The sequence below is a fragment of the Brevibacillus jepli genome (genome assembly GCF_047229145.1).
Taxonomy (GTDB): Bacteria; Bacillota; Bacilli; order Brevibacillales; family Brevibacillaceae; genus Brevibacillus.
In genome coordinates this window covers 115,344-170,812 of the sequence record NZ_JBFEFW010000004.1, presented here as the reverse complement: position 1 = coordinate 170,812, position 55,469 = coordinate 115,344, and the positions used below count along the sequence as shown (strand labels likewise).

At 46.5% G+C, this 55,469-nt stretch carries 63 protein-coding genes and 1 pseudogene (2 of these 64 cut by a window edge); 35 read left to right on the top strand and 29 right to left on the bottom strand.

The annotated features are described in order from the left end of the window. The 4 genes from recD2 to AB1L17_RS06355 form a co-directional block, all read left to right on the top strand. A protein-coding gene (gene recD2 / locus AB1L17_RS06370) for an SF1B family DNA helicase RecD2 (protein WP_412843739.1) crosses the window boundary here: on the top strand, window positions 1-1,554 show its 3' portion. Its footprint begins 708 nt before the window's first position; 1,554 of the gene's 2,262 nt are visible here — the last part of the coding sequence; the start codon falls outside the window, past its left edge; its stop codon occupies window positions 1,552-1,554. A gap of 74 nt (window positions 1,555-1,628) precedes the next feature. Then, window positions 1,629-2,108 (top strand): PRC-barrel domain-containing protein, encoded by a 480-nt coding sequence (locus AB1L17_RS06365; protein ID WP_412843740.1) that lies wholly within the window; start codon window positions 1,629-1,631, stop codon window positions 2,106-2,108. Window positions 2,109-2,142: 34 nt separating this feature from the next. Beyond that, a complete protein-coding gene (locus AB1L17_RS06360) occupies window positions 2,143-2,349 on the top strand; it encodes a YrzR-like zinc ribbon domain (protein ID WP_007717618.1) in 207 nt (68 codons plus the stop codon). Window positions 2,350-2,377: 28 nt separating this feature from the next. Beyond that, the gene (locus AB1L17_RS06355; RefSeq protein ID WP_412843898.1) at window positions 2,378-2,572 is read left to right on the top strand and encodes a hypothetical protein; all 195 of its coding nucleotides are present in this window, start codon (window positions 2,378-2,380) and stop codon (window positions 2,570-2,572) included. 118 nt (window positions 2,573-2,690) lie between these two features. Here the strand turns inward: AB1L17_RS06355 and AB1L17_RS06350 are convergent, their stop codons facing one another. Further along, window positions 2,691-3,377, bottom strand: coding sequence for a TerC family protein (locus tag AB1L17_RS06350; RefSeq protein WP_412843741.1), 687 nt, complete (start codon window positions 3,375-3,377; stop codon window positions 2,691-2,693). 379 nt (window positions 3,378-3,756) lie between these two features. On the opposite strand from AB1L17_RS06350, the gene AB1L17_RS06345 reads away from it, so the two are divergent. The 6 genes from AB1L17_RS06345 to mltG all read left to right on the top strand — a co-directional run bounded on the left by AB1L17_RS06345 (window position 3,757) and on the right by mltG (window position 10,132). Continuing rightward, on the top strand, window positions 3,757-4,821 hold the full coding sequence (locus AB1L17_RS06345; RefSeq protein WP_412843742.1) for an AI-2E family transporter: 1,065 nt from the start codon (window positions 3,757-3,759) through the stop codon (window positions 4,819-4,821). A gap of 313 nt (window positions 4,822-5,134) precedes the next feature. Further along, window positions 5,135-7,783, top strand: coding sequence for an alanine--tRNA ligase (alaS, locus tag AB1L17_RS06340; protein ID WP_412843743.1), 2,649 nt, complete (start codon window positions 5,135-5,137; stop codon window positions 7,781-7,783). 119 nt (window positions 7,784-7,902) lie between these two features. Then, window positions 7,903-8,163: an IreB family regulatory phosphoprotein gene (locus AB1L17_RS06335; protein WP_007727936.1), complete on the top strand. Its 261-nt coding sequence runs from the start codon at window positions 7,903-7,905 to the stop codon at window positions 8,161-8,163. Between the two features lie 9 nt (window positions 8,164-8,172). Beyond that, window positions 8,173-8,589 carry a Holliday junction resolvase RuvX gene (gene ruvX / locus AB1L17_RS06330; protein WP_412843744.1) on the top strand — a complete coding sequence of 139 codons (417 nt, stop codon included), beginning with the start codon at window positions 8,173-8,175 and terminating at the stop codon, window positions 8,587-8,589. 5 nt (window positions 8,590-8,594) lie between these two features. Beyond that, window positions 8,595-8,885: a DUF1292 domain-containing protein gene (locus AB1L17_RS06325; protein ID WP_005832492.1), complete on the top strand. Its 291-nt coding sequence runs from the start codon at window positions 8,595-8,597 to the stop codon at window positions 8,883-8,885. A gap of 146 nt (window positions 8,886-9,031) precedes the next feature. Continuing rightward, window positions 9,032-10,132 (top strand): endolytic transglycosylase MltG, encoded by a 1,101-nt coding sequence (mltG, locus tag AB1L17_RS06320; protein ID WP_412843745.1) that lies wholly within the window; start codon window positions 9,032-9,034, stop codon window positions 10,130-10,132. Between the two features lie 116 nt (window positions 10,133-10,248). Here mltG and AB1L17_RS06315 read toward each other — a convergent pair whose 3' ends face one another. Continuing rightward, window positions 10,249-11,013 carry a hypothetical protein gene (locus AB1L17_RS06315; RefSeq protein WP_412843746.1) on the bottom strand — a complete coding sequence of 255 codons (765 nt, stop codon included), beginning with the start codon at window positions 11,011-11,013 and terminating at the stop codon, window positions 10,249-10,251. A 182-nt stretch (window positions 11,014-11,195) separates the two neighbouring features. Here AB1L17_RS06315 and AB1L17_RS06310 point away from each other — a divergent pair, with 182 nt between their 5' ends. From AB1L17_RS06310 to AB1L17_RS06300, 3 genes are all read left to right on the top strand, one after another. After that, window positions 11,196-11,831 carry an O-methyltransferase gene (locus tag AB1L17_RS06310; RefSeq protein WP_412843747.1) on the top strand — a complete coding sequence of 212 codons (636 nt, stop codon included), beginning with the start codon at window positions 11,196-11,198 and terminating at the stop codon, window positions 11,829-11,831. A 51-nt stretch (window positions 11,832-11,882) separates the two neighbouring features. Continuing rightward, entirely contained in the window at window positions 11,883-12,524 is a 642-nt protein-coding gene (gene udk / locus AB1L17_RS06305) for a uridine kinase (protein ID WP_412843748.1), read from the top strand. Window positions 12,525-12,639: 115 nt separating this feature from the next. Continuing rightward, window positions 12,640-14,466: a peptidoglycan D,D-transpeptidase FtsI family protein gene (locus AB1L17_RS06300; RefSeq protein ID WP_412843749.1), complete on the top strand. Its 1,827-nt coding sequence runs from the start codon at window positions 12,640-12,642 to the stop codon at window positions 14,464-14,466. Here the strand turns inward: AB1L17_RS06300 and AB1L17_RS06295 are convergent. Then, window positions 14,378-14,869: a Mov34/MPN/PAD-1 family protein gene (locus AB1L17_RS06295; protein ID WP_412843750.1), complete on the bottom strand. Its 492-nt coding sequence runs from the start codon at window positions 14,867-14,869 to the stop codon at window positions 14,378-14,380. The genes AB1L17_RS06300 and AB1L17_RS06295 overlap by 89 nt on opposite strands. Window positions 14,870-15,045: 176 nt before the next feature. Between AB1L17_RS06295 and AB1L17_RS06290 the strand changes: the two genes are divergently transcribed. Both AB1L17_RS06290 and AB1L17_RS06285 read left to right on the top strand, forming a co-directional pair. Next, the gene (locus AB1L17_RS06290; RefSeq protein ID WP_412843751.1) at window positions 15,046-16,110 is read left to right on the top strand and encodes an HD-GYP domain-containing protein; all 1,065 of its coding nucleotides are present in this window, start codon (window positions 15,046-15,048) and stop codon (window positions 16,108-16,110) included. Window positions 16,111-16,313: 203 nt separating this feature from the next. After that, entirely contained in the window at window positions 16,314-16,880 is a 567-nt protein-coding gene (locus AB1L17_RS06285; protein WP_412843752.1) for a GNAT family N-acetyltransferase, read from the top strand. Between the two features lie 76 nt (window positions 16,881-16,956). Here AB1L17_RS06285 and AB1L17_RS06280 read toward each other — a convergent pair whose 3' ends face one another. The 3 genes from AB1L17_RS06280 to AB1L17_RS06270 are packed head-to-tail and all read right to left on the bottom strand — an operon-like array spanning window position 16,957 to window position 21,514. Continuing rightward, the gene (locus tag AB1L17_RS06280) at window positions 16,957-17,673 is read right to left on the bottom strand and encodes a DUF1266 domain-containing protein (RefSeq protein ID WP_412843753.1); all 717 of its coding nucleotides are present in this window, start codon (window positions 17,671-17,673) and stop codon (window positions 16,957-16,959) included. 20 nt (window positions 17,674-17,693) lie between these two features. Next, entirely contained in the window at window positions 17,694-19,814 is a 2,121-nt protein-coding gene (locus AB1L17_RS06275) for a J domain-containing protein (RefSeq protein WP_412843754.1), read from the bottom strand. Next, window positions 19,814-21,514, bottom strand: a complete 1,701-nt coding sequence (locus tag AB1L17_RS06270) for a molecular chaperone HscC (RefSeq protein ID WP_412843755.1) — start codon at window positions 21,512-21,514, stop codon at window positions 19,814-19,816. Before AB1L17_RS06270 ends, AB1L17_RS06275 begins: the two co-directional genes overlap by 1 nt. Window positions 21,515-21,698: 184 nt before the next feature. Here AB1L17_RS06270 and AB1L17_RS06265 point away from each other — a divergent pair, with 184 nt between their 5' ends. The 4 genes from AB1L17_RS06265 to AB1L17_RS06250 are packed head-to-tail and all read left to right on the top strand — an operon-like array spanning window position 21,699 to window position 24,813. Continuing rightward, on the top strand, window positions 21,699-23,021 hold the full coding sequence (locus tag AB1L17_RS06265; protein ID WP_412843756.1) for an SMI1/KNR4 family protein: 1,323 nt from the start codon (window positions 21,699-21,701) through the stop codon (window positions 23,019-23,021). An 18-nt stretch (window positions 23,022-23,039) separates the two neighbouring features. Beyond that, on the top strand, window positions 23,040-23,846 hold the full coding sequence (locus AB1L17_RS06260; RefSeq protein WP_412843757.1) for a YwqG family protein: 807 nt from the start codon (window positions 23,040-23,042) through the stop codon (window positions 23,844-23,846). Window positions 23,847-23,873: 27 nt separating this feature from the next. Further along, window positions 23,874-24,302, top strand: a complete 429-nt coding sequence (locus AB1L17_RS06255; RefSeq protein ID WP_412843758.1) for an immunity 22 family protein — start codon at window positions 23,874-23,876, stop codon at window positions 24,300-24,302. Window positions 24,303-24,339: 37 nt separating this feature from the next. Then, window positions 24,340-24,813 (top strand): ankyrin repeat domain-containing protein, encoded by a 474-nt coding sequence (locus AB1L17_RS06250; RefSeq protein ID WP_412843759.1) that lies wholly within the window; start codon window positions 24,340-24,342, stop codon window positions 24,811-24,813. 20 nt (window positions 24,814-24,833) lie between these two features. Here the strand turns inward: AB1L17_RS06250 and AB1L17_RS06245 are convergent, their stop codons facing one another. Continuing rightward, on the bottom strand, window positions 24,834-25,031 hold the full coding sequence (locus AB1L17_RS06245; protein ID WP_412843760.1) for a hypothetical protein: 198 nt from the start codon (window positions 25,029-25,031) through the stop codon (window positions 24,834-24,836). Between the two features lie 204 nt (window positions 25,032-25,235). Here AB1L17_RS06245 and sigK point away from each other — a divergent pair, with 204 nt between their 5' ends. Beyond that, on the top strand, window positions 25,236-25,946 hold the full coding sequence (sigK, locus tag AB1L17_RS06240; RefSeq protein ID WP_007727902.1) for an RNA polymerase sporulation sigma factor SigK: 711 nt from the start codon (window positions 25,236-25,238) through the stop codon (window positions 25,944-25,946). Window positions 25,947-26,904: 958 nt separating this feature from the next. On the opposite strand, the gene AB1L17_RS06235 is transcribed toward sigK, so the two are convergent. The 7 genes from AB1L17_RS06235 to AB1L17_RS06205 form a co-directional block, all read right to left on the bottom strand. After that, window positions 26,905-27,129, bottom strand: coding sequence for a DUF7660 family protein (locus AB1L17_RS06235; RefSeq protein ID WP_412843761.1), 225 nt, complete (start codon window positions 27,127-27,129; stop codon window positions 26,905-26,907). A gap of 513 nt (window positions 27,130-27,642) precedes the next feature. After that, window positions 27,643-27,918, bottom strand: coding sequence for a CPCC family cysteine-rich protein (locus AB1L17_RS06230; protein ID WP_412843762.1), 276 nt, complete (start codon window positions 27,916-27,918; stop codon window positions 27,643-27,645). Window positions 27,919-28,338: 420 nt separating this feature from the next. After that, on the bottom strand, window positions 28,339-28,632 hold the full coding sequence (locus tag AB1L17_RS06225) for a hypothetical protein (RefSeq protein WP_412843763.1): 294 nt from the start codon (window positions 28,630-28,632) through the stop codon (window positions 28,339-28,341). A 122-nt stretch (window positions 28,633-28,754) separates the two neighbouring features. Next, window positions 28,755-29,033: a hypothetical protein gene (locus AB1L17_RS06220; protein ID WP_412843764.1), complete on the bottom strand. Its 279-nt coding sequence runs from the start codon at window positions 29,031-29,033 to the stop codon at window positions 28,755-28,757. Window positions 29,034-29,162: 129 nt separating this feature from the next. Next, window positions 29,163-29,570, bottom strand: coding sequence for a hypothetical protein (locus AB1L17_RS06215; protein WP_412843765.1), 408 nt, complete (start codon window positions 29,568-29,570; stop codon window positions 29,163-29,165). 385 nt (window positions 29,571-29,955) lie between these two features. Continuing rightward, window positions 29,956-30,312, bottom strand: a complete 357-nt coding sequence (locus tag AB1L17_RS06210; RefSeq protein WP_412843766.1) for a hypothetical protein — start codon at window positions 30,310-30,312, stop codon at window positions 29,956-29,958. 212 nt (window positions 30,313-30,524) lie between these two features. Further along, on the bottom strand, window positions 30,525-31,061 hold the full coding sequence (locus tag AB1L17_RS06205; RefSeq protein ID WP_412843767.1) for a hypothetical protein: 537 nt from the start codon (window positions 31,059-31,061) through the stop codon (window positions 30,525-30,527). A gap of 517 nt (window positions 31,062-31,578) precedes the next feature. Between AB1L17_RS06205 and AB1L17_RS06200 the strand changes: the two genes are divergently transcribed. After that, entirely contained in the window at window positions 31,579-31,971 is a 393-nt protein-coding gene (locus AB1L17_RS06200; protein ID WP_412843768.1) for an ArpU family phage packaging/lysis transcriptional regulator, read from the top strand. Window positions 31,972-32,137: 166 nt separating this feature from the next. Here the strand turns inward: AB1L17_RS06200 and AB1L17_RS06195 are convergent, their stop codons facing one another. Both AB1L17_RS06195 and AB1L17_RS06190 read right to left on the bottom strand, forming a co-directional pair. After that, window positions 32,138-33,046 (bottom strand): BMQ_0737 family morphogenetic spore coat protein, encoded by a 909-nt coding sequence (locus AB1L17_RS06195; protein ID WP_412843769.1) that lies wholly within the window; start codon window positions 33,044-33,046, stop codon window positions 32,138-32,140. Continuing rightward, on the bottom strand, window positions 33,033-33,797 hold the full coding sequence (locus tag AB1L17_RS06190) for a YncE family protein (protein WP_412843770.1): 765 nt from the start codon (window positions 33,795-33,797) through the stop codon (window positions 33,033-33,035). Before AB1L17_RS06190 ends, AB1L17_RS06195 begins: the two co-directional genes overlap by 14 nt. Window positions 33,798-34,158: 361 nt before the next feature. Here AB1L17_RS06190 and AB1L17_RS06185 point away from each other — a divergent pair. Then, window positions 34,159-34,422: pseudogene (locus AB1L17_RS06185) on the top strand (sigma factor-like helix-turn-helix DNA-binding protein); the annotation flags it as partial. Window positions 34,423-34,502: 80 nt separating this feature from the next. On the opposite strand, the gene AB1L17_RS06180 reads toward AB1L17_RS06185, so the two are convergent. Next, window positions 34,503-35,294: a DUF2935 domain-containing protein gene (locus AB1L17_RS06180; protein WP_412843771.1), complete on the bottom strand. Its 792-nt coding sequence runs from the start codon at window positions 35,292-35,294 to the stop codon at window positions 34,503-34,505. A gap of 231 nt (window positions 35,295-35,525) precedes the next feature. Then, on the bottom strand, window positions 35,526-36,332 hold the full coding sequence (locus tag AB1L17_RS06175; RefSeq protein WP_412843772.1) for a DUF2935 domain-containing protein: 807 nt from the start codon (window positions 36,330-36,332) through the stop codon (window positions 35,526-35,528). A gap of 130 nt (window positions 36,333-36,462) precedes the next feature. Here AB1L17_RS06175 and AB1L17_RS06170 point away from each other — a divergent pair, with 130 nt between their 5' ends. From AB1L17_RS06170 to AB1L17_RS06150, 5 genes are all read left to right on the top strand, one after another. Then, on the top strand, window positions 36,463-36,957 hold the full coding sequence (locus AB1L17_RS06170; protein ID WP_412843773.1) for a DUF1648 domain-containing protein: 495 nt from the start codon (window positions 36,463-36,465) through the stop codon (window positions 36,955-36,957). Window positions 36,958-37,099: 142 nt separating this feature from the next. After that, window positions 37,100-37,525, top strand: a complete 426-nt coding sequence (locus AB1L17_RS06165; RefSeq protein WP_412843774.1) for a DMT family transporter — start codon at window positions 37,100-37,102, stop codon at window positions 37,523-37,525. Window positions 37,526-37,548: 23 nt separating this feature from the next. Then, window positions 37,549-38,247 (top strand): Crp/Fnr family transcriptional regulator, encoded by a 699-nt coding sequence (locus AB1L17_RS06160; RefSeq protein ID WP_412843775.1) that lies wholly within the window; start codon window positions 37,549-37,551, stop codon window positions 38,245-38,247. Window positions 38,248-38,304: 57 nt separating this feature from the next. Continuing rightward, the gene (locus tag AB1L17_RS06155; RefSeq protein WP_412843776.1) at window positions 38,305-38,766 is read left to right on the top strand and encodes a DMT family transporter; all 462 of its coding nucleotides are present in this window, start codon (window positions 38,305-38,307) and stop codon (window positions 38,764-38,766) included. A 106-nt stretch (window positions 38,767-38,872) separates the two neighbouring features. Beyond that, window positions 38,873-39,376, top strand: coding sequence for a CarD family transcriptional regulator (locus AB1L17_RS06150; protein WP_412843777.1), 504 nt, complete (start codon window positions 38,873-38,875; stop codon window positions 39,374-39,376). A gap of 67 nt (window positions 39,377-39,443) precedes the next feature. Here AB1L17_RS06150 and AB1L17_RS06145 read toward each other — a convergent pair whose 3' ends face one another. Further along, window positions 39,444-40,418, bottom strand: coding sequence for a GNAT family N-acetyltransferase (locus AB1L17_RS06145; RefSeq protein ID WP_412843778.1), 975 nt, complete (start codon window positions 40,416-40,418; stop codon window positions 39,444-39,446). A gap of 201 nt (window positions 40,419-40,619) precedes the next feature. Further along, window positions 40,620-41,687, bottom strand: coding sequence for a CapA family protein (locus AB1L17_RS06140; RefSeq protein ID WP_412843779.1), 1,068 nt, complete (start codon window positions 41,685-41,687; stop codon window positions 40,620-40,622). Window positions 41,688-41,838: 151 nt separating this feature from the next. Between AB1L17_RS06140 and AB1L17_RS06135 the strand changes: the two genes are divergently transcribed. Continuing rightward, window positions 41,839-43,005: a UDP-N-acetylmuramoyl-tripeptide--D-alanyl-D-alanine ligase gene (locus AB1L17_RS06135; RefSeq protein WP_412843899.1), complete on the top strand. Its 1,167-nt coding sequence runs from the start codon at window positions 41,839-41,841 to the stop codon at window positions 43,003-43,005. A gap of 151 nt (window positions 43,006-43,156) precedes the next feature. Continuing rightward, entirely contained in the window at window positions 43,157-43,489 is a 333-nt protein-coding gene (locus AB1L17_RS06130) for a transporter (RefSeq protein WP_412843780.1), read from the top strand. 58 nt (window positions 43,490-43,547) lie between these two features. Here the strand turns inward: AB1L17_RS06130 and AB1L17_RS06125 are convergent, their stop codons facing one another. From AB1L17_RS06125 to AB1L17_RS06100, 6 genes are all read right to left on the bottom strand, one after another. Further along, complete coding sequence (locus tag AB1L17_RS06125; RefSeq protein WP_412843781.1) at window positions 43,548-44,321, bottom strand: FixH family protein; 774 nt, start codon at window positions 44,319-44,321, stop codon at window positions 43,548-43,550. Window positions 44,322-44,327: 6 nt separating this feature from the next. After that, the gene (locus AB1L17_RS06120; RefSeq protein ID WP_412843782.1) at window positions 44,328-44,939 is read right to left on the bottom strand and encodes an SCO family protein; all 612 of its coding nucleotides are present in this window, start codon (window positions 44,937-44,939) and stop codon (window positions 44,328-44,330) included. A gap of 29 nt (window positions 44,940-44,968) precedes the next feature. Next, window positions 44,969-45,838, bottom strand: coding sequence for a cytochrome c oxidase assembly factor CtaG (gene ctaG / locus AB1L17_RS06115; protein WP_412843783.1), 870 nt, complete (start codon window positions 45,836-45,838; stop codon window positions 44,969-44,971). Between the two features lie 178 nt (window positions 45,839-46,016). Beyond that, entirely contained in the window at window positions 46,017-46,487 is a 471-nt protein-coding gene (locus AB1L17_RS06110) for a thioredoxin family protein (RefSeq protein ID WP_412843784.1), read from the bottom strand. A 3-nt stretch (window positions 46,488-46,490) separates the two neighbouring features. Then, entirely contained in the window at window positions 46,491-46,919 is a 429-nt protein-coding gene (locus AB1L17_RS06105) for a disulfide oxidoreductase (protein WP_412843785.1), read from the bottom strand. Between the two features lie 168 nt (window positions 46,920-47,087). Beyond that, complete coding sequence (locus AB1L17_RS06100) at window positions 47,088-47,876, bottom strand: metallophosphoesterase family protein (protein ID WP_412843786.1); 789 nt, start codon at window positions 47,874-47,876, stop codon at window positions 47,088-47,090. Window positions 47,877-48,027: 151 nt separating this feature from the next. Between AB1L17_RS06100 and AB1L17_RS06095 the strand changes: the two genes are divergently transcribed. Next, a complete protein-coding gene (locus AB1L17_RS06095) occupies window positions 48,028-48,780 on the top strand; it encodes a cupin domain-containing protein (protein WP_412843787.1) in 753 nt (250 codons plus the stop codon). A gap of 103 nt (window positions 48,781-48,883) precedes the next feature. Further along, window positions 48,884-49,606 (top strand): NAD-dependent deacylase, encoded by a 723-nt coding sequence (locus tag AB1L17_RS06090; protein ID WP_412843900.1) that lies wholly within the window; start codon window positions 48,884-48,886, stop codon window positions 49,604-49,606. 45 nt (window positions 49,607-49,651) lie between these two features. Here the strand turns inward: AB1L17_RS06090 and AB1L17_RS06085 are convergent, their stop codons facing one another. Beyond that, the gene (locus AB1L17_RS06085; RefSeq protein ID WP_412843788.1) at window positions 49,652-51,112 is read right to left on the bottom strand and encodes a YcdB/YcdC domain-containing protein; all 1,461 of its coding nucleotides are present in this window, start codon (window positions 51,110-51,112) and stop codon (window positions 49,652-49,654) included. A gap of 188 nt (window positions 51,113-51,300) precedes the next feature. Here AB1L17_RS06085 and AB1L17_RS06080 point away from each other — a divergent pair, with 188 nt between their 5' ends. Continuing rightward, window positions 51,301-53,217: an ABC-F family ATP-binding cassette domain-containing protein gene (locus AB1L17_RS06080; RefSeq protein ID WP_412843789.1), complete on the top strand. Its 1,917-nt coding sequence runs from the start codon at window positions 51,301-51,303 to the stop codon at window positions 53,215-53,217. Between the two features lie 109 nt (window positions 53,218-53,326). Further along, a complete protein-coding gene (locus AB1L17_RS06075) occupies window positions 53,327-53,548 on the top strand; it encodes a hypothetical protein (RefSeq protein WP_412843790.1) in 222 nt (73 codons plus the stop codon). A gap of 48 nt (window positions 53,549-53,596) precedes the next feature. Here the strand turns inward: AB1L17_RS06075 and AB1L17_RS06070 are convergent, their stop codons facing one another. Both AB1L17_RS06070 and AB1L17_RS06065 read right to left on the bottom strand, forming a co-directional pair. Then, window positions 53,597-53,959, bottom strand: coding sequence for a L,D-transpeptidase (locus AB1L17_RS06070; RefSeq protein ID WP_412843901.1), 363 nt, complete (start codon window positions 53,957-53,959; stop codon window positions 53,597-53,599). A gap of 86 nt (window positions 53,960-54,045) precedes the next feature. Further along, window positions 54,046-54,291 carry a hypothetical protein gene (locus AB1L17_RS06065; RefSeq protein WP_412843791.1) on the bottom strand — a complete coding sequence of 82 codons (246 nt, stop codon included), beginning with the start codon at window positions 54,289-54,291 and terminating at the stop codon, window positions 54,046-54,048. A gap of 202 nt (window positions 54,292-54,493) precedes the next feature. Between AB1L17_RS06065 and AB1L17_RS06060 the strand changes: the two genes are divergently transcribed. Together AB1L17_RS06060 and AB1L17_RS06055 are read left to right on the top strand one after the other, a co-directional pair. Next, the gene (locus AB1L17_RS06060) at window positions 54,494-55,252 is read left to right on the top strand and encodes a DUF4931 domain-containing protein (RefSeq protein WP_412843792.1); all 759 of its coding nucleotides are present in this window, start codon (window positions 54,494-54,496) and stop codon (window positions 55,250-55,252) included. Between the two features lie 22 nt (window positions 55,253-55,274). After that, a protein-coding gene (locus tag AB1L17_RS06055) for a GNAT family N-acetyltransferase (RefSeq protein ID WP_412843793.1) crosses the window boundary here: on the top strand, window positions 55,275-55,469 show its beginning. 666 nt of this gene lie beyond the right edge of the window; only the first 195 of its 861 coding nucleotides appear in the window; the start codon lies at window positions 55,275-55,277; the stop codon falls past the right edge of the window.

Below are 55,469 nucleotides of genomic sequence, written 5' to 3'. Positions count from 1 at the left end.
CAGGAGGCTTCGTATTCAGAAGGACATGTTTATTTGCCTATAGAGGAGATATGTGAAAAAACACTGCGCCTTCTCGAAGAGTGCGGAGGTCACGTCTTTTCTGGAGACGATATTCAACTGGCCGTAGAAGCACTGTTTGTGTCGAGCAAAATTGCCTGGGAAGATGAACGGGTATATTTGCCCTCGCTGTTTTTTGCTGAGCTTGGTCTTGCCAAAAGACTGCGTCACTTCGCTGCAAGAGATGAGTTCAGTACGTTCCCGACATCGGAATTTTACCGTGCGTTAGGGGCGGTTGAAGATGAATTGGGGATTACGTATGCCCAGACGCAGCGTGATGCCATTGAACAGGCGATTAAAGCAGGTCTGATGCTTTTGACAGGGGGGCCTGGAACAGGGAAGACGACGGTTATTCGTGGGATATGTCGTGTTTTTTCTCAGCTTCATGGTTTGTCTCTGGACTTGAAAAAATACAACGAAGAAAATCCATTCCCGATTGTCCTTGTCGCTCCGACTGGACGTGCAGCAAAACGAATGACAGAGACGACTGGTTTGCCTGCAATGACGATTCATCGCTTGCTCGGTTACAAAGGGGAGAGCTTCGAGCATGATGCGGAGCACCCGATTCGGGGCCGACTCTTAATCGTAGATGAGATGTCCATGGTGGATATTTGGCTCGCGAATCAATTGTTCCGGGCAGTGCCAGATGACATGCAGATCATCATGGTGGGGGACCCTGACCAGTTGCCTTCTGTTGGTCCTGGCAACGTCTTGTTGGATATGATTCGATCCGGATTGCTGCCACTGGTACAGCTGACAGAGATTTATCGGCAAGCAGAAGAGTCTACCATTATTCGGCTGGCCCATGATGTGCGCAAGGGGAATGTACCTGCAGATTTGCTTCACACCACCCCGGATCGGCGATTCTTCACAAGTTTGCCACAAGAAGTTCCGGAAGCAGTGAAACAAATTTGCTTCGGAGCCGTAAAGAAAGGATATACGGCAAAAGATGTTCAGGTATTAGCCCCTATCTATAAAGGTAATGCCGGTGTGAACCGGTTGAATGAAGAATTGCAGGAGCTGTTTAATCCGAAAACGCCGCAGAAGCGTGAGGTCACTTTCGGGGAGACAACTTTCCGTACAGGAGACAAGGTTCTGCAATTAGTGAACAATGCTGAAGAACAGGTATTTAACGGTGACATGGGTGAGATCGTCGCCATCTTTTTCCCGAATGAAAATGCGGAGAACCAGGAGATGCTGGTCGCTGCCTTTGATAACAGGGAAGTAGTGTACAAGCGTTCGGACTACCATCAGCTGACGCTTGCCTACTGCTGCTCGGTCCATAAGTCTCAAGGCAGCGAATTTCCGATTGTGATCATGCCGTTTGTCAAAAGCTACTACCGTATGCTCAGACGCAAGCTGGTCTATACCGGGATAACCCGGAGCAAATCGTTCCTCATCATGTGCGGAGAGCCGGATGCGTTCCGTGCAGCCGTAGAATCTGATGAGGAGGGTGTACGGTACAGCTACTTGGAGGAACGGCTTGCGCAAGAGTGAAGTTGGAACCATTTGCGCCGAATGGACGTGTCCATTTCGCCTGATACTAACAAGGCGGAAGGGGGATGTCCCACATGCGCAAGGCAATGGATGCAGTCGGATTACCAGTTGTTTGCCTCCAGACAGGAGAGACGATTGGAACCGTGCGTGACATTCTTTGCGACTCCACTTGGCATGTACGAGGAGTCTTGCTGAGCGAACAGGGCTGGTTCCAATCAGGCACCTATATTCCTGCCGAACATATTCATGCGGTCGGGGAGTCCTGCCTTACCGTATCGGGAAAAGACGCGATCACGCCCTTACCTCATCTCGCCGGACTAGAACCTGTCGGCATTGTGACGGGAAAGACAAGGTTAAAAGGAAAAGCGGTTATTACCGCATCCGGAGAGTGCTTGGGGAGGCTGGAAGATGTTTACTTTTCAGCTAACTGGGAGAAACTTGTAGGGTACGAACTATCGAATGGCTGGATTGCAGATATAACGGAAGGACGAAAGCGCCTCCCTGCACCAGCATCCGTTATCGTCGGGGAAGAAAACCTGATCGTGCCGGACTAGTTCGTGGCCAGGCGTGAAAGGGAGGAAAAGCGTGATGCGTGTCATTTGCCCGAACTGCAGTTCCAAAGATGTAGGAAAGATTGGAACCAATCAGTACTATTGCTGGAACTGCTTTATAGAAATGAGCGTTTCCAATGAGCAGATCGCATCTGTCTACCAAGTAGAGGAAGATGGATCACTGCATTCGCTCAACGATCTGTTTATTGAGGACCAGACAGTAACCGCTCACTTGAATATGTAGTGGATCTGAGCGGCAAAAACAAATGGAGGTGGCACGCTTGTTCACTCGAAGCCTGTTGCGGGTTCTTGCCACAAGTGGACTTGTGGCGATCATCGGATATTGGATGGCTCCGCGACGACGCAGTCGGTTTTCATTGAGTTGGAATCAGTTGCCCTTCTCCATGCGCGATGTAACGCGCATGATGAAATCAGGTCGTAAGCTGATGCGTGCCGTTACTCGTTAACACAAACTGCAAATTGGAACGTAAATAAACACCCGAACATAAACTGTGTTCGGGTGCTTTTTTTGCTTCGATAAAACGAAAAAGCTCCGTCGTATGAACGACGGAGCCTTGCTATGCGTTAAGGCTGTTCTGCCAGGCGCTTTTGTTGTTGGCTCTTCATGCGTCCAATCAAGAGGACACCAACCACAACTGCTACAGAGAACACCCATTTTACCCAAGGGTAAGCGGCAAAGAAAGGAGCTAAGAACTTCTCGCCAGTCACCATACCTGCTGCGGTATACGCCAATACGGCGGAACCGATATAGATCACGATTGGATATTTCTCGATCAACTTCAGAATCAGTGTGCTACCCCATACCATGATCGGAACACTGATGATCAAGCCAATAACTACGAGAAGGAATTCACCGTGTGCTGCACCTGCTACAGCGATAACGTTATCCAAGCCCATTACGGTGTCGGCTACGATAATTGTCCAGATCGCGGCTCCAAGAGTACCGCTCGCCTTCATATTATCATGACCAGTATCTTGTATCAGCAACTTGAGGGCGATCCAGATGAGAATTAACCCACCTACAAGTAGCAAACCAGGAATTTTCAGCAACCAAACAACTGCCAATGTCGCCAACGCACGAATGACAATCGCACCAACAGTTCCCCAAATGATGGCTTGTTTTTGCTGATGAGCAGGCAGGTTACGTGCCGCCATCCCAATGACGAGCGCGTTGTCCCCGGCCAGCACCAGGTCAATTACGATGATTGATAGTAATGCTGTCCAGAACTCAGGGGTAAACACTAAATCCATTTCTCTTCCTCCTCCTAATCCATTTTGGAAGCGAATAATCCGCTGGCCGTTTTCTTGGTACCTCCTATAGTGTGTGTAAAGGGGCGAAAAAGAAAACGACCTTTCCCGAGACGGGCAAAGGTCATTTGAACAACAAAAATAGACCTTTTACCTGTTCGGCAAAGGTCTTGCTTACAACATTTTCGGAAATGTTGCCAACATAGCCGGGGAAAAATCCCGTAATGACGACTATGTTGCGAAAAAGCTACTCCCCTTTGGAGATATCCTCTTGTAACTACATACTACTGAACACGAAATGGTGTGTCAATAGGTTACATGAAATTTATGTGAATGAGACAAGCTAAAAAAGATGTACTCAAGTAAGGAGGAGTTGGGGAACGTGGATGAACTTCGGCGAAGTCGTCTATTTGCTGCTGCTGTTTGGCTCATCGCACTTTTGGTCATCGGCAATCTGCTGTGGCTGCTCCGCCCAGTCCTGTCACAGTTTTTTTCGCTCATGAAGGAAGTGCTCGTTCCCGTCATTCTTGGACTGGTCATTGCTTACTTACTTCATCCGATCGTGCAATTACTGGAGAGACGAAGGGTCCCGCGATTAATGGCAGTGTTGCTCATTTATGGATCGTTCGTATTGGTGATTACCATTGCGATTATTAACGCGATACCCGTTTTCACGAAACAATTGGTAGAGCTGGCAGACGATATTCCTCGTTTGATGGATTGGTATTATACATGGATGAGCGAATGGGAAGCACGGAAATATTTCTTGCCAGATAGCATCTCGAAGGGCGTGGATCGGGTGATCATCCAGTCGAATGAAGGGATGTCCCATTCGGTAGCCAAAATTGTCGATAACGCTCGTCATTCAATGGGAAAGCTGTTTGCCTTTGCCATCGTTCCGTTTATCGCATTCTATTTTTTGAAGGATATGAAGCAATTACATGAGACGGGTATGTCGATTGTGCCAAAGGCTTATCGCAAGCAAGTGCTGATCGTCCTGCGGGATATTAATGAATCCTTGGGAAAATACATACATGGACAAATGATTGTAGCGCTAATCGTAGGTGCTTTCGCATACATGGGCTACAAGTTGATCGGCATGCCGTATCCTTTTGTACTGGCTGCATTCGTCTGTCTGACCAACATCATTCCGTACATCGGGCCATTAATTGGGGCGGCACCGGCAGTAGTGATCGCCATTACGATTTCCACCAAGACATTACTACTCGTCGTCGTAGTCAATCTCATCATCCAAATCGTCGAAGGGAACATTTTGTCACCCAACATCGTTGGTCGTTCCTTGCATTTGCATCCACTACTCATTATTTTGGCTCTGCTTGTAGGGGAGACGCTAGGAGGCATCATCGGACTGATTGTTGCTGTCCCTATTCTTGCCGTGTGCAAGGTGATCATCAGCCGAATCGCTGTCATGATGCATGAAAGTTGACAGTGATCAGGAAAAATATTTATAATATGGACAAAGCGATTTATGTGAGATCAATGAGGGAACGAGTATGTTGCAGACCTTTTACAGAGAGGACGCTCCATGGTTGAGAGAGCGACCAAAAGAAGGGCAGCAGAAGGCTACTCCTAAGACCGGGCAAAAACCGGCGGCTTGGCACCGTTAGACGTCACTTAAGCGACAGGCGTTGGCTCAGATACGTGTAGCGAGCCTGTAAGCAGGGTGGTACCGCGAGAAAATCAGTTCTCGTCCCTGAGGGGATGGGGGCTTTTTTTATTTTTTTAAGAGGAGAATGTAGATGAAGAAACTGACAGGCAATCAAATCCGCCAGATGTTCCTCGACTTTTTTGTAGAAAAAGGACATCGCATTGAGCCTAGTGCTCCATTGGTTCCAATCGACGATCCTTCCCTTCTGTGGATCAACAGCGGTGTGGCGACCCTCAAGAAATATTTTGACGGCCGCATCATCCCGGACAACCCGCGCATCACGAACTCGCAAAAGTCTATTCGTACCAACGATATTGAAAATGTAGGACGCACTGCTCGCCACCATACCTTTTTTGAAATGCTGGGTAACTTCTCGATTGGTGAGTATTTCAAGGAAGAAGCGATTGAATGGGCATGGGAGTTTTTGACGAGCCCAAAATGGATCGGCTTTGATCCGGAGCTCTTGTCCGTTACGATTCACCCGGAGGACGAAGAAGCATTCGAGTTGTGGAGCAAGAAAATCGGTGTTCCTGAAGAGCGAATCATTCGACTGGAAGGTAACTTCTGGGATATCGGAGAAGGCCCGAGCGGACCGAATACGGAGATTTTCTATGACCGCGGAGAAGCATTCGGAAACGACCCGAACGATCCTGAGCTGTACCCAGGCGGGGAGAACGAGCGTTATCTGGAAGTGTGGAACCTGGTATTCTCCCAGTTCAACCACAACCCAGACGGTACTTACACGCCGCTGCCTAAGAAGAACATCGATACGGGGATGGGTCTTGAGCGCATGGCATCTGTCATCCAAGGTGTGGACAACAACTTCGAGACAGACTTGCTGTTCCCGTTGATTGAAAAGACAACAGAAATCTCCGGTGTGAAGTACAAAACTAGCCCAGAGCTGGATGTAGCACTGAAGGTTATCGCTGACCATGCACGTACCGTTGTGTTTGCTATCGGTGATGGCGCGCTTCCATCCAATGAAGGCCGTGGCTACGTCATTCGCCGTTTGCTCCGTCGTGCCGTACGAATGGGGAAAAAGCTTGGCGTAGAGAAGCCATTCCTGTACAGCTTGACTGAGACAGTAGGCACGATGATGGGCGAATTCTACCCAGAGGTTGTTGAGAAGCGTGCATTTATCGAAAAAGTCATTCGTGCCGAGGAAGAGCGTTTCCACGAAACACTGAATGATGGCCTGGCGATCCTGTCTGACATGGTGAAGGCAGCCAAGGAAAGCGGCAAGACTCAACTGTCTGGTCAAGATGTGTTCAAAATGTACGATACGTATGGATTCCCTGTTGATTTGACCGAAGACTTCGCTGATGAACAAGGACTTGCGATTGATCGCGATGGATTCGATCAAGCGATGGAAGAACAGCGTGAGCGTGCACGTGCAGCACGTCAAGATGTAGACAGCATGCAAATCCAAGGTGGTCCATTGTCTGATTTGACGGTTACGAGCCAATTTGTTGGTTATACTGAATTGGTAGCAACAGGTAAAGTGGAAGCGATTATTTTGGACAACCAATTGGTAGAAGAAGCAGAAGAAGGACAAACCGTTCAAGTCGTTCTGAGCCAAACGCCTTTCTATGCAGAAAGCGGCGGTCAGATCAACGACGAAGGCTTCCTGATTTCTGATGTGGTGAAAGCACGCGTGACTGATGTTCAAAAAGGACCAATGGGTCAAAATGTACATTCCGTCATCGTCGAAGCAGGTACTCTGCGCAAAGGTGATGAGATTCGCGCGGAAGTGAATCGCGAAGCACGTTTGGCTATCACGCAAAACCACACAGCGACTCACTTGCTGCACCAAGCACTGAAGGATGTTCTGGGAACGCATGTAAACCAGGCGGGTTCCTTGGTAGCACCAGAGCGCCTCCGTTTTGACTTCACGCACATTAGCTCGATTACGCCAGAAGAACTGGAGCGTATCGAAGCAATCGTGAATGAAAAAGTGTGGGCAAACCTGAGTGTTGAGATTGCCAACAAAGCGTTGGCTGAGGCAAAAGCTATGGGCGCGATGGCGTTGTTCGGTGAAAAATACGGCGACGTTGTACGTGTTGTAAAAGTTGGGGAGTACAGCTTGGAGCTGTGCGGTGGATGCCATGTGAACAATACAGCTGAAATTGGTCTGTTCAAGCTGGTTAGCGAGAGCGGAATCGGTGCAGGTACACGCAGGATCGAAGCAGTCACAGGACGTGGCGCTTATCAGTTCCTGAACCAGCAGTTCACCACACTCAAAGAAGTGGCACAAGCACTCAAAGCACCAGTTCTGGCTGAAGCACCTGCACGTGTGGAAGGTCTGCAACAGCAATTGAAAGAAGTACAGCGCGAAAACGAATCCTTGCGTGCGAAGCTGGGTAATATTGAAGCAGCATCGTTGACAGATAAGCTGCAGCAAGTAGAAGGCATGAATGTACTGGCTGCACGTGTTTCCGCTGTTGATATGGACAACCTGCGCGGCATGGTGGATGAGCTGAAAAACAAACTCGGCTCCGCTGTGATTGTGTTGGGTGCGGTCGACGGTGACAAGGTGAACCTCGTTGCAGGTGTAACCAAAGACCTCATGGATCAGGGCGTTCACGCTGGCAAAATCATCAAGGAAGTGGCAACTCGCTGCGGTGGCGGCGGTGGCGGACGTCCTGATATGGCACAAGCAGGCGGTAAGGACCCATCCAAACTGCAGGAAGCACTCGATGCGGTAGCTGACTTCGTGAAGAGTCAAGCAGTAGCGAAATAGTACGATTGCACGAGAAATTTGTATAATCGACAAGGAGTAAACTGATTCCGAGTCGAATACAGAAAGAGTATCTAGTAATATTTACAAAATGAGTCTCAAAGGAAATCGAGGTGTTGGTTGTGAGTTCGTTGGATAATACCATGAAATTCACGGTGCCCAAGGAAGCGAATGCGGCGGATGTGCAAGAAACATTGACAGAGGTGTACAAAGCCCTGCAGGAAAAAGGATACAACCCGATCACCCAGATCGTCGGTTACTTGCTTTCTGGAGACCCGGCGTTTATCCCACGCCACAACAACGCGCGCAGCCTGATCGGCAAATTGGAACGGGACAAAATCATAGAAGAGTTGGTGACCGTTTACTTGTCAGAGCGCAAGTAGACCTGTACAATGACACGATTAATGGGATTGGATGTAGGTGACAAGACGATTGGAGTAGCTGTCAGCGATGAGCTGGGATGGACTGCCCAAGGGGTAGAGACCATCAAGCGACAATCCAAGGAAAAGGATCTTGCGCGCCTGATCGAGTTAGTTTCACAGTATCAAGTAGGGGCTTTTGTCGTTGGGTTGCCGAAAAACATGAATGGAACCATAGGCCCGCGTGCTGAAATGTGCCAAGCATTTGGCAAGCTTTTGGAGGAACGCACGTCTCTTCCTGTCCACATGTGGGACGAACGCTTGACGACGATGGCGGCAGAACGTATGCTGATCTCTGCTGATGTCAGCCGTCAAAAGCGGAAGACAGTAATAGATAAAATGGCGGCCACTTTAATCCTGCAGGGATATTTGGACGCGAAATCGAGGTGACCACAATGAGTGAAGAGATGATGGAAGAGTTCGAAGTGGGCGATGTGATCGCGCTGACCGAGGAAGGTACCGAGGAACCGCGAGATTTCCGCATCATGTACATTTTTGATATTGAGGACCGCAGCTATCTGGTGCTCGTACCAGTAGACCAGGAAGAGGAAGAAGAGTATGAGGTTCACTTCCTGCGTTATGATGGTACTGACATGCTCCAACCAATCGAGGATGATGAAGAGTGGGAGCAAGTAGAAGCTACCTTCGAAACCTTGATTGCTGATTTGGAGAAAGACGGAATTTAATAGATTCGTGGGAAGAGGGTCCGCAACCGGCGGGCTCTCTTTTTCGTCTCTTTTCGCCAAAATCACCCATACAGTGACAGCTGGATAAGCCTCTTGTATAATAGACGGGATGGAGACAAAGAGACCCTAAAGGGAGGATTTCTAGCTTGAAACCAATGTCAGCGAAGCCTGATTTTAACCCCGACCGTCCCATGATGCATCGACGCAGACGCGGCGGGCGAATCGTGATGTGGCTGGTTGCCTTGTTTATGGTATTCATTTTGGCTGCGGGGGGAGCAGCTTGGTACGTGTACCAGCAATTACAGCCGGTTGCAGGTGAACAAACGGTGAAGAATGTAACGATTCCGTCGGGTTCGTCCGTACAAAAAATCGGTACACTCCTGGAAGAACAAGGATTAATCCGAAATGCCGATGTATTTAACTACTACGTGAAGTATAAAGGCGTGGCGCCAAAATTAAAGGCTGGCGAATATCAATTTACAACGGGTCAAGCCATCGATGAGATGCTTACTGCCATGGTGGAAGGAAATACGGTGGTGAATGCGAACCGATTTACGATTCCAGAAGGCTGGAATGTGGAGCAAATCGCAGATCATCTCGATAAGGAAGGCATCGTCGAGAAGGCTGCCTTTTTAAAAGAAGTAAATGAAGGTAAATTCCCCGAGTATCCGTTTGTTGCTGCCATTCCAGAACACGCAGATCGAAAACACCGTCTGGAAGGGTATTTGTTCCCGGAGACGTATGAGGTAGACAAAGACGCTACGGCACATGATGTCGTTTCTCGTATGCTGGCACAGTTTCAAAAGGAATGGAAGCCAGAGTGGACGGAACAGCTGAAGCAAAACAAACTAACAGTAGATGAAGCGGTCAACCTCGCGTCTATCGTTGAGCGAGAAGTGACAGTAGACAAAGAACGCCCGCTCGTAGCTGGTGTATACTACAATCGGATTCGCGATAAATGGCCATTACAGGCAGATGCGACCGTGCAGTTTATTCTCGGCAAACAACGAGATCGTCTGACCTATGAGGATCTGAAAGTGAAAAGCCCGTACAACACGTACACGAATCCTGGGCTGCCACCGGGGCCTATTGCCAATCCGGGCAGAGCTTCACTTGAGGCAGTCGTGAATCCGGCTCAACACGATTACTTCTTCTACGTAACCAAAAAAGACGGTACATCCGAGCATTACTTCTCCAAAACACTGCAAGAGCATGAAGCCAATGATAAGAAAAGCAGGGGTAACTAATCTGGAATAATGGTAGTACTTTATTTAAGGATGAGAACTGCAACGGGGCATTCCCCATGTTGTTTCTCATCCTCTTTTTATTGGTGCGATTCACCTGGAATCTCGTGAACTGTGGTTCATTTCCCATCCATAGATTCTATCATTTGAATTAATTCTTCTTTCGTAAAGGATTTCTTTAAAAATTTCCTATTTCCAATTCCTACATAATATTGTAACCCGTCTTTTTGAAACATCATTCCATAAGCGATTGGAGAATTTGTTTTGAATAAAATTTTTGTACCATCTTTTAATGTATTAATTTCATCATTCACTTCTTTGTATTGCTCCAGATTTCGTTTTATTGGCGAAACGTAGATCTTAAGGAACCCGTTTATCGCTTCGCTTCGATAATATAACGTCAATCTATCATTATCAATAAAGCCATCAAAACCAGTTACTTCAAATGGAATCTTTGAGGGAACGAACACATTTTTCTGGAACTTCATTTGATATTCTTTTATTATTTTTGCCTCTTCCAATAGCGGGTTTGTACCATCATGAATGACTTTTATTCGTGAGATTTTACCGTTTTTTACAACTAGCTCCCAAATAAACGCAATTAACTCTCCACCAACCTCTCCTTTGAAGTAGGTAACAACAATTTTTGTATCTTCATATTGGGGTGTGGGGAGTACAACAAACTTATCTATCTGTGTTCTTTTCTTAATTTCGGGAATCTTTATCATTTCACTAATCAAGAAAGATTCTGCTGTAATCTGATCATTTTTGATTACATGTTCCACAAAATCATGAACGACTTGTTGGGTGCTAGCCAAAACAGGTTGTGAAATGAATAATACATGGAAGAAAATAACCAAAGCCAGTATAGACTCTCTTCTCATATTTATCACCTTTGGTTATTATCACCTACGTTAAATAGCTTTTATGCCAAATCATTTCAAAACAGGTTTCATTTATTGGAGTCAGTCTATAATTTTTGCTTGGGCTTCATTGTGCCCGGCATAGCCAAGGTTTCTCAAGGTATGCTATAATAATTCGGTTGTAACGAAAGAGGAGTGAAATCATGATTACCAATCCGGCAATTGACGACTATGTGTCAAGCCTGGTTCCCGAGCGTTCCCCGCTGCTCATGCGTCTGGAGCAGGAGGCGGCAGAGGAAAATATTCCGATTGTGCAGCTTCCGTCCGCTCAAGTTATGCGGATGTTATTGTTGCTGCATCGCCCCAAAGCGATTCTTGAAGTGGGAACAGCCATTGGCTATTCCACTATTTGGCTAGCAGAAGCTGCACCAGAAGCGCAAATTGTCACGATGGATATAGATGAAGATCGATTGGTGAGAGCACGGGCAAATATAAAAGAAGCAGGTTGTGCAGATCGTATTGAAGTACTCCTGCGTGACGCAACCTTAGGGCTACCGGAGTCGTATCAATTTGACTGCTTGTTTATCGATGCGGCAAAAGGACAGTATCGAGCATTCCTCGATTTGTATTTACCTCTTCTACGCGAAGGCGGTTTGGTAATCAGCGACAATATCCTGTTCCGAGGTCTGGTGGCTACCCCTGAAGAAGCGAGCAAGCGCCAGCGTCCAATGGTGGACAAGCTGCTTTCTTATAATTCACATCTGATGGAGTGTCCTGATTTGGAGACGACATTTATTCCAGTAGGAGACGGGCTGGCCATTAGTATGAAAAAGAAGTAAAAACATAGGGTCGAAAACGTGTAAAGCATCATGAGGAAGGGGACATGAAGCATGGGTAACCCCGTATTGATTGGGGTAGCGGGAGGCAGTGGTTCTGGTAAAACGACTGTAGCAAAGGAGCTGTACCGCCAGTTCCAAAATGATAGTGTAACGATGATCGAGCAAGATTCCTACTACAAGGATCAAAGCCATTTGAGCCCGGAAGAACGGGCATTGACGAACTACGACCATCCCTTCGCATTTGACAACGATTTGTTGCTTGTGCATTTGCAGGAGCTGTTGCAAGGAAAAGCAATCCAAAAACCGATCTACGACTTCAAGGAGCATAATCGCAAGCCGGAGCAAATCCAGGTCGACCCGAAGGATGTCATCATTCTGGAAGGAATGCTGATTTTAGAGGATGAGCGGATTCGCGACTTGATGGATATCAAGGTATTTGTAGACACGGATGCTGACGTGCGTATCGTACGCCGTATCGTACGTGACATAGAAGAGCGCGGTCGTTCCCTTGATTCCGTAGTTTCGCAGTACTTGAACGTCGTTCGACCTATGCATCTGCAGTTTATTGAGCCGACCAAGCGATATGCAGACGTAATTATTCCAGAAGGTGGATACAATCGGGTAGCGCTGGATCTGTTATCCACAAAGATCAGCAACATTCTGTTGGAGAAGCAACAATTCGCGAATAAATAATCATAGCGTAAAAGCAGAAGTGCACCGTGACATACGGTGTGCTTTTTTCTTTTCTCCTTGTTTCTCGCGCGGACATTCCGGCAATACTGGTGAAAAAAGCCAGGGAGGGAATTCGATGCAGCTGGATCGACGAATCAAAAGACGTCACTTTGTTGTACTGTTGTCCATGTCTTTGTTATGGCTGGGTCTGATCACGCGACTGTGGTGGATTCAGCTCGGATCACCTCATCGTTTTTCTCGTTATGGCGTAGATCTGGTAAAAGCAGCAGTCAAGCAAAGACAGCAGAGCATCGTGCTGCATAGCGGACGGGGTGATATCGTTGATCGAAACGGGTACGCCTTTACCGGAGAAGAGCATCTCGCCTTGATTTTGTTCCCATTGGCACGTGGGAGCTTGCAAGGAACCGATGGCTTGGAGCGATTAGCCAAAATAACCGGCGAGACCAAGGAGCTGCTGTCGGAGACGATGGAAAAAGCAAAAGCACCGCTTCTTATGCGTAAGGAGTCGGGCAAGCTGGTGATGCTCACTGAGCGGCAATCTGAGGAAATCAATGCACTTGCCATTCCTGGCGTTGTGGCTTTAGCGGTTACAGAGCGATATCGCGCTGATGAAGTGGCGAAGCATCTGATCGGCTTTATTCATAAAAATCCCAATATGGTGCAGAAGCTATATCCAGATGAATGGGCCAGCGGCAAAATGAATTCCGAGAGCACTGTGGGGGCATCCGGGCTGGAGCGGAGCTTTGATCGGTTTTTGCAGGGAGTAGAGCCGTCCGTTTTGTCCTACTATGTAGATGGGCACGGACAACCGCTCCGAGGGCTGGATATTCGTTATACGAAGCAATCGAATCAATATTATCCATTGTCGCTCACGACTACCTTAGATGTAGCCATCCAACGACGCATGGAGGCTGCCGCTGATCAGGTGGGGCTAAAGGAAGGCAGTATCGTCGTTTTGGACGTACAGACAGCGGATATTCTTTCAGCGGTTAGCCGTCCTGCCTATGATCAAACCAACGTGTCGGGAACTAAGAGCGACTGGAAAAATCGCACGTTTAAACAGCTCCCGCCTGGTTCTGTCTATAAAACAGTGGTAGTAGCAGCAGCCCTGGCGGAAGGAGTCGTTTCACCCATCGACCGTTTTACGTGTACAGGGGAGTATGGGAAGTATCAATTTTCGTGTTGGAAAAAAGAAGGGCACGGCAGTGTAACACTAGAAGAAGCGTATGCCCAATCCTGCAACATCGCGATTGCGCATATCGCCAATATGGTGGGGGGAGAAAAGCTGGAGGAATATGCAAAAAAGCTGGGCTTGACCACTCAGGTAGGGCATGTCACCCCTCAGCTGTTTAAACTCCATAACTTCAAGCAGCTGGATGGAGAAGAACCGGGCAGAGTTTTTGCAGAGGGTGTATCCCGCGACGATGAGGGCGTTCTGATTCAGAGTGCCATCGGTCAGCGGGATGTACGAATTACCCCCTTGCAAGCAGCGAACATGATGGTAACGATTTTGCGCGGCGGTCAAAGCTCGCAGGTGCGACTGGTAAAAGAGATCGCCTACCAAAATGGCCAGTCGTTCCACTCGTTTCCTGAGCAGGAGCTGTCATCAGATGGAATTGATTATGTGACTGCCAACAAACTGCGAAAAATGATGCGTAAAGTCGTCACCGAGGGAACGGGACAGATGCTGATGGATTCCGCTTGGCAGGTAGCTGGCAAGAGCGGGACTGCCCAAATCGGAGATGTGAATGGAAGCAACCATCTGTGGTTTCTCGGGTACGCTCCGTTAGAAGAGCCTCGTTATGCGATTTGTGTCGTGGCCGAAAATCAACCGAGCTGGGGAAAGAACCAGGCTATGGAGCTTTTTCATCGAGCTGTCGCTGAGCTTGCCGATCATACAGTTCAATCTTCCCAACCTCGCGAAGAGTATTTCCGAGGATGAAGCCTCTCGCGTTTATTTGATTATTTTTTCCTAGTCCGACGATCAGCATGAGGGGAGAAGAGGACATGTACATCGATTGGGACGCCTTTGACCAAATCGTTCTCTTATCACCTTTGCTGGGAGAAAGGCGTTTCACGGTATGGCTGTGCCAATCACCAATGTATTTCCATTGTCGATTTCTGCTTAATTTGCGGACGAGCTTATTAAGATGCGTGTCATCGAAAAAGATAGAATGTGGCTGGTGAATCGCATTTGGGCCAGGTTCACTCGCATAAGTAACAACCCATCTATCCTCCCCAAGTGGGTATCCCATCATGACCCCTCCTGTTTCCAGAGAGGGTTTTTTTCGTACGGCTTGCTCAATCTGTTTCCACGCTTTTGGTGTGATGTACAGCGTCGTCATGAGACGTGCGTCCCTCCTTGATAAAACCACTAGCATTTGCCTGATATCATATGTATGCGCATAGGGAAACGTCCCGGCGTGCAGTAAAGTTATGAACTGTCGAAAAAAAGATTGTAACTCATCCTCTTCCTTTCTATAATTTGAGTAAAAAGACGGAGACTGGAAAGGTTGATCGTATGCCTTTGGCACCTGTTGATCTCTCACTAATTGGGCAAGTATTGGCGGCTGATTTGTACACCGAGCAAGGAATTCTGCTGCTAGGACAAAACACGACGATCACGGCTGCCCATGTGATTTTATTGCAAAAGCAGCGAGTTCGTGAGGTTCACATTATACAGAGCCTTACGGAGGGAACGGGTGAGCAAGTAACTTCTCAACTATTCCAGCTAGATGCGGATTCTGAGTCAGTTGCTGCTTATGTACAAGCTCTCGATAAAACGAGACTCCTCTTTGATGAATTGACAGTTGGCGGGTCACCGAGTCTTGAGCATTTTTCCGACATCTTTTTTGATGTAGCAGAAAAATCGACGAAGCATTTGGGCTTGTTCCGGTCGCTGTACGTACTGGAAGGGGCAGACAGTTATACATACCGACATTCGTTAAATGTAGGCATTCTCTGTTCGCTGATTGCTCGGTTAATGAAATGGGATGAAGACCGAGTGGCATTTATGGGGACTGCCGGATTTTTACATGACATTGGTAAAATGCGTGTACCCAAGGAAATATTGCTCAAGCCAGGCAAGCTGAGCGAAGATGAATTTGCGATCATGAAGAAGCATACCGTATTCGGCTATGAAATGATCCGGGAGATGAAGGGTGGCTCCGAGCTGTTGGCCTTGTGTGCCTTGCTGCATCACGAGCGACTCGATGGTTCCGGTTATCCGGAGCAAAGAAAGGCCGAAAGCATTCCGCTCGAATGTCAAGTGCTCGCCATTGCTGACATGTTTGATGCGATCTGTTCTGATCGTGTGTACAAAGGAAGGACGTCCCCATTCGAGGCGGCACAGCTCTTGTGGAAGGAAGCCTGTAACGGGTCGTTGAACATTGAGATCGTCGCGCAGTTTGTCCGCTACATTGCATTGTTATATGTAGGCGCGAAGGCGAAGCTGAGTAGTGGGGAAGAAGTAGAAGTCATTTTAATCCATCAGGATGAACCGATGCGTCCGCTGGTACGAAGAATGGGCGAATTCCTGGATTTGCGTCATGAGCGCAAGCTGACGATTGAAAAAATGATCGGCTAGGGAAGAAAATAAGAAAAGGTGAAACCGCTCCCCAAAAATGAGAGCGGTTTCATTGTTGCTGATCTGTGAACGATTCTATGGAATGCTCGATCAGCTTGGCAGATTGTGACACAATGAAAAGGTGCATGATATACAAAGAACCCAAAAGAATCGAATCGTGCGCAATGGTAATAGAATACGGACTGCTCGAATGGAGGAAGCATATGATACGCAAAGCAGAACCAACAGATGCAGCTTTTGCTGCGCCTTTGATTTATGACGCCATTGGAGATATTGCACATACGTTGACAGGTGCGACTGAAAAGAATGAAGCGATTCGCATGATGGAAGAGTTTTTTGCAAAGGAAAATAACCGACTCAGCTACGAAAACGCAGTGATCGCCATGGATGGTGGTGTACCAGTAGGACTGGCGCTGTTTTATCATGGCAGCCAAACAGAAGCACTCGATCGTCCGTTTGTTGAGCATGTCCAACGTTTAACAGGTGAGACGATTACACTGGTAAAAGAAGCGAAGGACGACGAATTTTATTTGGATTCTGTCGCGGTAGATTCTTCATGCAGAGGGAAGGGGATTGGATCGCTTCTGCTGGATGCGTTTGAACAAGAAGCAATTCAGCGAGGTCACGATCGTATCGCCCTGCTAGTAGACGAAGAAAAACCACGTGCGCGCAAGCTATATGAATCGATCGGCTATCGTGAAGACGGGACGGTTGTTGTAAGCGGGCATAAATTAAGCCATATGGTGAAGGAGTTATCCGGTCAGGCATAAGAAAACGATTCAGTAACAAAAGACGTTTCCCATTGGACAAGCCTCAATAGTCCAAGGGAAACGTTTTTTTGTGGGCCTAGGTGTTAAATGAAGGCTGATTTTCTACTTGTGGTGCGGGGAGATAAGGGGTCATATCAAACTTCCATTCAAATTCACGGATTGGGCTGTACTTCCCTGTCAGGAGTTTCAAAATATGAGCTTCTGTCTCTTTACTCATGTTTTTGGAAGAGCCTGCTTCGTCGTACTGATTGCCGCATGCATACGCATAGAAAAACTCTTCCCAGCTGGAATAGGCGAATTGGATGTGCTTGGCTATTGCCAGCATGCGGTCTAATGCTTCAGCCTTGGGCAGATAAGACTGATCGGCGCCAACTTTGCAAATAATGAGGGACCAGGCGTAATCAAAGGCGGCAATTCCGGCATGGGGCAGTCTGATCATATTTGTATATACGACTAACTGGCGGGCTGTTTCGATATCGCCTTTTTTTAATGACTCGATGTAATTGACACGATTGGCAGCGCTGAGCGCAGTGAGGCGATGACGATGCTGATCAAATTCGGATCTTCGACCATGATTCAGCAACCAAGACAAGCGCTCTTGTGTTTTGGCGGCATCATTCGTATCCCACCTGTGATGGAGTCGATCCCTTAGAAACATATCACGCAGGCGGTGGTAGGCGTGAATCGCCAAATAATAGGCGAGCCGCTTCTGTGTCAAACAAACTGAGGAGAGAGCGTGCAAGTAGCGCTTTAGCTTTGGGTCGATTTCTATTTCTTCGCTTACTTTTGTCATTTCCTTTCTCTCTTCCTCCTTTACTGGAATGTCAATGCTTTGCGAGTTTTGGGAATCTCACGAATGATACGGATGTAATACAACATGGAAATCATCGCGAGTATGCCGAGTAGCCACGAACCCGGCCACCCTTTTTCTTCTAAATCAGTCTTGGCATTTATATATGTATCCGTCACAAGTGTAGCATTGTATGGATGCTTGCGCTTATCCAAGGCATTCATGATTACAGGCAGCATCTCTCCATCAGGTATAGCCTTGAGCGTTCCTTGCATGGTAATGGATTTATTGTCATGTATTTCTTTGGCATGGGCGTAGTCGGTAATGACGATTACCGCTTGGTTATCCAGATAGCCCACATTTACATAGCCGGTATCCGCATTTAACAGATCACGTTCTTCAGCCTTCGGAGCGGGAAGGAACTCGGCTTTTGGTTCCGGATGCTTCTCTTTGTCATAGACGCGTAGCATATTGATATAGGAAGCCTTAGTTAATGTAAATTCCACCTGGTAGCCGAGTGGCGTTTGTTTCAAATCTTCTACCGTTTTAATTGAGACCGGTTGGAACTTATTGACCAACGAGTAAAACATCTGCTCCGACGTCATATCCAGCTTGGCGGCTACCACAGCAAACATGGCGTAATGGAGTAGCAGGAAGAAAATGATCGTCCAAATGTTGCGCCTTGTGTATAAACCCCAAAATTGCTTGAACTTCGCCAGCTTCCCAGGAAGTCCGAGAGAGTTCAGGATTTTTTTTCTGGCTGCTTTGTCAGGCATGCTTACAGCCGGATCGGTATTCTTGCGAAACGGCGACTGAATCTGCGTTAAGCAAATCTTCGCGTCGATATCGGAGGGATTGTGCTGAAGCATCTCCTGAAAGATAGCTTGGGCCTTCTCCCATTCGCCCAGCTGTAGATAGCCTTTTCCAAGCAAGCTACGAGCCTCCCACAGTTCTGGCATGCGCGAGAGGACCTCCTCGCAATCACGTATGGCATCTGCGGGATCTCCCTTTTCGAGGTGAAGGCGAGCACGATACAAATAGGCATCGACGTTATCCGGATCAAGACGAATCAATTGATCAAAGGTATGAAAGGCACGGTTTTTATTTCCGGTTCGCAAAAAATATTCGCCCTGTAATCGGATTAAATCAGGATCAAAAGCGTACAGGGCATGTGCTTGTGCCAAAGAGGTTTGTGCCGTTTCCCAATCATTCTCCATGAGGGCAAAAAATGCATCGCTGCGTAATTCTAGAAAAGTTTCGATATCCAGGTCTGTGCTATTCTCAAAAGAGTGGTAGCGCAGGGTAAAGCTCTGATTGAGCTGTCCGTTTAAATAAGTAACGAAGCGTTCCGAGAGCTGGCTGGCGAGCTTTTCCGATTTCTCCCGCCATTGAAAATGCGAATCGAGCAGCTTCCATACGTCATAAGGCAAATGATAGTGCTCTTCCAAAAAGGAAAGAAAGCGCGTATCAATCAGTTGATGGCAGCCTACATTCCACATGGCCTCGTCATCGAGCAGCTCACGCCAGTTCTCGAGCTGGATACGTTCGTGATAGTTATCGTACAGCTTGTGTGTACGGCGGAAAAAGCGCTCCACCATCTCATCTGGGTTCATCGGTCGCTCAGCATGATCGTAGTTCTCCGAGAAATCATACCGCTGAGGAATGGAGATTTCTTCGTGAGGGACTACCTCTTGAGGCGGTTCTTCCAAAAACCTGTCAAACAAGGTGATCCGTTGTGGTGGATCGTAATTGGGTTTTTCTTCTTCTACTGGTTCTGAATGCCACAGCTCATAAAGCCGTCTTGGTGGCTGAAGGTGAACCGTCTCTTCTTCGGAATCGGTATTCGCCAGTTCATAGCGCTGTTTCGGCGGCTGAAGGTGTGACGTCTCTTCTTCAGAATCCGTATCCTCCAGCTCATCCAGCTGTCCCGGCTGCCTTGTTACCGGTAGGGGCCTCTCTTCGATGTAACGATTCCGATTGGTATTTCGCGTGTACTTCAGGGCGAGGTCATACGCCTCTCGCAGTCGCTGAACGCCTTCCGGATCAACTTCGGGATTGTGGATCTTCAGTTTTTTGGCATAAGCCTTCTTTATCTGGGCGGGATTGTCTGTCGGTTCAATCCCGAGAATCTCCCAAATCCCCATTAATACTCATTCCACCCTTCGAACATTTCCAGCTGCTGCTTCAATTCTTCTGCTGCTTTGGCGATGTCTCTTTCATTTTGTGTGAAGAGAACACTTTCAAAACGGCGCAAGTAATTCGCAATGATCATGCGGTCTTCCCCCAGGGCTTCCTCGAACATACGCTCACCTTTTGCCAGGAGCAAACGATTTTCGGTTCGTTCTCGGGGGTGAATCTTGATGTTTTGAAGTGCTTGAAAACGTTCCTCGATTTCCTTTTTAGACATGCTTCCCGGACTTTTTTCAATGATGGCCTTCGTTTTGACCCCTGAAGATACGACGGTAACTTCGACTTCGAGAATTCCGTTGATGTCATATGTATAGCGAACATCGATAGACTCCTCGCCCTTTTTGGCAGGAGGAACTTTTACATTCAGCTCGCCCAGCTTGAGATTATGTTCGACGCGACGGCTCTCCCCTTGATAGACGTCCACGAGAATAGAGCGTTGAAAATCGACCACGGTGTAAAGACGTTCTACCCGGCTGACTGGGATTGGCGTATTGCGTTCGATGATCGGAAAGAAATAGCCATCCTCGTGTTTGCCGTTTGCCATGGTTTGAACAATTCCTGTACCGAGGGTGTAAGGGCACACATCCGTCAACACCAGCTCGTTCAGTGCTTCGTTGCGGTCCTTGAGCGCTGCTTGTATGGCCGTACCCAAGGCGACAGCCTCATCAGGGTTAATATGGGAATAGGGCAAGCGTCCAAATATTTTGCTAACGACGGACTTGATGAGCGGCATCCGTGTTGCGCCACCGATGAGCACGATTGCGTCGAGCTCTCGAGGTGAGATAGAGGCGTCCCGCAACGTACGTTCAATAGGCTGACGCAGTCGTTGCAGCAGAGGAAACGCCAAATCTTCCAATTGATTTCGATTGAGCGTTGTTTCGACGAGCTCTCCATGGATATTGACGCTCATCTTTCCTTCTTGTTCAGAAAACAAAGCGCGCTTGCAGAGCTCAGCCTGTTTGTGGATGGACGAACGCGTTTTGCTGTCCAGAGAATGGATCTCCAGCTTATGAGATTCGATGAAATAAGAGGCGATCAGATCGGTAAAGTCTTCGCCCCCTAAAAAGTTATCACCGGCAATCGATTTTACTTCCATCACACCCTCGAACATCTCCAAAATAGATACGTCAAATGTTCCGCCGCCCAAGTCGAATACGAGGAACTGCGTCTCTGATTCTTCCTGATGAAGCCCGTATGAGATCGCAGCAGCAGTGGGCTCGCTGATCAATCGCTCTACTTTCAGGCCAGCCAGCTCTGCTGCTCGTTTGGTTGCTTTGCGCTGCGTGTCGTTGAAATAGGCCGGCACACTGATAACCGCTTCGTGAACGATGTGCCCTAGATGAGCCTCTGCGTCGGCCTTCAATGATTTAATCACAAAGGATGAGAGGTCTTCGGCAGATAGCGAATATCTCCCTAGCTGGTAGCGCTTCTCTGTCCCCATAAATCGCTTGAAAGTGGAGGCAGTACGATCTGGGTGAGTCAAGAGACGCTCTCTGGCGATTTTTCCAACCAACACCTCGCCGTTGTCATCTACGCTAACAACTGATGGAGTCAGGGTTTCCCCGAGTGCGTTTGGAATGAGCACGGGTCCATTCTCAGTCCAGTACGCGACTAGGCTGTTCGTCGTGCCCAAATCAATACCAATTGTGGTCATCAGTAAGGTCCTCATTTCCGTGTTTTTTCTACTAATATCGGCAAGATTAGAGTTTTTTTAGATAATTTTACCATGAAAAAAATGGATATAATTGGTGCTTTAGTAGGATATGAAATAGATTTTTAGATAAAGAAAATAGAATAAGAATCAGTAGACGAAAAAACGACAGACGAGAGAGGTCGTTATGCCAATGCAGCAGCGAATGGAAATGTGGTTTCAGGCGTGGAACTCACTTATGCAGGACATGGAGCGACAAGGTGCGCGTGTATGGCCGCTTATTATCGACCCACCAGCTCTTCTTGACGAAATCGAGGCACGAGAGAAAAGTCTCGGGATCAGCTTCCCGCCGACTATCCGCAAAATTTTGCAGGAGGGAAGCAGGCAAGTCCAGATTAATTGGTCGTTGCCATCGCGGGCGTTAGACCCTTTTTCTCTCAGTGGGGATTTGGGATGGTCGCTCGATGCGTTTGAATGGCCTTACTTTGGCGTGGATGAAGAGTGCGAGGACGACAAAAGGTATCTTAGCTTTCATGTCGGTGGAAATGGAGACATGCTGTTGATCGATTTGTCGACAGATGCGGAGGACCCGCCTGTTTACTCTTGGGGGCATGAGACAGGTGAATTCCTCTTGCTCGGCAAAAGCTTCACGGAGTTCATAGAACGTGTCACGGAGCTGGGCTGTATTGGGGCGGAGAGCTGGAATTATGAGGCTCTAGCCTGTGAAGATGGATTGGATGTCGAGGGTCAAGTCGCCCAAGAGTGGAAGGAATGGCTGCAAGCCTTTCGGACACTTACCTTGGACGAGGCGGTACAAGATTTCGAGAAGCTGGTCGTGTTTGCCAAAATGCATGGAGCAGAGGATGAACGTATCCAAGCGGCTTTTGCGCAGTACGATTGGGAGCAGGTTTTGCATGTATGGGTGAAGCACATCGAGCAGGAAACCACATCAAGTAACCTACTTCCCTGGTGCCAGCTTATTGTCAAGACAGTAGGCAAAAAAGCAGAGAGCTGGGTACTCTCACTATGGGAGTCAGAACATTGTGAACGTCTGGGTTCTAGCTTGCGAGCCTATGTAACGGCCGTGTGCTTGCCGGAAGAAGAGGGCTTGCAGCGAGTAATAGCGGAAATGGACGAAGTCGTTGCCAGAAAAGAATGCTTGCTTGGGTATGCTGCCAACAGTCATTTGCATCACTTTCGCGCCCGGGAAGTCATTTTGTGGATGGAGCCACATGTGGCGTACCCGATTGAAGGCTGGGATGATTTATTCGCGGTGTCACGTCCACAATGGCACGATCTGATTCGCTGGCTGGATGGGAATGAAGCACAGCGGCAGATTGCGTTAAGTGCTTGGGGGAAAATGCTTGCGAATGGGGAGTCGCCTGCAGGAGAAGCAGATTGGCAAGAAATCCATCGGCTGTTGGATGTGGCGTACGAGAAAGCCATTCTGCGGAAGGAAAAGGAGCGCGTAGATCGCATCCGTTCTGCCTTGGAAACAACAATGTATTAGACGAGGAGGCATAAACCAATGTTTGTGCACGAGCAATGGAGCGAGGAATGGAAGAGGCTGCGTACCTTGATCTCTGAGAATGAGCTGGATGAATATCAGGAGAAAATCATACGGCTAGCGCGAGAGAGTGTTGTTCTTGCGACGACGGAGCCAGATGATTACTCTACCATCGGTAATACCCGCATGGGTGGTGTGCCCGACTGGCCTAGTCACCTGGCGTATCCGAGCGAGGATGGTCTTCTTTACAACTTTCTGTGTCAGATCAATTGTTCCGATCTGAAAGAGGTCAACCGATTATTGCCGGATCACGGCATGCTTTATTTCTTTATCGGTGACTCGGAAACAGCGTCAGACGTCGATGTGCGTGTCGTCTATTACGATGGACCGAGCTCTGCCCTCCAGAAGTATGACTTGGACAATGCGAGCTTTATTGACGAATACGATATTTATACAGATGCACCTTTCCGTGTGCAATGGGCGAAGACCATCTCGCTGCCATACGCTGGCTCCGATGAGGTGGAGGAGCTTTTTTCCGATGACGATGATCTGACGGATCAATATAGCGATGTCCATCTCGACCCTTCGTGGCCAGATGGACATGGACTTCTCGTCTCTTATCCTTATGCAATCGGAGATGACCCTCGCCTCCATCAGCGGGATGACGGGGATGAGGTAGAGGATTGGGTGTGCTTGTTGGAGCTCGGAGATGATCAGAATACGGGCTTTTGCTTTTGGGATGCCGGTTTCTTGCAATTTCTCATACGAATAGAAGATGTCAAGCGACGGGATTTTTCCAACGTTCGCGGAGTCATCCAGACCTCATAAACGTTTGGGCAAGAAGGGGGAAAATCAATGAGACATGTGGTAACGGTGTGGGGAACGACCTTGCAGTCCCCCGATGAACTAGCAGATTTTCTGACACCAGTGTACGACGAGGATGGGGATGTGATTCCGTCAGGCTTTTTAACAGCGTCGGGCCTTGAATGGGTAGACGAGGACTTTTTTGAAGTGCATGAGGTACAGGATGCAGAGGCAAGGGAGTATTTTTTCGCGTATTTGGAAAACGAATATGCGACGGATGCAAAGCTGGACAGAACAGAATGGCCCATACAGCTCACAGAGGGGATCAGCAAGTATCCGCACGTTATTTTGCTGTACGGCAATGAATCGAGATACGGTTCGATTAACGAGAAATTGTTCGAGCTCACAGAGGATGGGCAAGAGAAAGACTCAACAGTAGTCATGCTCGCAAAACTTGTTTTTGAGACGGAGGATCGGTGAGTAGCAGGTAAGCACGCATAAGATAGGAGAAGAAGAGATGGCATACGATTTTGCAGCAGATTTATTCGATGCAGCTGAAGTGGGAGATACTGAACTCGTTAGGAAGATCGTCACCAAGCAGCCGGAATTGTTGCAGGAAAAGGATGAGTATGAGTTTTCGGTACTACATGGAGCGGTGATGACGGATGATATAGACCTTATTTCGTATTTGATCGCACATGGTGCGGACGTGAATGCGAAAAACGATGAGGGGATCACTCCGCTGCATATCGTGCTCTATCCAGAGGTTGCTGAGATCCTTATCGCGCACGGTGCCGACATTCATGCTAGCGCCTACGACGGAAGCACGGTGTTACACACACAAGTAGCGGACGGAGAAGAGCGTGTGGATGTGGTAGAGGTGCTGCTGGCAAAAGGCGCGAATCCCAACCAAAAGAACAATGCGGGGCAGACGCCGTACGATATTGCACGCGGTAGAGAAGACGTAGAGATGATGGCTTTATTTGAATAGGGGAAAAAAGTAAGCGTCCGTTATGATCTCGGACGCTTTATTTCTTGCTCCAATGCTGCGACTCGTTTTTCCAGCTCGTCAATTGCTTTCTGCCTGGTATCGTTACGTTTGACGATGTACAAACAGCAAGCAACGACAAGTGCCAGAGGCATCATGAAGATGAAGAATTGAAGGAGTACAGTACCCCATTCGATTGATACGGCGCCAAATTCCACCATGGGTATCACTCCAGTCATCGTTTTGTTTATTTTACCAAAAATATATCATTTTCCCAACCTTCTCATCCACATGCACAAATACGAATACTTTCCCATACAAGCAACAGTGAAATAATCGACAACAACTCCCTGCGTACAGGCACGCATAGGCTACCGCCCACATAAGGATAGAAGTAAGCTATTCCAGACGTGGAGGTGGCAGCCATGTCCAGCATTATCGCGGCGCTTTCCCTTGTTTTTAAAGAACTTCTTGTGTTTGTGGCTTATGTCAAGAACAATGCATTCCCCCAACCGCTTCAGGACACCGAAGAAGAAAAGTACCTCCGACTCATGGCCAAAGGCGATCCGTACGCCCGCAACAAGCTGATTGAGCACAATTTGCGTTTGGTGGCGCATATTGTGAAGAAATTCGAGAACACCGGCGAAGACAGTGAAGACCTGATTTCCATCGGTACCATCGGCTTGATCAAGGCAATTGAGAGCTATCAGGTTGATAAGGGCACCAAGCTGGCAACGTATGCAGCGCGTTGTATTGAAAATGAAATCCTCATGCACCTCCGAAGCCTGAAAAAAACCAAAAAAGACGTATCCTTGCACGATCCGATCGGGACGGATAAGGAAGGCAACGAAATCACGCTCATCGACGTCCTCGGCACAGAAACCGACGAAGTGGTGGACGCTGTGCAGCTCAAGCTGGAGTCCAATAAAATATACCAGCACATCCACATCCTCGATGAGCGCGAAAAAGAAGTCATCATTGGCAGGTTTGGCCTGGATCAGGACAAAGAAAAGACACAGCGTGAAATTGCGCGGGAGCTGGGCATTTCTCGTTCGTATGTATCCCGGATCGAAAAACGGGCGTTAATGAAGCTGTTTAATGAGTTTTACCGGACGAAGCAGCCGCAGAATCGTTAGTTTCTTCACAGCAGGGACTGCTTTTTTGAGGGACATTTCGTAGCTCGTTCTCTTCTCCAATTCAAAGCGAATGACAATAAGTTGTAAAACAAGCTTTTTATTACAAAAGTTTACACAACAAGTGTTTTTAGTGGTTAGATTTAACATTCTGAAGCCATTCGGATGCCGGGTGGCTTTTCTATTTGTATGCTGATCAAGAAGCTCATTGAATCAGTCAAAACAAAGAAAAGATAAAGAGGCATATACATCATGGATCTACATCTCGGAAGAGAACGAAGGAGAATTAGAAAACGGCGAGGACTTACTTTAGATCAGGTAAGTCTTTTTTGTGGTGTTAACAGAGGGCAGTGCCGTAACGTGGCAGGGTGGGACAAAAAAAGACGGGAACACAAACTCAATTAAGTTAAATAACGGCTTCATCTAGTTTTTCCCGTAGCCTACGAACACCTTTTAATAGTTGTTCTCGATTCTTTGATGATTTTATCCATGAGGGCAACCGGCTTGCCAAGCTCTGATTGATATTTGGGGTCCGCTCACGTATGGATGAGGAAATATAACTCTCCAGAAATTCAAGATGCTGCTTGTTGTAAGCCCAAAGTAATTGACCGCAGCAATTGACTCTTAACCATAGTTGGTAATCAAAAAAATAACCTGCTCCCCAGGATAGAGCATTTGAACAGGGTAAGAGTCCACATTTCATACAGATCACACGAAAATAGGGGTACTCTTCACTGGATTTTCTAGCGATGGCACAGCATGAGCACTTTGGACATTCAACGAGTACATCGTTGCTGAAGATTATATCGTGAGTAGTTTCCCCAGAGTCTCTAAACCTTAAATCTGACAACAGAATCACTCCAAATGAAAGACATCAGAGAACTATTCGATGAAAGTGGGATATGACCTTCACAGTAGATGGTTTTTACAAAATGCTCAGAGTGTTAAGCGCTTCTGCAAACTATTCGTAGTACTTCCCGGCATATAAGATTTTAGCGAAAGCTACCCAAGAAGGAGTGTCTGGTGCTAAGCAGGTGTCCAGCCAAGCAGCCATCGATTCGAGATAATGACTTAGAGAGACATTTTCCCAATCTGGATTGTTTTCTAACTCAGCGAGTGATCTATGAATAAATTCGATTAGGTCCTGCTTTGTATATGCTTGCCCATCTTTTTGACCAATGTCCATACAAGGTCCTCCTCAATTTGTATCGATGGTTCAATGCTATAAAAAACAGGTTTGAGGAGAAGTAGAAGCAATTTCAGGATGTCCGTTACATTGTAGCTGGATTGTTTACTGACAATTGTTTTACCCTAGGAAATTCAAGTGGGGTGAAGCAAAAAAACACATAATTATCCGGATAATAACCAAAATCGTGTGTAAAGTGATATGGCAGCTTTTTAACAAAATATTTTAGGTTGAATTGTCTAATCTTTTGGCGAAGTTGAGAAGGCAGATACATTGAGTTGGAGACATTAATTTCGATTGGGACATGGAAGGGAGTGTGTTTGAGTTTTTTTCTCCAATACGCAGATACGCTAATCTCAAAACAGATATCTACCAAAAGCTGTTTATGAATCTTTTTTCTTAGTCTCTTATTCATAATTCATCACCATATGTCTCTGCAAAACAGAGAGTTTAGTTGAAGTTTAAATTACATTTTTGAAAGGAACAAGCAATTTAACACAATGCTCCGTATGTTTAATTGTTACCCAAAGGCTTCCAGGAGCTGTCTTTTTCATCATGAAGAGTAGGCTGGCTAACAAATTGTCGACCGTGTTCATCACAAGCCCCAAACAGGAGAAAGTTCTTCTGTGCATCACGAAGAGAAACCTTGTTGGCGCCTCCGTCGGAATCTGGGTCTAAAAATTGGAAAGGGTCATCTTCCCAAAAACAAATTGGGCATATGTCGTAATCACCATCGCCATCGAGTGTTTTATAGCCACAGCAAGGGCAGGTGTATTTGTTTGTAGTCATGAGTTCACCATCCCAAAGTGAAGAGTGATTCAATGATACCTTGATATTCAGTATTTAACAAATTGTGTAGGGAAGAAAGGGCGTATATCTGTGGCAAAACCCAATAATCGAAAAGAAAGAATAGGATGGTTTGCACAGAAGTTCGGAAATGATTTTGCGGTAGCGTTTGCATACAAAACAGATCGCGAAGTAAAAAAGGAGTTTGAACTATATTACTCTCGCTTTAGAAACAAGGACGATTATGTTTCCCCTGAAAGAAGCTCTCCGGTTTGTCTGGTGTGCAATTCTGAGCCGTACATTGTGTGGGAATGCTTGTGTGGTGAGAATGAAGGCTATTTGATCAAGATGACCCTGAATACAAAGAGTACCTCAAACGAAAAAAACAAGGACAATTAACAAAATAGTTAAGTTGTTAAGATCCTAAAGCAGGTAACCGATAGCAACATGCCTGCTACCTTCAAATAAATTGAATTTGTCTGAGGTTAATAATTCAAAAGGTGCTTCTTCAGAAAAGAATGTGAAGTCTGCAACGGTAGTTAGATCAGCACCAATCTCGGAATGCCAGATGATATAAGCACTCCAAGTATCACCAGTTTTATCTTGAGTTTCAAACTCAACGATTGGGCAGTAACGAAAACCGAAACCCAAAGGAGTCAAACGTCCACCTTGTTCAGCAGTAAGCCATTTAATTTTTGCCTTAACAACCTTCTTCATACGTATCACCTCATGCATGATTGTAACAAAGGGTTTCCAGGTAGAGGAGGCTAAATTTAACAAAACGCTAAAAATGGCAAGAACCCCGTCCTTGATGGACAGGGAAAGAACAGGATAATCTCTTATACTTCCAAGCCTAGCTTTTCAACGAGAAAATCTCCATTTTCTATTGTCAGTACGCGTTTTTCATTTTTGTAATCCCAACCATTTTGTAGAGCATGCATTACTATTTTAGCGCATGTACCTGGCGTACAAAAATTGGCATACCAACTAATTGCCCATGAAAATGAGATTAATACGTATGATGTTTTGGTTCTTGCTGGATAGATAGTAAATCTAATGTTATCGCGGTTATATGTTTGGTCAATTACACAATGAAATAAAGAACCATCAACTACCACCTTTTTTACTTCTTTTGTAAACAGCTTAATAGAGTATTCCCCCTCATAATCAACATTCTGGCATTTGGAACATTTTACCATATGCGATGGGAATATGTTCTGAACTTAGTAAACACAACACACGATTTGTTAACGGTATTGGTCTTCGGAAATTCGTTTCAGAGCATGAGTTCTTAGTTTAGCGTTATTATCTTGACTCAGTATTTGCAGAGCTTTAAAAGTAGCTTTCTTGTTATAAGCAATACGTTGTCTAACAAAAAATTCGGGATCGCTGGCAAGCTTGTTTTGCAACTCTTCTGGGAGCTTATTCTTCGAAGCAACCATACTTCGAACACTCTCTTCAGGATGGCTGGCAAGAATGTTAAGAATCTCAACAGGTACAGATTTATTTTGAGCAACCCAAAAAGACATGTCTGGATAGTTTCGAATGATTTCATGCCAAACATCCAGTGGGGCGTCATCCCAAGCTGCACGAAGATATTCCTCAGGATTCTCAATGGTTCTAAGTCTTACAAATTCTTCAGCAGAGGTAATCACTTGATCAGTCCTGTTCCAGATAGTTTGGGGATTATCTTACAACAAAGCTACTGAAAAATCATTAGCTTATCACATCAATCGATTTGATAAGTGAGGAGGCAGGACGATGAACAAAGTATGCAGTAACTGCTTGACCGAAGTTGATTATTTCGCGGATGAAGAGTCTGAGATGTGCGAGGCATGTGTTCAAGGCGACGATTGATTTAACTTAACATTACATTTGATAATTTGGGAGGATGGAATGAAGAGTAGCAGATATATTGTTCTTAAGCGATTACAAGCGAAAAGAAAAAGCTCCTGCATAGAGACAGGAGTCGAAATGTTAGCCAGGATGATCGAGACTCATGACAAAACCGCGGCAGTAACACAGCAATGGGCTCATCATTTAAGGCAACTTAGTTATTAGGTAACCTGTTAAGAGTCTTCCTACTCCAGTTGGGTTCTCAATTTCCAGATACCATTCGCTTCTTGAAAATGGGTAGCTACTAACCACCATAAATGATCGCAGGTAAGGTTCGAGAGACTTTTCCCATCCACCACTGATAGCCATTCTACCCCTTGGTGCAACAAGTCTAATCGTGGTAAGGGAATTTGCGTCAACAACTACAGGTTCATATTTGTGGCGGAAAAAGCCATTTCCGAGACTCTCTGTTATACGTACATTTTTCCGACTTAGGGTGATGATATTTTTCCGTTTTACACCTCTTTTTTTCACAATCTTGGGTGATGATTTTTTTTTCATGTTTTCACCTTCTACGCTTATTTAAGTTTCGTAGAATCAGCATATGAAGGTAAAGAGATAATGCTTGGACCAATTTATATGAGTTAAAAAAAATGGGGGAATTCAATAATTAGAGCTCAGACTGAATAATTTGAACCCAGAGCTGCTGCCGGCTATTTAACACAAGAGAAAAAATGAAAAGCAGCATCCCAAATAGGGAGTGCTGCTAATAATTAGGGGACGTACTGCTCTGTAATTTTTGTGACGACCCCATTCGTTACTTCAATGTGGAAGGGTAGCTGATAAGGAATTCCTTTAGATTGTACAAACTTGCTAAAAGTATCGGCGTTTACTGATTCATTCCAATGTAAATCCCCATCTTTGGTAGAGTTGGTTTGAAGAGTAAACAAAGCTTTTGGAGAAATTTCAAACGTTCTAATTTTAGGGTTACTATTTCGAATGTAATATGGTGCTGGATAGGCCTCTTTCACTAATGGATGATCTTGACGATAAGCTTTAACTGCTTCCTCACCGAAAAACCATTGAACATAGTCAAGCGAAACTACTAATTTTCCGTTTTTCACTTGTAAAGTTTTCACATAGGCCATTGATTTTTCAATAGTATTGCCGTGTTTATCTTTGCTACTAGTTGGAATAATTATTGAGGAAGGTGAAGGTGCAGCCGTTTCTTGTTGTGAACCTGCATAAGCCTCCGTACCAAGCAATGAACATAATATCAGAGAAGAAAGCAGCACATATGTTTTTTTCATAACAGAGTGTCATTTCCTTTCTGTTTACATTTAATACCATACATCATTAGTAAGACGAAAAACAAATTAGAACGTTTCTCCTCAAATTGATAAATATAACAAAATATTTCTGGAGTGAAGTATAAGGAACTGATGCTCCAACGCGGAGCACCCTCCCTGCAGAATTAGTTTTCTAGGTGTGACTGATCATCTGCTTCAAACAAGTGTCTCAAGATTGCGTAACTCACCTCAGTAACGGGTTTGAAAACAAAAAGCAACTAGGTGTTCATACGGCTGTAGATAGTAGTTCCTATAGCCGAGCTCAGTTAGCTGTCGATTGATGCGAACTGCTTCTTCGAAACTTGCGTAGAAATACAAATGCTTGATTATAGTAATTACCTCCTTCCGCACTTAACGTAGCAGAAGGGGTGTAGGACAAAAAAAGAGACAAAAAAATAAGCGCCCAAAATGGGAGCCCGTATATATGTTCGCCTAAACTAATTATATCACGGGCTAGCCACGAGGGGGAATTGTAAAGATGAGCGCACAGGTACAAGAACAACTGTCATTTCTGCAACCAATATACGAGAGAGAAGTCAGGAAGGCTGTTGTTAAAGAATTGAAAGCATTCAAAGCCCTTCGTGTTGCTGTACAGAATAAGCAGGAACTAGAAGAGAAGGGTATTAATCAACTGTTTCCTCGATTCCATCATTCGGAGACAATGAACGACTTGAAAGCGAAGCAGATCGGAAGAGCACTGGAGTATTCACTCGACGAGGTAGAGCGTCAGATCATCGAAGAAAAGTATCTCAGCACATCTAGGGTGAAGGACATCAATGTTTATCTCGATTTAGGACTGACGAAAGACCAATTCTACTCGAAAAAGAAAGAGGCAATTATGCAAATTGCTACGGCACTCGGGATGATCTGAGTGCTTTTTTATTTTTCATGACACAAAAACTTTGCTACGAACGTGTGCTTCCCGGATCGCGACTCGGGTATATACCGACGAGTAATTGTTCTATATCCGATTCTGCCAACCTGTTGTAGAAGACAGGGGAGTTGGTCAAGAGAGCATTGAATGTTCGCACGCCGTCTCAGTTTCCACGCGGGAAAATATTCGGGCACTGTGGCGGGAATAAGATCGGCGGGCAACGGAAAGATAGTGTTGGCGATGGGATTGGAATGTTGTTTGGACGCGGCACGCAGAATTTTGCTAATACTTCCAGCTTCACTTCTGCTTCTACCTGGATTTCTATACACACAGTGACGTCGAGTTGAACCATGCCGCCAAGGAGAACGGTACCGGTTGGTGAGCACTCAAAAGAGTTGATATGGCACAGGATATTGTCCTCATCGAGCGGGTCAGGCAGGCAGAGAACAACTTCCTGATCGAATTGCACTGTGGCCGTGAAATCACAGAGAAATGCTCCATCTGCGAAGATGCGAACCAGCACAGTGGCTCCGAACACGAAGCGAACGACCCCGACCCGAACAGTGGTCCCACCGACTGTAATGTTCTCGCGGCGAATACTGACGATATTGCATGTAGGATCAGGAGAAAGAAACTCAATGCAGGAGAACGTAATATCTTGCCCAGCCAGTAAAGCTGCGTCTACCAAAGCTTTACAATCGTCGGCGATGGTAATCTTGTTTCGGTAACTGTTCGCTAATATTACCCAGTCATATACCTTTTGAACGTGGATGCACTCCGTTGGTATCAGAGGGAGGGGAGGCGCTGGGAAAAGGATGATCACTATTCCGGCGAGAAAGGTTCCAGACACTTCAATCAGATCGATCTCGGTATTGTAGGTGGGACTCGCGGGATTCGTGTCGATCACCGAAACATTGTCAGAAAGTGCATTCGTGACGTAAGCGCGAGTGCCATCCTGAGTTCTCGCAATACCTGCATGGCCAGATCCAGAGAGCGGAATTAGCAAGATTTCCGTGTTGAAAGTGGGACTGGCTGGGTTCGTGTCGATTACGGATACATTAGGGGAAAACAAATTGGTAACATAACCACGTGTGCCATCCGAGGTGATCAGAATATCTAGGAGTGTTTCCAGTTAAGATTATACTCATGATCTCGGTGTTATAGGTGGGGCTGGCTGGGCTCGTATCAATAACGGAGACCCTGTTGGAGTTTAGCATGGTGACATAGGCGCGATTGCCGTCTGGAGTGAAAGTTACGTCAAGCGGACCTGATCCTGTTACGTTTATCAGGTCAATTTGGGTGTTGAAGGTGGGATTGGCGGGATTGATATCGATTACAGAGACATTGGCCGAATTGATATTCGGTACATAAATGCGTGTGCCGTCCGGGGTGATCATTAGAACACTTGGCCCCATTCCTGTCAATCCGATTGTTCCCGTCATGGTATTGAATGTTGGACTAGCAGGATTTATGTCAATTATGGAGAGATTGTCGGACATTTGATTCGCGACGTATGCGCGAGTACCGTCAAGATTGATCACTATACCCGTAGGGGCGGATCCGAGTCCCAACAGCGGTATCAGTTTAATTTCGGTGTTGAAGGTAGGACTGGCGGGATTCGTATCGATCACAGAGACATCACCGGAGGTATTGTTCGTGACATATGCACGTGTTGTATCCGGTGTGACTGCAATTACGAGTGGAGTCATCCCGGAGACTGAAATCAGATTAATCTCGGTATTGAAGGTGGGACTTACCGGATCTACATCAATTACAGAGATATTGTGTGAGCCTCTATTGGCCACATAAGCAAATTGAGTCATTCTTACACTCCTTTCTCTTGAGATTTTCCATATAAGATCGATATATTTTATGAGGCTATTGTCATTTAGGTATAGGCTAACGATGCGCTAAACAACAAAATAATAGGCAAATTCAACAATGTTGAGTTTGAAGGTCCAACCACAATATCCGGATTATTTCGGGGGATCAAATATTGAATAAAGGTAAACCAAACAGCTGTCTGTGCTGAAAAGCTGTTTCTTTGAACTAACCGGTTCGATAGTTAAATACAGCAGTACCAGGAATCCACCTTTGCGCTGGTTTTTTGTTGAGAGTTGGTCACAGACGGAGATTGAAGAAGTCCTGAAAAAATCCCGACAAAACGCGGACAAAATCAGGGATAAAAAAGAAAAAAGGGAAGTGGTGGACGCTGTGCAGCTTAAGCTGGAATCCAATAAAATATATCAGCACATCCACATCCTCGATGAGCGCGAAAAAGAAGTCATCATCGGCAGGTTTGGTCTGGATCAGGACAAAGAAAAGACACAGTGTGAAATTGCGCGGGAGCTGGGCATTTCTCGTTCGTATGTATCCCGTATCGAAAAACGGGCGTTAATGAAGCTGTTTAATGAGTTTTACCGGACGAAGCAGCCGCAGAATCGATAGTCTTGTTCCTTCAGCCGCTGAAAAACATTCACCCGTAAGATACACTTTGTAGAAAGTGACAATCTTACGGGTGAATCTCGTTATACTGCGTGAATAAGCGAAACTTCAAAGGCGTCCAAAATCTCCAGAAAATGCGAGGCTTCTCTAAAAACATGGTCAGCAAGCAATGGCGGGATGATGCTTTTAATTTTGCATTCCTCAATCAGATCGCGTGCCGTTTTCTTGAAGTCACGCAATTGTCGGACTGAAATGCGATTTTGATCAACAAATTGACTGAGTAATGGCTGAGTTTGAGATTGTGGGCGCATGGAATCCAGGTCTTGCGCTTGAAATAATAATTGATCAAAATCATGACTAAAATCTTTGGCCTGTTCTACTAGCTTCCTTTCTGACGGATCGAGTAGATGGTTAATGAATTTTGCGTGATCAGCCATGATTCGCAGGAAGAAGACGTTCTCATTAATCACCGCATCAGGTAAGGGATCAAGGTTTCCCGTATTCAGTTGTTCTAATCGATTCCGAAAATAGTTTGCTTCCCTACTGACGTGATCAACCAACAGCGGGAAATTGTTCCCACCGATTTTGCACCGAATAATGAGTCCGAGAACTTTGCGTTTAAAGGCCCAAATATAAGAAACGGCATTGTGAACGATTTTATTAAAGTCACAGATTCGTTGCGGATCTACATCAGGAGAAAAGGCAAGAGCCTGGTGCTCAATTTCTTCAAAAATGCTGTAAAACCGATTGGCTTCCTCTATTAATTTGGTGTCATCGCAGTGAAATCCTAATTTTAGAAAGAGGGAATGCTCTTTCATGATGCGAGACCAAAAACGAATTTCTTCTAATGATCGTTCAACAAATACATCAGCCATGCAGTACCTCCAAATAAGGATTTGAGTGGTCTACAACACTTGCCAACGGCTATTCACACAGAATATTTCTATGTGTTCACCCATATTCGTGAATGGGCAAGAGCCCAAAAAACAACAATTGAATCAAGCCCAATTATTGTACGATTTGTTTTTATGTAGCGTAGACTGGTAATAAAAAACTCCCTCTAATGGGAGTGAGTGAGGTAATGAACGGCGCAGATGGTTATTCTATTACTCCGCGCGCGGTCTGGAAGGGAAACAGTCTGGTGCTTGCACGTCGGAAACCTGAGACAGCTTCATTAAATAGTAGCATTCTTCCCGCGACATATGGTCGGCCATGAGCGGTGAGAAAACACCTAACAATTCATTATTCATCCGCATTTCTTCCAATTCATGCAAAAATACCTGAAATAGCTTGATTTCTAGTTCAGCCTGATGGTTAAAGCGGTGGAGCGCTGGGAAGTTGTGCAAGTTTGTGCGAAGGTACCCGGCTAATTCGATTGCTTTTTGGTAAAAATGTTCAAATTGTTTGGTAAATCGTTCGCTTTTTAGCTGGTAGTCTTTTTCCACCATGTCTAAAGTGGAAGTAATGGTGGCTGCATGCCCTGCTGCGTCGGAGAGCCAGAGGAGATGGATATCTACCGGGTGATTGGTAGGCGGCAAGCTTCCGCCTAGTAGAGCATGCAAGATTCGCTCATATTCTTCTAATTCATTGACCATGTGATTCAAAAACGTAGGGGGAAGACTGATGGATATTTTCCCGATCAGGTGTCTTTCGAGAATATGGAGTTTATATTCACGCAGCTGTTGCGTGAGAACATTTGCTTGCTCGTTGAGGACGTATATTTCATCGCTGGATAAATTCTTCCGAGCGGTTGCCAGCAACTGATCAAATGACTTGATAAAGAATTCAGCTTTCTCAATCTCTTGTGTCTCGTCAGGCGCGAGTGATTGAAAAAGAAAGCGGGCATGATCGCCAAGGATTTGTAGCCAGAAACGGTGCTCAAACAACGCACTTTCTCGATAATGATTGTTCACGGTTATTCCCTCCTTACCCCACAATAAGATATGTAATAACGCCTAGAAGTGTGTAACGGATTCACCTTGACTCATAATTGGACATAAATGGTAAAATGCTTGTAGGAGGAGCAGCAGTAGGGGGGACAATATGAAGAGACCAATCATAAAAATACCAAAGACAGGCAGCGAATGGTTGTGGGATGTAATTGGTTATTTATTTTTCGTCGGATCAATACTATTTTTAGTCTTTGTTTGGAATAAGCTTCCTGACGAAGTGCCTGCCCATTATAATGCTGTGGGTGAAGTCGATCGCTGGGGATCAAAATGGGAGCTGCTTCTGTTACCTGGGATTGGATTATTTATTATTTTCCTCATGCAGGTACTCGAAAGGCATCCGGAGCTGCATAATTATCCGGCACGCTTTACTGAATCGAACGCAGAGCAGTTTTATTTACACAGCCGAAAAATCGTCAACCAAATAAAAAATAGCTGCTTAATTATTTTCTCCATCATCTTACTTGAGTCAGTCTCCATTGCCATAGGGTGGGGAGGCGGCTTTGGGAAGTGGTTTCTACCTATTACGATAGTGGGGATGATCGTTCTGCTTGTCATAGGGATCGTGAAGCAAAAAAAGATCCCATGATAGCATGAATACTTTGTATATGCCAGAGGTCCTTCTATATGAGGGGCCTCTTGTTTGTGTAATTTAATCCGAGGACATATGTCCTTCCCTATCCACCTTGCCATCCCTTTTAATTAGGAACAGATCAGTGTGAGGTGAGAGGATGAAGGGAGTTCTATTTGCATTTGTAGGTGGGGCTTTTATTACCCTGCAAGGGGTTGCGAATTCACGCATCAGTCAAGATATCGGTACGTGGCAAACCGCGACACTTACGCAGTTCACAGGGTTCCTTACGGCTTTTTTGCTCCTGCTCTTATTCCGGGATGGAAAATGGCATGCATTCAAGCTGGTAAAGCCGCTATATTTGACAGGTGGGTCATTTGCAGCGTTTATTATTTTTAGCAATGTCACTGCTATCCAGCATATCGGGGTAACCATGACGATCTCTGCCTTGTTAATAGCGCAGCTAAGCATGACTTTTCTCATTGATAGCAACGGCTGGTTCGGTGTCGCAAAACAAAGGATGGGGCTGCCGCATTTTATAGGGATCGGGATGATGATTCTGGGTGTGTTGATACTGAGAGTCTGATAGCGAGAGGGGAAACATAAGGGATGAAGGAAATACAAGATCGAGAGCGTCTGCAACAATATCTCCATGCCCATCAGTTAGAGGCGGTATTTTATGAGCCACTCCTACCACATCTGTCCTTGTATTGTTTTGATCAAGGGGAGCTCATTTGTGCCCAAGGCGAATCTGCCGAGAATCTGTACGTCTTAGTGAAAGGAAAAGTGAAGATCTATACGACTTCCCCCGAAGGCAAAACGCTGATTCTTTCCTTTAAAAAACCGCTTGAAGTGATTGGAGATATTGAATATGTAAGGGGAATTCCTTATCTGAATTCGGTGGAAGCGGCTTCCTCTGTTCATATGATCGGGATTCATTATCGCTGGCTGAAAAAATACGGATCAGACTATGCTCCCCTCCTGCAATTTTTCCTGCAAATTATTACGCAAAAGTTTTGTGTAAAGTCCAATTCGCTAAGCTTTAATCTTCTGTATCCCGTAGAAGTGCGATTCGCCCGTTATTTGTTGTCCGTTTCTACAGAAGAGTTGAAGGCTGACAAGAAGGAACAAATCAGTACCAGCAATCTTATGGATGCAGCGAATATGATTGGAACGAGCTACAGACATTTGAATCGGGTCATCCAACAGTTCTGCAAGGAGGAACTGATTGAGCGTACTCATGGATTCATCCTGATTAAGAATAGGGAAGGCTTAGCTGAATTGGCAAGCGATACGCCTAACGAATAATCCGTTACTCAGCTACGAGAGTATGTATCTAGATCAGCGTACAGGAGTGTAGAGATTATGTTTGTCGGACTGTTTTTTGCGTTACTCGCTGGCTCGCTGGTCAGCTTGCAAAATATTTTCAATAGCAAAGTAAGTGACCATGCCGGGACATGGACTACCACGACGCTTGTACTAGGGATGGGATTTCTGGCGTCTTTGACGATGGGGTTTATTTTCGAAGGCGCTCATTTGTTTTCGATTCAGCCCATGCAGCCTTGGTATTGGTTCAGCGGTATGATTGGGGTTGGGGTAGTCTTTTGTCTCGTGCAAGGAATGCGCCTGCTTGGCCCTACGTATGCCATCTCCATCGTTCTCACTGCCCAGCTCATTTTTGCCTTATGGTGGGATTCGATCGGCTGGTTAGGGCTTGTCCAAGTGCCTTTTACTCTCAAGCAATTGATCGGTGTACTGGTGATTGTCGGCGGTGTGATTGTATTCAAACTGGGCGGGGAATGGCAGCAGAGACGGTCATTAACATGATGCAAAAATTTTGTTGACTTAATTTTAATCGTCATGATAAAATAAAAAATTTTAAATTCGATAATTATGTTATAATGGAGCTAGATCGTTTAAAGGAGGTGGACGTATGTTTCAAGTTGGAGACAAGATTTTTTATCCGATGCACGGAGCAGGCGTAATCGAGGCTATGGAGGAAAAAGAGTTTTTGGGTGAAAAACACCTCTATTATGTGCTCAACATGCTGCTGAAAGAGTTAAACATCATGGTCCCCGTTGAAAAGATGTCCGCTCTTGGTATTCGCAAGGTGGTTGAAGCCGACATTCTGGAGAATGTTTTGGCCGTCTTGCAGGAGGGGCAACGTGACTCCACCTTGAATGCAGCGCAGCGCTACAAGCTTCACACAGAAAAAATGAAGAGTGGCGATATTTACGAGCAATCTGAAGTCATTCGAGATTTGTTTGGGATTAGCAAAGAAAAAGTATTGGGAACGAGCGACAAAATTATGTTGGATAATGCGCAGCAGCTCTTGATCAGTGAGATAGAACTGGTAAAAGGCGTGGATACGGAACAGGCTACAGAGATGTTCAAGCAAGCCATTTACCCCGAAGAAATGTCTGAAATTGTACCATAAAAATTGTTCATACAAAATAAGCAAGGGGAGTGATTGTCTGTACAATCGCCCCCCCTTTTTTGTTTTTTCATTCGATCAACAAGCCGCGATGTAGAGAAAATTCTTGGCGACTGGCAAACTGATGGTATCCGGCGCGTAAAAAAGCACGGGCCATCGGCGTGTTTTTCACATCGGTATCTGCACGGATGTAAGTTTCCCCTGCTTGCACAAGAACCTCTGTAGCCTGTTTTAGCAATCTATCTATATAACCGCGCCCTCTGTGCTCGGGGAGAACACCAATGTAGCCGATCGTAGCAAAGGTAGGACTAACCGTTGGCATCACAAAGCCAATCAGTTCATTTTGCGCTGTATAGGCAAGCTGCCACCATTCCGGTTGGTATTTCATTTGCTGCAAGTCTAGAAACATTTCCTGTGCTTGGGCAAGAGCGCCTTTTGCCAAACGTTCTTCTGTGATTTGCTGATCGTGGGTGAAATGCGAGACACGGAGGATCGCATCCACAAATGCGGCTTCCCCCACTTCAGGGAGGCTTCGGTACACGATGGGATCATGCGTATCTTCTTCTGACGCTAGAACTGTTGCCGCAACCGGTGCATGCCATTCGAAGCGGTTCGTCTCACGGCTGATCCGAAAACCGAGCGCCGCAAGAACGTGTCTTCGTTCCTCATGATCGTTTTGCCATTGAGGAGATAGGGAAGGCGAATCCAGTACATAGCCAATTTTCTCAGTAAGATTACCCGCCATCTGTTTGAATGCCTCACGTAAAAAATGGCCCCCAAGCGAAAGGCATTCTTTTTCTTTCCACGGAAGCTCCCACAAAACCAAATCTGTTGCTTGCTCACTGCCGGGCAGCGTCCAGAAGGCAAGACGACCAACCATTACACCTTCTACCTCAAGAAGAAAGCACCAATCCTGGCGTATAGCTCCTTGTGTAAACATCTTATCTAGATAAAGAGCAATGTCATCCCGGACTGACTCCGGATGATTAGGGAAGGCAATAAATGCAGGCAAGTCTTCCGAATGGATACGGCGAACATTGATCATGTCATTGATCTCTCCTTTGTAACCACCTAAAATATTTTTGATAGTTACAAGTGGATTTTACCAAAATCTTCTGGCAAACGTCAATCATCGTCAATGTAAAAAATGTTGGGGCGCAGACATGAGAACAGCTTGTCCACTTCGTGTGCCGTATATGTAGGGAGGGTAGGGAGCAAAAATACCCGCTCCCTCGTTGCTCCTGTGTTATTCAATCACTACGCCCCGCGCCCTGCCTATGATGCGGATGGCGCGATTCCACAGCAACTGGAGCTTTTTTCGCTGCAGTGGCCTCAAATAAAAATCAGGACTTTTGAGATACGAGCGCATGGGTATGACACGAAAACAAATTCGGCCGTGACTGACATATCGCTGGGAAAACGTTGGGATGACCGAGATTTGCTGGATGGAAATATGATTCCACTCATCCTTCTCGACAGTAAATCGGAGGATTGCACCACACTGTGACTGATCAAACGAGAGCATGCGCTCAGATGTGAAATTACCCAATGAATAAGCGACCAATGTCTGTCTCACTGCCCCGTGAGCGGTAGTGATCCTCGGTGTGACAACCGGTTGCAGCACATGTGGATGAGCCCCGAGAATGATATCAGCACCGTTGTCGAGCAGACTTTGTACGAGCTGCCGCTGGCGAGTCGTCGGTGTATAGCGGAATTCAATCCCAAAGTGAAGCGAGATAATTACGACATCGACAAGAGGACGGACTTTTCTTAAGTCAGATAAAATCGTGGCAGGCTGAAGAAGACGGACGAGCCATGGAGTATGGGCGGGAATCACCTGCTTATTTGTCCCATAGGTGTAAGCTAATAGAGCGATACGAATGCCGTTTACCTCCTTGATCAGGTAGGTATTCGCTTCCTCTGGACTGCGATAGGTTCCGGTATGGGCGAGCTTGTATCGATCCAATACATCAATGGTTCGGCAAAGTCCTGCTACTCCGCCATCGAGACAGTGGTTATTCACTGTGGTCAATACGTTAAAGCCAGATTGTTTCAAGTCCCGAGCCAGCTCGTCAGGACAGTTGAAGCGAGGGTAACCTGTTCGTGCCGAACCAATTTGATAGGGCTGTTTGCTCCCGGAAAAAGTGGTTTCTAAATTGCCAATAGTGAGATCTGCCCCTGTGAGTATAGGTGCAACGGGAAGAAACATATCTGTAAAGGAGAATTGATCGGTTCCAGGCAGTCTGGCAGATGCCACCTGTTCTTTCCACATCAGGATGTCACCTACAGCGGCGATGGTGGCCTTCTTTTTCATGCGCTTCACCTCCCTTCCTACTCTATTCCAGAAGTCGTCCGTCTGATTTGGATAGTAGCGGAACGTTTTCATAGATAATGGTCTATACAGGCTGTCTATGCCGTTCATACAATAGGAAAGCTGATCGAGAGAAGAAAAAGGCAAAGGGGTGATGCCCATGAAAAAGAAGGGAAGAGCTGCTGGACCTGTAAGGACACTGATTCTCGACAAGCCGGTAATCGCTGTGACGGGAAGTGCAGGGAAGACAACGACAAAGGATATGATCTATGCCATCCTGACGCAGCGCATGCCCACATATAAATCGATGTACAACAAGAACTTCCTGGGAAATACAAGAGCACATTCCAAAAGTATTCGGGACGAGCACAAGGCAGTAGTACTCGAATATGGTATTTATCGAAGCGGTCATATCCGACAGCATTGCAATATCATACAGCCGTCGATGGGAGTCATCACAAATATTGGCACGGCTCATATCGGAAATTTTGGCGGTGATGCCCGGCAGCTGGCACTTGCAAAATCGGAGTTAATTCGTCATATGAAATCGACGGGAACCATTTTTCTCAATTGGGATTGTCCATATTCTCGCGATTTCAATCAACAGCCTTACCTGGGTTCGTTCACTGGCAAAATCGTGACCTTTGCCAAGGAGAGGGAGGCGGATTATCAGGCAGCACGTATGAAAGTGGATGGAAATGGGTTTCGTTTCGAATGTTCATTGAACGGAAAGAAGGAGTCATTCTTTGTCCCTCTTCTCGGAGAGCATAATTTGTACAACGCATTGGCTGCTATTGCGGTTACACATACGCTGGGTATTCCCGTCGATGACATTCGCCGTGGGTTGAGCCAGTTTCGAGCACAGCGCAAACGATTGACCAGCTATCGGCTAGGGAATAACATTCAGGTACTGGATGATACCTTCAGCTCGAATCCAGACGCGGCCAAAGCAGCGATTGATGTGCTCAGCCAGGTGGAGCACACCACGAAGATCGCGGTGCTTGCGAGTATGCTGGAAATGGGCAGATACGATGTAAAAGGTCATGAGGATGTAGGGCAATACTTGAGTCAAAAAAATGTCGACTTCTTATACACACTGGGTAGCAGTGCCCGGCATATTGCCAGAGCAGCGATTCGATCTGGATTTCCGGCAAATCGGGTCAGGCATTGCTTGAGTAAGGCAGGCTTGCATCGGCGTCTAGCAAGACTGATGAAGCCAGATACAGCCTTTCTCGTAAAAGGCTCCCATCGATTGAAAATGGGAGAGACCGTGGAATTTTTGTGCAGGGTGCCTACCATTCGAAATATGCGAAAAAGTTGAAGAGTGGAGGGGGCCCGCAAAATGGCGGACAAGGGGATTCACGAATACAGGCTATGGCGGAAAAAATAGGTGAATGACCGCGGGCAAACGCACATACCATCTGTGCGTTTGCTGCATCTCCTATAGGGAGACTAGTAGGAGGTGACACGTCATGTCATATCAATTTCCCCCTGGCGGACCAGGTGGTTCACCAGGCTCACCCGGTGCTCCAGGAGGTTTTCCCCCCCCACCCCCGGGTCCTCCGCCGAGCAGGACGCCAAGTGCACCGGGAGCAAGAGGATATGGGGGAACACGCCGGATTGATGCTGGCGGATTCTATCCCTGTTTATATCGCTATACGTACGTTTGGCTGCGAAATGGTCGCTCTTTCTGGTTTTATCCCGTCTATGTCAGTCGATCCACGGTAGCAGGATACCGCTGGAGAAGAAATCGATGGGAGTATTACGGGACAGACTTGAATCGAATCGCCTATTTTACCTGCTAGCCCCTATTACAAGCAAAAAGGCCATTCCTGGGAGGATGGCCTTTTTATTTTGACGTACTTATTTTATTGAAAGTGAAAAATCCTTGTGATCATGAATATCTCCTTTTTCCACGTGGACCTTCACCGTATAATCTCCGGCAGCAGGGAACTGTACGTTGCCTTCATACTGGCCAGCCGCAGTTTCAGCTGCATCGACGAAGCTGTGTTTTTCGTCATTTCCTTGCCAGAACTCGAATTTGACTGTCGCTTTGTCTAACGCTTTGTTGTCCTTCATGAGATGAACAGTGAGCGTAGCTGGTGTTGCTACTTGAATATTTTCGGCTGGGGAGAAATGATAATCTACTGTTTCAGCATTCGCGTGACCTGCCGCCCCATGATCATGTGACTGACCTGCGCCAGCTTGAGGGGCAGCTGGAGTCGCCGCAGGGGTCTCACCGGCCTTGCCACTCACGGTAAACGGTGTCTTCTGCATATTGTGGAAATCACGTGCCGTCACATGGTAGTAGACAAAGTAGGAGCCTGGCTCACTAATGGTTTGTTGGGCTGTGTACACACCGTCACCTTGTAGCGTTGCCGGGATTGTTTCATGCTTTTCCTGACCATCCTTCCACCACTCGAACTTCACTTCCTTGGCATCATCCACGGCTTGACCATCTTGCGTGACTCTAACCGAGAAGGTAACCGTTCCTCCCGCCACAGGCTCTTTTGGTTCCAGTGTGAAGGCAGCCTCGACTGGAGATGCGGGAAGCAAGGCTTGTTGCTCGTTCTCTTTTCCACAAGCAGATAAAATGAGCAGGAGCATGGACAGGAGCAGAATCATCGTACGTTTCATGTTGGATTACCCTTCCTTTTTCAATTTCAGCATATCCTGATAAATTTGTTCGGGATCGAAGTCGTCACCCATGCCGAATTTGCGAATGACGATATTGTTTTCATCCACGAGATAGGTACTGGATGTATGAGAGATAAATCCATCATCCATCTTATTGGCAAAAAAGCCAAGCGAATTCGTGACGGTGCGGATCGTTTCGTCGTCACCTCGCAGCAGCGTCCAGCCTTGCTCCTGAATTCCCAACTGCTTGGCATAGTAGCGCATGACATCGGGTGTGTCATTTTGCGGATCAATCGTGATCGTCAAAAACTCAATGTCCTGCCCCATCAAGTTCGCTTCAAGCAAGCGTTTTTGGAGCTGAACCATTCTTACCGTTGTCGTGGGACAAATATCCGGGCAGCGGGTATAAATCAGCTCGACCAAGCGAATCGTTTTCTTTTGTGGCGCCAGCGAATAGGATTGTCCATCAACTGTTTGCAGAGTCACATCTGGTAATTTCGCCTGGACGTTTTTGGGTCCGAACCAAAGCCAGGATGCAACGAGAGCAGCCAGGACGAGGACGGGTAACAGCAGGAGCAACCGTCTGATTCGGATAGCGGTAGCAGGGGCGATATTCACGTGTGTGTAACGCCTCCTTTCTCAATCTTTTAGGGCGTCATGAGTCCATCCTCTTCCTGGTCCCTTTCTTTTCGATACCAGGTAGTGAAGATGTATGCCAGGACGATTCCATACGTCAGCTCCTGCATGAGCTTCATCACGATACCGCCGAGCCGTTGATCCTCCAAAGGGAGCAGAGGAACGGCAAACATCGATTTGTCGATCGGCGTGGAAAAGAATGGAGCACAAAGCATGGAAGGACCGTCTACATATGTCGCATACAAAGGTGTTGCCGAAAAAATAATCAGTGCACACGCAGGTGTAATCAAAACGCCGTTGGCAAAAATGTAGGCCAGCTTCTGCAGCTCCGACAATCGATGAATTTCCGGGATCGGTGCGACAACAGGCATCCACATCAAAATGGCAGTCACCAACAGCAGGAGATGAATCAAATTGTGCAGGGCCAGGTTGTTCATCGCCAAATCTAAAATAACAGGCATATGGTAAAACGAGAAGAGGGCATTAAACATGAGAATGGCGGGAATCGGATGACTCGCCACACGCATGAACCGCTTGAGCCCTCTGCGATAAAACAGGGAGCGAATCAACCAAGACGGCGTTCCGGCCAAAAGCAGCAAGGGCATGACCAGATAGAGCAGAGATTGCTGCAGCATGTGGGCACTAAACAAAAAATGCCCGGCTACGTTCAAGGGGCTCCCCATACTGAAGTAAAAACCAATTAAACCGAGTGTGAAAAAAGTTTTCTGCTTACCTGTGACGGGTGTGGAATCTTGAAAAGTTTGGCGTAATGGTCCGGTCAGCGAGACATAAGCGAGACCGATCAAGAAGGTCAAGAGAATCAGCTCGGGATTCCATGTCGCCCGAAATCCAAAGGTTTCAGTGAAATAAGTGAGGGTCATGCGATTACCTCCGTTTTCAAGGATTATCCCCAGTACTCATTATAGGCAAATAATTGGAATAGCCTAATGACTCGTTCGGGCTATTTCTTCCGAGGGAAACGAAAAATTTCACATATTTGTCACGCATGCCCAAAATAAAAAGAGCCTCCCATCAAATGTTGAGGGAGGCTATCGCAGCTTATGATTTTTTCTGTTCTTCCAGCCATGCTTTCCATTCGCTTGCCTCGCGTCCGCCTACGAGACGAGCTACTTCTTTACCGCCCTTGTAATGAACGAGGGTCGGAGTATGTGTAATTTGGTAATCATTGTAACTCGCATTGAATTCTAATAGGTTATGTTTTTTCATGTCGATTTCCAAGCTTTTGACAATCGGCACCAAGACAGGTGTGGTAGCTATGCAATGCTCGCAGAGTGGACTGTAGTAGTAAACGAACATATCTTCCTGATTGTCGAGCTTGGCTTTGAGTTCATCAGGCATAATGAGATTATCGTAAAGTGGATCACTCAATTGTTCGAGAGTGGCAGGGTGCAGATTGGCTTTTCCATAAGGGTTCCCCTCTGCTTGCTGACGGTTCGAGATGTCGGAGTACACAATCGCACCGATTAGTAGAGCAGCCACAACAATGGCTAGAATGATGACTTTCTTCATGAATCATTTCTCCTTTGCATTTTTCATAACGATGACGAGCAGGATGCTGATCAAGGTAAAGGCAATGAGGGCAAGGAACGGAATCGTGATAAATCCGAGCCAGTTGATATAGTCCGTATTGCATGGCACAATACCGCAAGCACTTCCGAGATTTTGCAGGGCAGGTATTTTTTGAATGGAGTAATGATACAGCGATGTGAGTCCCCCTATGATGGAGAGAATCAAGGCGTACGATGCAATCTTGTCGTCTTTTTTCGCGGAGGCAACTCCGAGTAAAATGACGAGCGGGTACATCAAGATTCGCTGGTACCAGCACAGGTCACACGGTATGTACTTTAACACCTCTGAAAAAAACAAACTACCTGCTGTGGCAATCAGGGAGACTCCCCATGCCGCAAACATGGCTTGTTCCACCATTTGCTGACGCTTCATATAAACACCTCGTCCATATCTTAACATATTACAAATCGAAAGTAGATTATAAAAAGTAATAATTTGTTGAACGAATGGGCTCGTCCCCTGCACCATACTGGTTACACTACCCGATGCAATGGCAGCAGGTAAGAGCACCAGATCATAAGCGCCCAATTTCCAGCATCATCAACCGTAGACCCGCACTTGTGGAGAGGATTGCGTATCCCGAATCGGTACGAAAATGGATTGAAGCGAAGGCCATTCTACGAGCAAAACGCCTCGCCAATATGCTGCGCCACCATCAATTCCGATGATATTGTCTCTGCGCCAAGGACCGTTGCCTGTGTAATGAGGTAATCCTGGAACAGGCGTGTGGCCAAAAACGACGGGGAGTTCTCCATCATAATATAGGTAAAACGGCTCTCGAATCCATAGTAAATCTTGCGGATTTTGTTCCTGCAAAGGAATGCCGGGTCGAATCCCTGCGTGGACCAAAAGCACAGCTGGAGCTCCTGTTTGCGGATCGGCTGGCAGCTCGATATACAAGGGAAGGGATGACAAGGCTGGCAAAATGGTTGGATAGCGAGAAAGAATGAATTGCCGCGCTTCTTCTTGTTCCTCTAGAGTCGGCATTCTGTTAAGAAAAGCTCGCCGAAGCGGCTGATAACCTAAGAAGGAGCGAATTGTGGCATCTCCGCCATTGTAACGCAAGTACAACTCCGGATTGCCGCGGCCAGAGAGCCAATCCTCCAGCATTTGCTCATGGTTGCCTTTTATGAGAAACACTTGGTTCGGATACGCCTGCCGCAGGGCTAACAGATCAAGCAAAACTTCTTTTGATTCAGGTCCCCGATCGATCATGTCACCCAATACGTACAGGCGATCACCAGCTTGGGGGGAAAAAGAAACGTCCCGTAGAGCCTTTTGAAAAGCGCGATTCTGACCATGTATGTCCGAGACCAGATAAGTAGCCAAACAACATCAACCTCCTCGATTACCCGTTACTCCTATGATTAGGATATGTTTGTTTGAAAGGAGGGTGAAGGGTTGGGCTCACGTATTGGGTGATTGGGCATACAGATACAAAATGAGTCAATTACCCATACGGTGGGAGGATCAACGACCAATGGCTACTTCCTATCGCGACTACACATCGCCAAATACTCAGTTCACCTACGATATGAGGAATAACCTCTTTTTCAAAAAGGACGATCGGAATTTCATCGACTCCTTAGGGATCGCACAATTAAATACATTGGGCAACAGCTCCTTACTGGACATTTTCCTGACGACGGGAAATGTGGTAGAGCCACACATTCATCAAAACGCTTCAGAGCTGGTGTATTGCATCGCCGGTGAGGCTATCGTGTCTTTAATCAATCCGTTTACGAATCAATTACTCCATTACAATATTAAACCGAGACAAGTTGCCAACATACCGCAGGGCTGGTGGCACTATGAAATGGCATTAACAGACGATACTCATCTGCTTGCTATTTTTGATGCGTCTGTTCCTGAGGTGATCTTTGGTTCGGATATTTTGCGTTTGACTCCTGCGAGTGTGTGGGCACATACGTATTGTTTAGACGAAGCAAAGGTAAAAGAAGCATTCGCACCCATTACCAAAACAGTCGTGATCGGTCCGCCTGCGGGATGTCCACAGGGACAGATGACAGACCGAGCTGCATCTAGTCAGTACCCGTACTATGGTTACTCAAGCCACATGCCGGAAAGCTACGGTTATTACGATGCTAATTATGTACAACAAGCGGACTATGGTCAGCATGCGGTCTATCAACAGCCAGTTGGTTATCCGCAGTACGGACAGAATCCGTATCATAACGGATATCCGCCTCAGCCAGTGTATCCAGCCTATTGAAGCAAAAGGCAGCCTAATCGATCCGGTTTTTGCAGGACTCCCCATTACCGCACTCTTCCATTACAATGATAAGTAACACCAATTCGAATAAGGGGAGACCATGATGGAAATTCTTGCAGATTGGTTGCGGACATCTTCCTATACAGTGGTATTTACCGGAGCAGGCATGTCGACCGAGAGCGGCTTGCCTGATTTTCGTTCGCAATCTGGACTATGGCACGGAAAAGATCCGATGCAGCTCGCCAGTACTCGTGCGATGATAGAAAATCGGGAAGCGTTCGTACAATTTTATCAGATGCGCATTCAAGGGCTGATCTCTTGCCAACCGCACGCTGGACACGAACGTTTAGCCGAATGGGAGCGGCGTGGACTGGTTCATGGGATCATTACGCAAAATGTAGATGGCTTTCATCAAGAGGCGGGAAGCTTGGCTGTAGCCGAACTCCATGGCTCTCTTGCAAAAGTTCGCTGTCTCGCCTGCGGGATGGAGTATGCCAATACGCGATATTTAGAAGAACAAGGAACTATCTGTACATGCGGAGGATTTTTGCGTCCGGGTGTTGTGCTGTTTGGTGAACAATTACCCCAAGACCAAGTAGATCAGGCCATCTCGTGGACAGAACAAGCCGATTTGTTTATTGTTTTAGGCTCTTCGCTTGCCGTGAGTCCAGCCAATTGGTTTCCTCAGCATGCAAAAGAACGAGGGGCCAAGCTCGTAATTGTCAATCAGGAGCCGACACCATTGGATGCGTGGGCAGATCTGGTCATTCAAGGTGAACAGATCGGAGTCGTACTACAGAGAGCAGGACAGTTGTTAGCGGAATAAATGCAGGCGTGCTCGATGAAAAGAGTACGCTTGTTTTGTTTTATTTTATTTTGTTGTTCGCAAACGAGGTACATAAACCAGCTTCAGCTGATCGTCGTTTTGATCTAAAAAGCTGGGATATACGTAACGAAGCTCCAAGTCCAATGAATCGACGAGTGTTTTGGCTGCCGCTTCCTTGTCTGTAGAAGCCGGAACATCGGACTTGGATTTTGCCAGCGAAGCATTGTTGATGGTGACGCTTTTCATCGTATTTCCTCGCAGGTTCATCGTCACGGTAACAGCAGGCACACTTGCTCTCGCCCCATTAAGCAGTGGGTAAAGAAAGAGCTGGTATTCTTGGGGCAACTCTTTTTCGAGCACCCAAGCAGGAATATCCTTTGTGAGGACTTGTTCCTGCAAAACATACTTCTCTTCGGCAAGATTGATGTAATCCCGAATAAAATCAAGGGCTTTTTCTTTTGCTGAGTCATGCGAAGCAATTTCCGATTTTTCCAGGCGAAGCTCATTCTCACTTTTGATAGCGAGTAAGCTGCCAGAATCCTCGTTAAATGTTAGTTTGACCTCATCGTCGCCATCACGCAAGGCATAGATCTGCCTCGGGGTTTCACCAGGATGACTTTCTCGGTAAGATTTGACGGCAAGATTATTTGCTTGAAAGCCAAAGTATTCAATGCCCAATTGCTTCAATGAGTCATTGGTCGCACGGAAATTGACTGTAGTTACGGGGAACCCAACCTGTTCTTCTATTACTTGATAGGGGGAGTAGGTTACTTCACCTGTTTTGGCATCGATCCATTGAAATTCCCTCAGCACATAGGAGAAGCGCTCCTTGTCTACGTCGAAAACAAGCTCGGTTTGCAGCTCCTTCAGCAGTTTCTGTTTGGCCTCGTTGATGGAGAGAAGGGAGGCGGCTGCGGGGAGTTTGCTTTCTTTAACCGTTTCGTTGTTCAAATTGTATGATTGGACATACCCGGTTGAAGAGATCCGAAGAGTGGCTACACTTTGTTCAACAGGGATATTGTCTACGACCGGGTAGATGTCAAACAAATAAGAGCCATTTGGAGATAATAGCGGATGATCTGTCGGCACATACTTCTCTTTGAGCAAGGCAGTGGTGAACTCTTCTGCAAGGTTGAATGCCGATTGCAAGGTTATCGGGGGAGAAGAGTCTTTATGTTTGTAGGAGGATGCACTCAGTTGTGTCAGCTTGCCAGTTTCGGAGAAGTGAAGATAGATGGATAAGCGATTGTCGCTGATGCTAACCTGCCAATCATCATGACCGGCCCTGTAAACGCTCACCTGATGAGCATCTAAGGAAAATAGATCAATCGCTTCTTTGGCGATACGCTTGGCGTTTGCGGGAAGTTTTTTCAATGCCTCATCGATCTCTTTCCCAGACATCGCAGTAGAATTATTTCCGACAGGCGGCGCTGCTGAGGCGATGGGGGGAGGTATCATCAAGCTGGCACAAAAAAGAAGAGTGAGGGCAGATGAGCGAATTTTCATGTGATTCCTCCTGTTTCATTATCGTTTCTGCACGTACCATATGTATATTCAATATTTTACCATTATTAAGACAAGATTCCAATCGACCACTATAATCACCCTAGAGCTTGCGCGAAAAACATGGTACCATCGAATGTATGATTCATATCACTTCTCGATAAGCAAATAGAAAAGAACAGGTGACGTTCATGCAAATATTAGCAGTAGAAAACCTCTCCAAAGGTTATGGAGAAAAAGTATTATTCGATAATATTTCCTTTCATATTGCCGAGCAAGAGCGCATTGGTCTGATCGGTGTGAATGGTACGGGAAAATCCTCGCTCTTGAAGATCGTGGCGGGATTGGATACAGCCGATGGCGGAAAAATTGTTCACGCGAATCATTTCCATGTGGAGTATTTGCCGCAAAATCCCGACTTTGACGAGAACTCCTCCGTACTTGAACAAGTATTTTATGGAGATTCTCCGCTCATTCAGCTTCTGCGTGATTATGAAGCAGCGTTAGAGGCCGTTCAGGAATCCCCGGATGATGAGAAAAAGCAAGCTCGCTTGTTTTCTGTTCAAAACAGGATGGATGCGGCTGATGCGTGGGAGAGCAATACGCAAGCCAAAATGATCCTGACGAAGCTCGGGCTGCACAATTTCTCGCAAAAGGTAGGCGAGCTCTCTGGCGGACAGCGTAAGCGGGTGGCTATGGCACGTGCTTTGATCCAGCCAGCAGACCTTCTGATTTTGGATGAGCCTACGAACCACATTGATAACGAGACTGTCGAGTGGCTGGAAGAGTATTTGTCCCGCTACAAGGGTGCATTGCTGCTCGTCACCCATGATCGCTACTTCCTGGATCGGGTGACAAACCGCACGTTTGAGCTGGATCGCGGCAAGCTGTACAGCTATGAAGGCAACTACGCGACGTTTCTGGAGAAAAAGGCGGAGCGTGAAGAAAACGAGGCTGCCGTAGAGAGCAAGCGGCAAAATCTGCTTCGACGAGAGCTGGCATGGCTACGTCGTGGAGCAAAAGCGCGTACCACCAAGCAAAAGGCGCGTGTGCAGCGTGCGGAGGAGTTACGTGATAAAGCCGTAGATGGACCTGCTGCCAAAATGGAAATGGCACTCGGGGCCAGCCGTCTCGGCAAAAAAGTGATCGAACTGGAAAATGTTAACAAATCGTACGGTGAGCGAAAACTCATCAACGATTTCAGCTATATCGTCCTGCCGGGTGACCGTGTTGGGATTATCGGGCCAAACGGAAGCGGAAAAACGACGCTCCTGAACATGCTCGCAGGAAGAATTCAACCGGATAGTGGGTCCTTGGAGATTGGGACGACCGTTAAAATCGCCTACTACACGCAGGATAGTGTCGAGATGAATGAAAAGCTGCGCGTTATCGAATATGTAAAGGAAGCAGCAGAGGTGATACAGACGAGCAACGGCGAGTCGATTACTGCTTCGCAAATGCTGGAGCGATTCCTGTTTTCGCCACATATGCAATGGACGCCGATTTCCCGCTTGTCTGGGGGAGAACGCCGACGTCTCTACCTGCTCCGAACGCTGATGGGCGAACCGAATGTCCTGTTCTTGGATGAGCCTACGAATGACTTGGATATTCAGACGCTCAGTATTTTGGAGGACTATCTCGAACAGTTCCCGGGTGCAGTCATCACGGTTTCCCATGACCGCTATTTCCTCGATCGTACAGTGGACCATTTATTTGCCTTTGAGGGTCAAGGAAGCATTCGCCATTACTTCGGCAATTACTCCGAATACCTGGAAGACAGACGTCTGGAAAAAGCAACACAGGTACAGGAATCCGAGGTTGAGACAGAAAAGGCGCAAAGTAACAGCGGGGCAAATCGTGGCAACAACCGTACGCGCAAGCTGTCCTACAAGGATCAGAAAGAATGGGATGCCATCGAGGGCAAGATCGCTGCGTTGGAAGAGCGCAGTGTCAAGCTGAAGCAGGAGATCGCCGCTTCTGGCAGTGATTACGGCAAGATCGAGAAGCTTTACGCGGAAGAGCAACAAGTGGCTGCAGATCTGGAAGCAACGATTGAGCGCTGGGCGGAACTTTCTGCGATGGTAGAGGAATTGGAGCAAGGGAAATAATTAGTGGGGTACCAATCTCTGTTTGTATAGCCAGTAATTGAGGGCTGGGAAAGCGACGCTTCCATCCTGTAGACTAGAGAAGATTACTAGAGTAGAGGAGTCGCTGTCGTTGCCTGCCTATAAGTTGGACCCGGAATGGGTGATGTCTTACTTAGAGCTGCAAGAACAAAAGCTCTCTTCCGAAGTTCATCCAGAGGATAAAGAAGCGATCATGAACAAGATCAGGGAAATGACGTTATCGATCATGTACAAGCAAGCGAGAAGATTTCTTGTCTATTTGGAATCGGATGAAGCGGAAGCAGAAAGAACAGAAAAGACTCATCTCATGTAAAGAAGACCCGCCTTCGTTTAAGAGAGGCGGGTCTTTGCATGTTTATGTTTATTGCTGTCTGATTCGAACAGGCGTACCAATGGGCACCATTTTTGCGAGAGCATTCACGTCTCGATTGTGCATACGAATACAGCCGCGGGATACATACTTGCCAATGGAGGAAGGATCGTTCGTGCCATGAATGCCATAGTGTGGCTTGCTAAGCCCCATCCAGAAGGTACCAAATACACTTAACGGACCTCCCGGATAGGAATTGGGATAAGGGACTTTGTTGATGATGGTAAAATCCCCTCGTGGCGTCGACGTGGCTATTTTGCCCAAGGCTACAGGATAAGAGCGAACGAGTCGGTTCCCATCGAACAAATCGAGACGTAACTTCGCAATCGAAATGCGGATGTTGTAGGACGGCAGCTTCTTCACCTCCCCCACATACGGTACGAAATGCCGCTGTTACTATCTTATGATAATCAACAGAATGGGTACCTTTCCCATCATCATTAATGTAGTTTGAAATTTAACGAAAATGTATCCGGATAGCGCAGACCGTCACGATAGAACAAGGTTCTCACCCAGACGTACATCCGTAGCGGAATGGAAGGAAAGACGATGGCCAGCTTACCTTCTTCCAAGACAGGCAAATCGAGTGGGGATTGAATTTCATAAGGGACGCCCTCTTGATCCAGCAACGTCTTGTAATGTTGGGCCTCGCTCCAGCTTACAGGATAATAAAATGATCTCTCCATCCGTTTCCAACACCTTTCCAGGTTTCACTGCTTCTCATTGTATGCAAAACATTTGAGATAAAAAAAGAAACAAACGCCACTGGCATTGTAAAATAGGCAATTTTGCTGATTTTTCAAAAGTGTCGGCTGGGCAAAAAACGTCATGATTTTCACAGGAAATGCGTGTAAAGTGGAAGTAACCACAAACTGGAGGAACGCGGGTATGAACCAGACACACTTGCACTTTAACATGCAAATTGGTAGAAAAAAGCCAGTGAGTGTAAACAATACAGAAACGGCCTGTCCTTTTTGTGATCGAAACAGCCTCACAGACGTCTTGGAGCAGCGTGGCTCGATGATCTGGTTAATGAACAAATTTCCTGTCCTTGAGGATACGCATCAAACCGTGCTGATTGAGTCGGATGAATGCGAAGGAGACTGGTCTGTCTATTCCAAGGAACATGTAAGAGCATTGCTGGCATTTGGGGTAGAAAAGTGGCTGGAAATGGAGCAAAGCCATTCGTTTCGTTCCGTTCTGTTCTTCAAAAACCACGGCCCGTATTCTGGGGGAAGCATCCGTCATCCGCACATGCAAATCGTTGGATTAAAAGACTACAACTATCTTGATCAAGTAAAAGACAGTGATTTTATTGGAATCACTATCGAGAGGGAGGCGGGGATCGAGTGCAATCTGTCTACGCATCCTCGTGCAGGATTTTTTGAATACAATATCATTCTGTCAGATTTGGATCGATTACCGAAAATGGCAGACTACTTACAAATTTTAGCACATTGGATACTGACTCATGTCAATCCGCGCAATCAAAGCTACAACTTTTTCTTTTATCATTGGGGAGAAAAGCTGATCGCGAAAGTGGTTCCCAGGTTTGTTACCTCTCCACTTTACGTAGGCTATTCCATTCCGCAGGTCGCCAATAACTTAGAAGAGATGGTCGCTGAAATACAACGACGTTACTTCTAGCCATAGAAAGGGTGCTTACGCTTTGACGTATTCGATCACGACAAGAAGAAAACTCACCGCAGATGAACTGGCACATGTTAAAGAATTGGTTGCGATTTGTAATGAGCATGATGGGATTGATCTCAAAGTAAACCAAGGTATGCTGGAAAAGCGATCGGGCGAGCATAAAGAAGATTTTGTCTGTTATGCGGATGGAAAGCTGGTCGGATTTCTGGGG

What these genes read in the sequence shown, in the direction of transcription:
- AB1L17_RS06365 (WP_412843740.1), top strand. Translation starts at nt 1,629, where the DNA reads ATGCGCAAGGCAATGGATGCAGTCGGATTACCAGTTGTTTGCCTCCAG.
- AB1L17_RS06360 (WP_007717618.1), top strand. Translation starts at nt 2,143, where the DNA reads ATGCGTGTCATTTGCCCGAACTGCAGTTCCAAAGATGTAGGAAAGATT.
- AB1L17_RS06350 (WP_412843741.1), bottom strand. Translation starts at nt 3,377, where the DNA reads ATGGATTTAGTGTTTACCCCTGAGTTCTGGACAGCATTACTATCAATC.
- alaS (WP_412843743.1), top strand. Translation starts at nt 5,135, where the DNA reads ATGAAGAAACTGACAGGCAATCAAATCCGCCAGATGTTCCTCGACTTT.
- ruvX (WP_412843744.1), top strand. Translation starts at nt 8,173, where the DNA reads ATGACACGATTAATGGGATTGGATGTAGGTGACAAGACGATTGGAGTA.
- AB1L17_RS06325 (WP_005832492.1), top strand. Translation starts at nt 8,595, where the DNA reads ATGAGTGAAGAGATGATGGAAGAGTTCGAAGTGGGCGATGTGATCGCG.
- AB1L17_RS06315 (WP_412843746.1), bottom strand. Translation starts at nt 11,013, where the DNA reads ATGAGAAGAGAGTCTATACTGGCTTTGGTTATTTTCTTCCATGTATTA.
- AB1L17_RS06310 (WP_412843747.1), top strand. Translation starts at nt 11,196, where the DNA reads ATGATTACCAATCCGGCAATTGACGACTATGTGTCAAGCCTGGTTCCC.
- udk (WP_412843748.1), top strand. Translation starts at nt 11,883, where the DNA reads ATGGGTAACCCCGTATTGATTGGGGTAGCGGGAGGCAGTGGTTCTGGT.
- AB1L17_RS06300 (WP_412843749.1), top strand. Translation starts at nt 12,640, where the DNA reads ATGCAGCTGGATCGACGAATCAAAAGACGTCACTTTGTTGTACTGTTG.
- AB1L17_RS06295 (WP_412843750.1), bottom strand. Translation starts at nt 14,869, where the DNA reads ATGACGACGCTGTACATCACACCAAAAGCGTGGAAACAGATTGAGCAA.
- AB1L17_RS06290 (WP_412843751.1), top strand. Translation starts at nt 15,046, where the DNA reads ATGCCTTTGGCACCTGTTGATCTCTCACTAATTGGGCAAGTATTGGCG.
- AB1L17_RS06285 (WP_412843752.1), top strand. Translation starts at nt 16,314, where the DNA reads ATGATACGCAAAGCAGAACCAACAGATGCAGCTTTTGCTGCGCCTTTG.
- AB1L17_RS06280 (WP_412843753.1), bottom strand. Translation starts at nt 17,673, where the DNA reads ATGACAAAAGTAAGCGAAGAAATAGAAATCGACCCAAAGCTAAAGCGC.
- AB1L17_RS06275 (WP_412843754.1), bottom strand. Translation starts at nt 19,814, where the DNA reads ATGGGGATTTGGGAGATTCTCGGGATTGAACCGACAGACAATCCCGCC.
- AB1L17_RS06270 (WP_412843755.1), bottom strand. Translation starts at nt 21,514, where the DNA reads ATGACCACAATTGGTATTGATTTGGGCACGACGAACAGCCTAGTCGCG.
- AB1L17_RS06265 (WP_412843756.1), top strand. Translation starts at nt 21,699, where the DNA reads ATGCCAATGCAGCAGCGAATGGAAATGTGGTTTCAGGCGTGGAACTCA.
- AB1L17_RS06260 (WP_412843757.1), top strand. Translation starts at nt 23,040, where the DNA reads ATGTTTGTGCACGAGCAATGGAGCGAGGAATGGAAGAGGCTGCGTACC.
- AB1L17_RS06255 (WP_412843758.1), top strand. Translation starts at nt 23,874, where the DNA reads ATGAGACATGTGGTAACGGTGTGGGGAACGACCTTGCAGTCCCCCGAT.
- AB1L17_RS06250 (WP_412843759.1), top strand. Translation starts at nt 24,340, where the DNA reads ATGGCATACGATTTTGCAGCAGATTTATTCGATGCAGCTGAAGTGGGA.
- AB1L17_RS06245 (WP_412843760.1), bottom strand. Translation starts at nt 25,031, where the DNA reads ATGGTGGAATTTGGCGCCGTATCAATCGAATGGGGTACTGTACTCCTT.
- sigK (WP_007727902.1), top strand. Translation starts at nt 25,236, where the DNA reads ATGTCCAGCATTATCGCGGCGCTTTCCCTTGTTTTTAAAGAACTTCTT.
- AB1L17_RS06235 (WP_412843761.1), bottom strand. Translation starts at nt 27,129, where the DNA reads ATGGACATTGGTCAAAAAGATGGGCAAGCATATACAAAGCAGGACCTA.
- AB1L17_RS06230 (WP_412843762.1), bottom strand. Translation starts at nt 27,918, where the DNA reads ATGACTACAAACAAATACACCTGCCCTTGCTGTGGCTATAAAACACTC.
- AB1L17_RS06225 (WP_412843763.1), bottom strand. Translation starts at nt 28,632, where the DNA reads ATGAAGAAGGTTGTTAAGGCAAAAATTAAATGGCTTACTGCTGAACAA.
- AB1L17_RS06210 (WP_412843766.1), bottom strand. Translation starts at nt 30,312, where the DNA reads ATGAAAAAAAAATCATCACCCAAGATTGTGAAAAAAAGAGGTGTAAAA.
- AB1L17_RS06205 (WP_412843767.1), bottom strand. Translation starts at nt 31,061, where the DNA reads ATGAAAAAAACATATGTGCTGCTTTCTTCTCTGATATTATGTTCATTG.
- AB1L17_RS06200 (WP_412843768.1), top strand. Translation starts at nt 31,579, where the DNA reads ATGAGCGCACAGGTACAAGAACAACTGTCATTTCTGCAACCAATATAC.
- AB1L17_RS06190 (WP_412843770.1), bottom strand. Translation starts at nt 33,797, where the DNA reads ATGACTCAATTTGCTTATGTGGCCAATAGAGGCTCACACAATATCTCT.
- AB1L17_RS06180 (WP_412843771.1), bottom strand. Translation starts at nt 35,294, where the DNA reads ATGGCTGATGTATTTGTTGAACGATCATTAGAAGAAATTCGTTTTTGG.
- AB1L17_RS06170 (WP_412843773.1), top strand. Translation starts at nt 36,463, where the DNA reads ATGAAGAGACCAATCATAAAAATACCAAAGACAGGCAGCGAATGGTTG.
- AB1L17_RS06165 (WP_412843774.1), top strand. Translation starts at nt 37,100, where the DNA reads ATGAAGGGAGTTCTATTTGCATTTGTAGGTGGGGCTTTTATTACCCTG.
- AB1L17_RS06160 (WP_412843775.1), top strand. Translation starts at nt 37,549, where the DNA reads ATGAAGGAAATACAAGATCGAGAGCGTCTGCAACAATATCTCCATGCC.
- AB1L17_RS06155 (WP_412843776.1), top strand. Translation starts at nt 38,305, where the DNA reads ATGTTTGTCGGACTGTTTTTTGCGTTACTCGCTGGCTCGCTGGTCAGC.
- AB1L17_RS06150 (WP_412843777.1), top strand. Translation starts at nt 38,873, where the DNA reads ATGTTTCAAGTTGGAGACAAGATTTTTTATCCGATGCACGGAGCAGGC.
- AB1L17_RS06145 (WP_412843778.1), bottom strand. Translation starts at nt 40,418, where the DNA reads ATGATCAATGTTCGCCGTATCCATTCGGAAGACTTGCCTGCATTTATT.
- AB1L17_RS06140 (WP_412843779.1), bottom strand. Translation starts at nt 41,687, where the DNA reads ATGAAAAAGAAGGCCACCATCGCCGCTGTAGGTGACATCCTGATGTGG.
- AB1L17_RS06135 (WP_412843899.1), top strand. Translation starts at nt 41,839, where the DNA reads ATGCCCATGAAAAAGAAGGGAAGAGCTGCTGGACCTGTAAGGACACTG.
- AB1L17_RS06130 (WP_412843780.1), top strand. Translation starts at nt 43,157, where the DNA reads ATGTCATATCAATTTCCCCCTGGCGGACCAGGTGGTTCACCAGGCTCA.
- AB1L17_RS06125 (WP_412843781.1), bottom strand. Translation starts at nt 44,321, where the DNA reads ATGAAACGTACGATGATTCTGCTCCTGTCCATGCTCCTGCTCATTTTA.
- ctaG (WP_412843783.1), bottom strand. Translation starts at nt 45,838, where the DNA reads ATGACCCTCACTTATTTCACTGAAACCTTTGGATTTCGGGCGACATGG.
- AB1L17_RS06110 (WP_412843784.1), bottom strand. Translation starts at nt 46,487, where the DNA reads ATGAAGAAAGTCATCATTCTAGCCATTGTTGTGGCTGCTCTACTAATC.
- AB1L17_RS06105 (WP_412843785.1), bottom strand. Translation starts at nt 46,919, where the DNA reads ATGAAGCGTCAGCAAATGGTGGAACAAGCCATGTTTGCGGCATGGGGA.
- AB1L17_RS06095 (WP_412843787.1), top strand. Translation starts at nt 48,028, where the DNA reads ATGGCTACTTCCTATCGCGACTACACATCGCCAAATACTCAGTTCACC.
- AB1L17_RS06090 (WP_412843900.1), top strand. Translation starts at nt 48,884, where the DNA reads ATGGAAATTCTTGCAGATTGGTTGCGGACATCTTCCTATACAGTGGTA.
- AB1L17_RS06085 (WP_412843788.1), bottom strand. Translation starts at nt 51,112, where the DNA reads ATGAAAATTCGCTCATCTGCCCTCACTCTTCTTTTTTGTGCCAGCTTG.
- AB1L17_RS06080 (WP_412843789.1), top strand. Translation starts at nt 51,301, where the DNA reads ATGCAAATATTAGCAGTAGAAAACCTCTCCAAAGGTTATGGAGAAAAA.
- AB1L17_RS06065 (WP_412843791.1), bottom strand. Translation starts at nt 54,291, where the DNA reads ATGGAGAGATCATTTTATTATCCTGTAAGCTGGAGCGAGGCCCAACAT.
- AB1L17_RS06060 (WP_412843792.1), top strand. Translation starts at nt 54,494, where the DNA reads ATGAACCAGACACACTTGCACTTTAACATGCAAATTGGTAGAAAAAAG.